The organism is Rickettsia montanensis str. OSU 85-930, from assembly GCF_000284175.1.
Classification (GTDB): Bacteria; Pseudomonadota; Alphaproteobacteria; order Rickettsiales; family Rickettsiaceae; genus Rickettsia; species Rickettsia rickettsii.
Genome location: NC_017043.1, coordinates 172,661 through 230,081, shown reverse-complemented (window position 1 = coordinate 230,081; position 57,421 = coordinate 172,661). Strand labels below are relative to the sequence as shown.

The window sequence follows — 57,421 nt, the reverse complement described above, 5'->3', positions numbered from 1 at the left end:
ATATATCGCTTCTCTTACAAAATTCATAATAGTATCATTTTTATGTGCAGTGTGAACTTTAAGAAAATGATGTAATTCGTTTGGTATATCTATGCTTAGTCTAGTCATATTACATACTTATTTAAGTAATTACTTAAGTAGGTATATCATAAAATAAGAAAAATAAAAGTAAAAATATAGTCTCTAAAAATTATTTAAAGTATATTCAATAAAAGTTTGGCGTGCTTCAACCTGTCTACTATTATGAAATAAATATCTATTAAAAAAATAGTTTGTTAGAGCTAAAGCTTGCCGTTTTTCTTCTAATGTAATCTCACTATTATCTGAAAGTAGAAATTTTGGTAACATCAATAATTTATCTTTGTAAGGTTTTCCTACTTCATATGATAATGCTCTAGCTGATTTAGGTGATACATAGATTAAATCAGTTGTAACATGGCTCACGCCGCACTTGGTAAGATCAAGCTTATAACCCGTCTCGGCAAGTAAAGCTAGCTCAAAATTAATATAATCACGAAAACAAAAATTCTTTGATAAATTATCTAAATAGTTAATTAGAAATGAAAAAAATTTAGAATGTTCTGCTCTTTCATGAAATAACTCTTTGATTAAAGATATAACGGAATTAAAGGCATATAATTTAGCTTTATTTGTGATAAAATAACCGGTGTAAGATTTAATGAGTTCACATTTAGCCATGCCAATATGTTCATGTAATCTTGCCTGCCAAAGAAAATCTACAATATTCCCTTCTTGATATATAAATTTACTTTTTCTAGAAAATTCTTTTACAACTCCCGAATATAAACCATGATTTTTAGTAAAAACCGTAATAATAAATGTATTTTCTTTCAAAGGTTTTTTAGCAATTATTACTCCTATATCTTTGATATTCATGGTTTTTATTATTAAATTTTCGTCATTGCGAGGAAATGTAGGCTTTGTTGCATGGATAGGTTTATCCGTCATTGCGAGGAAAATTACGGAGTAATTGACGAAGCAATCCAGTTAAAAATGCTAATTTTTAGCATTTTTTTAATTATTTTCTGGATTGCTGTGCTCCTTTCAGTCGCTCGCAATGACGGTTTAATATCCGTACAACAATCCCCTAGCTTCCTCAGAATTCCCTGTATATGATATATTCTTATACCCTAGTTTGATTGCAGTAAATAAAGCGGCGTGATCCTCTCCTACATTTACGGTAAGATCTAAAACTTTTTCCGGAAATTCTTTACTTAGAGTTTTTAACATGTAATCAATTGCTAGCATACCGTAATATTTTACGCTAGAGGCATGATTTGTTAATATCAGCTGCTCTTCTACACTAGATAAAAAATTACGTGCTTCTTCCAAATTTCTTATTTCATAAACTATACTCATTTAATTATCTCTTTTAGGTCCTTTAAATGTGAGACGGAAGATATAAAGTCATACGTTAAATTTTCAAATTTAGAGCAGATAATCTTATTAAATCCAAGTTTTACGGCTTCTTTTATTCTTGTTTCTGCTTTTGCGGTTTTTCTTATTTCACCCGATAAGCTTATTTCGCCGAAAAAGACGCTATGTTCGGGTATAGGTTTGCCGGTTGCAGCAGATATTAAGCTCGCTGCTACTGCTAAATCAGAAGCAGGATCGGCAATTTTAAGTCCCCCCGCAATGCTTAAATATACCTCATAATTAACAAGATTAAGTCCTATCCTACTACTAAGCACGGCAAGTATCATTGATAACCTATTAGCATCCCAGCCCACCGCAGAGCGTCTAGGAGTTACCATATTTGAGGGTACTATAAGGGCTTGTACTTCCATAAGTAACGGTCTTGAACCTTCGATTCCTGCAAAAATAGACGTACCTATAACGTTCTGTTCTCGCTTCATTAAAAATAGTTCAGACGGATTTGTTACTTCAATAAGCCCGCTGCCGCTCATCTCAAATACTCCTATTTCACCCACACCGCCAAAACGATTTTTATATGAGCGTAAAATACGGAAATGATTATTATTATCTCCCTCAAAATATAGCACGGTATCAACTAAATGTTCAAGTATCTTAGGACCTGCTAGCTGTCCGTCTTTAGTGACGTGACAGCTTAATAAAATAATTATATTGTTTTGCTTAGCATAATTAACAAGCTCATTTGCACATGTACGAATTTGCGAAACAGTGCCTGGAGGCGATGATAATTCTTTTGTGGTAATTGTTTGAATAGAATCAATCACTATTAAATCAATATTGTTTTTATTAGCTTCTATACTTGCAATAATATCTTCCAAATTAGTAGCTGCTAAAATATCGGTATTATAGTTAGTTAGGTTTAGCCTTATGGCCCTTAATTTTATTTGGTCTAACGATTCTTCGCCCGTTATATATAAGCAATTCATCTTTGATGCAAAGTTACTTGCTGCTAGCTGTAGTAACAAAGTAGATTTGCCTATACCAGGGTCTCCTCCTATTAATATAGCAGAACCAAGCACTAAACCGCCGCCTAGTACTCTATTTAATTCACCTATAGGGGTAGGGATGCGTAACTGCTCGGTTACATGCCCTGAAAGCTTATCGAAGTCTTGCTTGCTACCGACTTTATTAACAATTGCTTGATTTGCACTTACTATCTCTTCGACAATACTACCCCATACACCGCAATCAAAGCACTGCCCTGACCATTTAGGACTAATATTTCCACAGTTAGAACATATGTAATGCTTTTTGGTCATGTTTGTTTTTTAATGTCTTGTTATGCGGTTCTATGTCATTCCCACGAAAGCGGGAATCCAGAAAAAATAACCTTAATATAGGGACAAAATTACATACTATGAATAAAATAAACATATAAAAACAAGTTTTTATATGTTTTACTGGATTCCCGCCTCCGCGGGAATGACGGTAAAGCTCAAAACCAACAGCTTACTCTTACCATACAGTTTTTCACGTATAATTTCAATATTTTCATCTAAAACATAATCATCTGTTTTAGCCATCTCAATAACTATAATAGTACCGTCTTTGAGCCAATTATTTTTTATCAGCAGTTTCATTACTTTAGGCACTATATTTTTATGATAAGGGGGGTCTATAAAGACAAGATCAAATGATTTATTAGACATCTTCCCAAACTTCGCTTCTAGAGGTAATTTAGACGTCGATCCGGTACTTGCATCCTCACGTACTAGTGTGTACGCTGCGGTGCTGCGTTCCGTGTCTCCTTTAGATCCCTCTCTATAAGCTGGTTTAAAAAGATGTCTAGTAGTTTTCGGTAGATTTAAAGCATTAATATTAACGAAATTAACATTATTTTCAATGTTTAGAGATTTAGCAAATCCTTTTGCTATTTTTAATGAGTATGTATCAATATCAATTAAGGTAGCAAAACCTGCTCCTCTTGATAGGCTCTCAAAAGCAAGGCTACCGCTACCGGCAAATAAATCGAGAATGTGAGTATTTTCGTTAAATAATTTATTACCGGTAAACTCACCGGAGGTTAATATACTAAATATTGCCTCTTTGAGCTTACCGGTGGAAGGTCGATATTTGATATTTTTAGCGGTAGGTATAATTTGGTTTCTATATTTACCGGATATTATTTTTAACACTTATTTAGTTATATGCTGCTTTTGTTAAGCTTGATTTTTTTTCGTCTTTTATTTTTGTGGCAAATCCTTTGCCTTTAGTGTTAGGCTTAAATTTTGCTGCGAATGTATTAGATTTTGCTTGTTGTTTTTCTACAGTTTTATCTTGCTTTTCTTTTATTTCTACTTTTGGCGTTTCTTGGTTTAAATTATTTTGTGCTTGTTTTAAAAGATCTTGTTCTTTAGCTTTATCAATATTATTATTTACATTATTTAAATTTTCTTCCCTTTCTTTAGATTTTTCTGTCTCAGCTTTTTGTCTTGCTTGTTGTTTTTCTGTTACTAATTCATCAATATTTTCAGGAGGCGGTGAGATATATTTATCTATACTACTAGTTAAGTTTTCAAATGACTTCTGAAGATTGCGTAAAGGTTTTTGAGTAAGTTTATAAGTTCCGGCAGCGACTAACCCTCCGGCCAAAATACCTGCTCCTAGAATGACAGCTTTAGTAGTAAGGGCCGTGCCGGTGACCAATAACACAGGCATTGCTACGAAAGGTGCAGCTGCTACTGCAAGACCTGCTACTACGGCAAGTCCTACTAAAAATTTTTTACTTGTTAAAAAATTTGTTACGCGGCTAATTCCTGATGTAGTACTTTTAGCAAGTTTTGTACAAAGCTGTCCTACTCTGGTTTTCAGAAACCAACCGCTCTTCTCTCTTGCATGAATTTTATCTTGTAATTTAGCATGTTCGTTAACATTGACAGATGTTTTTTTACCGTCTTTATCTTGATGATCTAAATTCCCTTTAGCCTCACCTTTAGTATCATGCATCTTTGTAGCATCGTTGATTTTTGCTTTATCAAAATCTGCTCCTTCTTTATTAATTCCAGCTAGATTTGCTGCTTTTAAATTCGCTTGTTTTAGAATTGCTTCTTTAAATATAGCCTCGGCTGCTTCCACTGCTTGCATATCGGCATTTTCCAACAATGCTTTAGTGAAATCGGCTTTAGTAAGATCGGCACGCTGCATAATTGCATTTTTAAAGTTAGCTTCCTTAGCATTAATATTTTTAGCAATAGCATCCGAAATATTTAATCCTTCAGCTTCTGCTTTTTCTAAAGTAGCATTACTTAACTTAGCAAATTGTGCAGTTGCATTAGTAAGCGTAGCGTTTGTAAGATCGGCATATTCAAGATTTGCTTTATCAAGCTGTGCTTTTGTTAAATCAGCGTTCTTAAGTTTAACACGCTGCATTATAGCTTCTCTTAAGTCAGCTTCTTTTAAAGATATTATATTTTCAAATTCAGCATCGCTAAAATAGGCATTTCTTGCAGTTATGCCTTGCATGTTACATTGCTCTTTAAATTTTGCTTCTAATGCATGTGTTTTATTCATAAAAACATTTTCAAGATCAGTAGAAACGATATTTGCTTGATCTAGAAGTGCGTTATTTAAAACTACCCCCTGCATTTGAACTCTTTGCATATCTGCATAAGCAAGCGATATACCGGTAAGATTAGAATTTTTCCATTCTGAATTTTTAATAATTAACTTTTCGGCATCGGCATTAACCATCATAACCGCATTAAATTTGCTATTTGTTACCTCTGCTTCAGATAAATCTACTTTAGGCATGTAAGCTCTCGACATATCACTATTTTCAATTTTGCTCTTTTTAAGATCAGCAAAAAGAAATCCTACGTTACGAGCCGTAACATTTTGAAAAACGGCATTTTGTAAATTAGCTCCTTCAAAATTAGTAAAATCTAAATTACAATTTGAGATTTTGATATTCTCTAAGTTGGCTGAAGCAAATAATGTATTTTTCAGGTTAAGATTAGTAAGAGTTTTACCTGATAAATTAATCGCTGAAAGATCAGGAACTATATTTAAATCTTCTGAAAGATTTTTTTGCTTTCTAACAAATTCGGTAAGAGATAATTTTGTATTGGATTGTTTTGCTGCTTCAGCTAAATATAGATCAAATTCGGCAGAAGTTAATTTTATATATTCTTTCGGTATATCTCGCTCTTTGGCAGTCGAACCTATAATATATGATGGGTCTAGTTTTATTTGTATTTCTTCGTCTTTTAACTGCTCAAAAATACCATCTAAACCCTTACCGCAGAACATTCTAAGATTATCTAAAGCATATACTTCAGTTTCTAATTTGTTTACTTCATGCTGTAACTTGTTGATTTTTTCTAGTTCATTTTGTCGGTTTCTAGCAATAGTTTCTGCACTATTCCAAAAAGCATTTAAAAGATTGGTAGCCATCCCAGGATTATCTAAATTTTGCTTTAGAGTGTCTAACTCTTCTTGCTTAGTCTTTAGCTCTTTTGATTTGATTTCCCATAAAGTTTTTTCGTCTTCTCCAGCCAAAATATATTTCTTTTTCTTCGTAGCTTCATCTATCACTATTTCTTTGATATGTTCTTTTTCTAAGTATTTATCTATATATTGATTTAATCTTTCAAGATCTGAAAAAGATAGTTTGATATCTCGTATTTTATCTTTGAGATTGGGGATTTTATAGTTATCATAATCATAATCTTTATAATTAAAATCTGTATAATGAAGATTTGCTCCTCTAAAGTCGGTACCAATAAATGTACAATCATTAAATTTTACATTTGTTAAATCTGAATCACATAATATGGTATTTGTTAAGTCACAATTATTAAATACGGCATCTGTTAATATTGTACCTTGGAAATTAGCATTGGCTAAATCTGTGTTAATTCCCATATTTTCTAAACTAGTAATGATAATTTGATCATTATCTTCAGCGAAATATTTATTTTTGATAAAATCATTTAGCGAGACACTAGGGTTATCTTTTATATAACCAAGGTAATCGTTTAGGTCTTTTTCTTCACATTTATATATATTAAGATTTGTCATATGTGTTCTATATAGATTTAGTTAAAATGCATTAACAATAACACATTACTAATTATTTCTCCAGTACTTTATTATTTATTTCTTTATAATCTCCGGGTTTTAAATTATCTATTGTAAAACTACCATATTGAATCCTAATTAATTTGTTAACTTTTAGTCCAAAATACTCGAATATTCTTCTAATTTCACGATTTTTTCCTTCAAATAAAACTACTTCAAACCAGGAATTACTCTTATTTTGCTTAAGTAATTTTATTGAATGAGGGTTATAAAATATCCCGTCAATTTCTAAATTTTTATAATTGCTTTTTAGTAGAATATCAGACTTCCCATACGCCCTAACATGATATACTCGCTTTAACCTACTTGAGGGGAGCTCAAACTGACGAGCTAAATCACCGCTATTAGTTAGTAATAACAAACCTTCGCTATTAAAATCCAGCCTACCTATTGAAATAACACGAGGTAAACCGGTTAGCTGTTCAAACACCGTTTTACGAGATAAAGGATCTTTATGAGTGGTAATTAAACCAACAGGTTTGTAATAAATCCAAAGCCTTGGTTTGTGTATATTATTGATTAATGTGCCTGATACTTCAATTTGATTACTAATATCAACATTTGTAGCTGGTGATAAAATTGTAATGCCATCTACTTTTATCTGTCCTTCAACTATCAGCTTTTCAGCATCACGCCTAGAACAAACTCCTGCATTACTAATTATTTTAGCTAATCTATGCATTTTTAAATATAGTAAATTTCAATAGACCTCTTTCCAAGCATCGCTTCTAGAGGTAATTTATACGTCGATCCGGTACTCGCATCTTCACGTATTTCTATATACGCTGTGGTGCTGTGTTCCGTGTCTCCTTTGAGTTCCTCTCTATAAGCTGGTTTGGGAAGAGGTCTAATAAGAATATATAAAAATACCCTTAAAAAGCAATATTAATAATTTTACATAAATTATTAATATAATTATACTATACCGCTACATATGTTTTAACAAAATTATACAAATGTTAATTTTACTTATCAAAACTTTTTATTCTTTAAAATTCTTATCTTCTTTTTTTAGCTGATTTTCTTTTTAGCAAAAATTAAGTCCTTTGCTTTAATTTAAACTTCATTAAATTATGCAAAAACTTATTGGTGCAATCCTGTTAATTTCAGGTACTTGTATAGGTAGCGGTATGATAGCACTACCCACGGTATTAGCAAAATTAGGTATAATACCTAGTATAATATTGATGTTTATAATTTGGTTTATAATGTATTATACTTCTTTAATTAACCTAGAGCTTAATCTTCAAGCGGGTAAAAGCTTAACACTTGGGTATTGGGAAAATATTTTTCAGGACATACTGCTCAAATCATCGGTACGGTAAGCCTTAAGCTCCTTTCATATGCTTTACTTGCAGTATTTATATACGGAGGCTCTTCAATATTACAGAAATTATTAGCTTTAAATACAAGTATAACTTATATAGGAGCATGGTGTATTATTATTAGTATTCTAATATTATTATTACTTCTAAAGTTAGTAGATTATATAAATCGGGTACTATTTAATCGGATTGCTTATAATAATTGCAATTTTAGTTATTGGACTTGTTTCTATGATTCAGTGGGATAATTTACCGTTATTCTCACCAAATTATAAAGAAATATCTATATGGGGTGTAGTAACTCCGGTAGTTTTTACTTCATTTGGTTTTCAAGTAATCTTCCATACCTTAACTAATTATTGTAACAAAAATGCTAAAGATGGCGTTTTTATTTGGAAGCTTAATTCCTGCAATAGTATATATAATTTGGTGAGAATAACGGGCAAATATCCCTGGGGAAGAAATATGCAGGAAAACAGATACAAGTTTTAACCTTAAGTGACGGTACTATAATAATAAAGCCCGGTAAGTTCATTCCTGATAATGAGATGTGGCTTTATAGGAACAATAATAACGAGATGCTTGATAAAGTAATAGGATGGACAGAAAAAAAATAAAAGATAAACATCGTCATTGCGAAGAAGGTACGAAGTAACTGACGAAGCAATCTCGGGAAAATTCCTGAGATTGCCACGCTAACTAACGTTCGCTCGCAATGACGATTTGGTACCCACGCAATAATGACGTAAAGCAATTCTGATTTAATGAGAGTTAAAAGTTCTTGTCTCCAAATTACCGAATTTAGAAAATTGACTATCATAATAAAGCGGAACATTTCCAACTGGTCCGTTACGATGTTTTGCAACAATTATATCAGCAATATTATATACTTTGTTGAGCTTATCTAACCATTCGGCATGTTTAGCATCGCCTGCTGCCGGTTCTTTTCTAGTTAAATAATATTCTTCACGATAAATAAACATTACTATGTCAGCATCCTGTTCTATAGTTCCCGATTCTCGAAGATCGGATAGCATAGGTTTTTTATCCTCACGTAGTTCTACCGCTCTTGAAAGCTGAGATAACGCAATAACCGGAACATTTAACTCTTTTGCTATTGCTTTTAAACCTTGGGTTATTTCTGAAATCTCGCTAACTCTATTTTCAGATTTACTTACTCCTCTAATTAATTGTAAATAATCAATAAATAATATACCGAGATTATGCTTGCGTTTCATTCTTCTAGCTCTTGTTCTTATAGCGGAAATAGATAGAGCAGGGGTATCATCGATAAAAAATTGTAATTCCGATAAAGTATTTGCTTCCTTGCGAAGACGGTTATATTTTTCTTCACCTAGAATCCCCGTACGAAGAGAAGTAGAATCAATTTCTGCACACATTGAAAGTAGACGTGTGGTTAGCTGTTCTGAGGACATTTCTAAAGAGAAAAAACCTACTGACTGAATTTCTTGATTATCTCTAATATTTTTAAGACGCATATTATTACAGGCATTAAGTGCAAGATTTATAGCAAATGCCGTTTTACCCATTGACGGACGTCCTGCAAGAATTATAAGATCGGAATTATGAAAGCCGCATAATTTATTATCTAGATCAATAAAACCGGTAGATATACCGATCACATGATCATTATTTTTCATAGCCCTATTAATACTAGCTAGTGACTCTGAAATAGATATACCGATTTTGGTAAAACTTTTTTCATTCAAGCCTTCGCTAGCTAAATCGTAAAGTTTAGCTTCGGCATGTTCAATCTGTTCCTTTGCTTCAACTTCTAATGAAGAATTATAGGCATTATTTACTACTGCTTCACCGATATTTATTAAATTACGCTTTATTGCTAAATCATATATTATTTTACCATAATCAACCGGATTTATTACCATCATTGACATAGTTATCAATTTTGCTAAATACTCCGCTCCTTCTACTTCTTGAAATAGTTCATCTTGAGTTAACATACTACGTAAAGTAATAGGTGTAGCTGTCAGCCCTTTTTCAGTAATTTTCTCAATTGCCTTATAGATTTTTTGATGAATAGGTTCAAAAAAATGTTCATCACGTAAAAATTCCGATACGTAATTTAGTAATTCGTTATTGGTTAAAATCGCCCCAAGTAGCATTTGCTCTGCTTGAACATTTGAAGGTAAAACCCTTGGTATAGGTAAATTATCTTCGTTATCAGCTAATATATTATTTGTTTCGTTATTTATTTTATTACGTGCCATTGTTGTTTGTTAAATTATTATATGGTTTGAAAAAAGAAGTACTTTATGTCATTCCCACGAGGTATTGTTTCGTGGATACCGAGTCGTCATTGCAAACAGCCGTAGGCTGCGTGGCAATCTAGGAGAATGATAAAAAAATTCTGTAAATCAGAATTTTTACTGGATTGCTTAGTCAATTACTTATGTAATTTCCTCGCAATGATGTTAAAACCGATCCACACAACAAAGCCCAAAACAGAACATTTTACATTATTCATTCTTTGCTTCATTTCTACGTTCAGCGATTAATTTATCTACTAAACTTTCTTCCGGTGAAAAATATTTATTAATGATATTACGGGCTTTTTTTAATGCAAGTTTTAATAGTAAAGTTGATACTTTTATTGCTCATAACCATCCCAGCGTTTAATTAAATTAGTTTCGATATCGAAAAAATCTAAAACTCTAGTAATAGAATGATTCACTATATCATCTATACTTACAGGGTTATTATAAAAAGCCGGCACGGGCGGCGATATAATGCCGCCGTAACTTGCTACTTTTAACATATTTTCTAAATGTCCGATATGCAAAGGAGTTTCACGGGTCATTAAAATAAGTTTTCTTCTGTCTTTAAGTACAACACCTACCGCTCTACTAATTAAATTATCTTCCATTGAGTGAGCAATACTTGCTAAGGTCTTCATACTACAAGGGGCTATTATCATGCCTGAAGTTTTAAAAGAGCCGCTTGAAATAGTAGCACCTAAATCTTTATCGTCATAATAATAATTAGCCAGTAGCTTAACTTCATCTATAGAATATTTAGTTTCGAGCTTTATAGTAAGAGCTGCTCCCTCTGAAATAACCAAATGAGTTTCGATATTTTGTTGCTTTAGTACCTCAAGCAAACGAATACCGTATATTGCTCCTGAAGCTCCAGAAATTGCTATAACAATTTTTGTTTCTTTATTCATCTAGGTTTCTATAATTTATCAGTTTAGTATATAATAAAAAAAAAATTATAAAATACATTATATATGCGAATAGCAAAAATATTATTACCGGTAGCAAAATTATTTCCGCTAGATTATTTAATGCCTGAAGATTTAGAGCTAAACATAGGTGATCTTGTTGTAGTGCCTTTTAGAAATAAGGAATTAACCGGCATAGTATGGGAGCTTGTTTCAAATTCCGAGGCAAAAAAAATAAAAACTATTAGAGCGAAAGTACCGTTAAATTTAAATATTACTTCAGAAGTTTTAGAATTAATTAAATGGATGAGTAGCTATTATATGTCAGAGTTTGGGAGCATAGCCAAGTTAGTATTACCTATAGATATTGCTGAAAAACCGATTAAAGTTAAGGAGCAGAAAGTCAATAATAACTTTGTGCTACCTGATTTGTCAGAAGAGCAGAAACAAGCAGTAACAATTTTAAATGAAAGTAATAAGCCAACACTTGTTAAAGGTGTTACGGGATCAGGTAAAACAGAAATATATTTTCATCTAATAGCAGATTACTTAGCAAAAGGCAAACAAGTGCTTGTTATGTTGCCTGAAATTGCTTTAAGTACACAAATTATTAATCGTTTTATAGAGCGATTCGGTTTTGAGCCTATCATATGGAACTCAAGCGTTACCAAAGCTCACAAGAAAATGATTTTAAGAGGTATATTAAGCGATAAAGTTAAAGTAGTAATTGGGGCTAGAAGTAGTTTGTTTTTACCTTTTAAAAATCTCGGTTTAATAGTTATAGATGAGGAGCATGACGATTCCTATAAACAAGATGACGGTATATTATATAATGCTAGGGATACGGCTATCGTAAGAGGTACATTTGATAAAGCACAAATTGTTTTGTGTTCGGCAACACCGTCTATTGAAACGGTACATAATATAGAAATGGGTAAATATCAATTGGTTACATTGGTTAATAGATACAAAAATGTCGATTTGCCAAATATAGAAATAATCGACATGACTAAAGAAAAGCTATCTAAGAGTTCCTATTTATCCAAGATTCTTATAGAAGCTATCAAAGGTAATTTAGATAATAAAAAGCAAGTCTTATTATTTCTTAATAGGCGTGGTTATGCTCCGCTCATGCTATGCAAAGCTTGTGGTCACAGATTTACCTGTAAATTCTGCTCTTCTTGGATGGTAGTACATAAAGCGACTAAAAAACTTGAATGTCACCATTGCGGTTATCAAAGTAAAATTTTTAGTTCTTGTCCTGAATGTCTAGAGGATGAAACATTAACTATCTGTGGTCCAGGTATAGAGAGAATAGAGGAAGAAGCAAAAGCACTTTTTCCTGAGAGTAAAATTGCGGTGATAAGTAAAGATCATGCTAAAAGCCCGGAAAAAATAGCACAGCTTCTAAATCAAATGGAAAATTTAGAAATTGATATTTTAATAGGCACACAAATAATAACAAAAGGTTATCACTTTCCGAATCTTACTTTAGTTGGAGTAATAGATGCCGATCTTGGAAGTAATAATGCCGATCTTAGAGCATCTGAGCGAACTTTTCAGCTACTACATCAAGTAGGTGGTAGAGCGGGTAGAGGAGATAGTAAAGGTGTAGTATATTTACAAAGCTATTATCCTGATAATACAATTTTTAGTTATGTTAAAGCCGGTGATGAAGATAGTTTTTTTGCAAATGAACTTGAAATAAGAAAATCAGCAGATATGCCGCCATTTTCCAAAACAGCATCGGTAATTTTATCAGGTTCCAGTGAGGCTAAAATTCTAGCAATTGCTAGGGATATGGTGCGAATTGCACCAAAAGCAAACGTGAAAATTTTAGGACCGGCAAGCTCATTAATGTCAAAGCTCGCTGGTAAATATCGTTACCGGATACTTATTATAGCCGATAAGAAATTTAATTTGCAGAAATACTTAAAATTTTGGCTAAGCCTTATAAAAATTCCTTCTTTTTGTCATCTAAAAATAGATATCGATCCTAAAAGTTTTTATTAGCTTCTATATCTTTCTCCTTTATTCTTCGACGGTGGAACATTAGATGAATGAGGAGAAGGATTGGTAAGAGATTTTTGTATTTCTGCTATAGCTTTTTTAGTATTTTGAGTAGAACTTTTTATAGCATCTTTATAAAAAGCAGCTTTAGCTTTATCTCCGGTAAAAGAATATTTTATAAAATTACCAATATTTTTCCAAATAGGATTATTATCCATTTTTGTAGTTTCTTCACACCATTTACCTACCTCTTTCAGTTTTGCTTCAACTTTAGCTATAGCAGCTGGATTATGTTTATTATCATCATAAATCTGAATAATATTATTTACTTTTTCTTTAAATTCAATGTGTTCTCTACTTTGTTTCAAATGAGTTATTATATCATCATTGTTTACTAATTCTCTAAGATTATCAATTATATCAGATAATTTAGGTGGTTCAGGTAATTTATAATGTTGATTGATTTTTTCAAATTTATCTTTGTGTGGATGATTCTTTATTAGATCATCTTCTATAAAAGAAACAAACTCTTTTTGAGGTACTTCTACTTGTTTTATTAGCCGTCCTAATGATTGTTCATAAGCTTTAATAATAACATCAAGACGCTTCCCTGCCATAGAACCGCTTAATTCTATATAGCGGCTAAATTCCGGAATCAAAGCATCTTTGGTATCAATATTATGATCTTTAAAAAATTTCTCTATTTTCTCTTTTACGGTTAAATTAGATTGTTTTTTAGGTGTTTCTTCCGGTACTTTTGTTTGTTCCGGAGCCGGTTTTGAAAAAATAATAGGCTTTTGGGTTTCAACTTGCGGAGATGGGGTGTTGACAAATATATCAAGTGCTTGGGAAGTTAAGTCAGTCTGTTTTTTATGTGCCTCGTTCCATGCCTTTATTTGCTCAGAAGTAGGTTTTGGAGGAACAGCCGGTTTTGTATTTTTTGGTGGGTTATTTGACATATTTTTTGATTTTTTTTCCCACTCTTGTATTCTATCTTTTACTGATTTTAGAATATTATCTTGTGTCATATTAATAAGCTCCTATGTTTATTTACATAATTAAACAGCTTGCTTAAATTTTTTATAAATTGCAAGCAAAATTTCTTTTTGTAATGCAATATTTTTACTATAAGATGGTTAGGTTATATATTTTATATATTTAGAATCCAAGTTATTAATTAAAATGAGATATGAATTTTATGTACCCCCATATTAGACTTAGAAGAAATAGAAAAGCTTTGTGGCTTAGAGAGTTAATATCCGAAAGTAATTTATCGGTTAGTGATTTAGTGTTGCCTTTATTTGTTGTTGAAGGACATAATGAAAGGCAAGAAATTAAAACTATGCCTGGTATATATCGCTTATCGATTGATCAAATAGTAGAAACAGCAAAAGAAGCAGCAGAGCTTGGTATTAATGTTATTGCATTATTTCCGAGTATTGATCAAAGTCTAAAAAGTGAAAATGCCGATGAGGCTTATAATTTAGATAATTTAATATGTAGAACTATTAGAAGCATCAAAAACGCTAATATCGATATTGGTATAATATGCGATGTAGCACTTGATCCTTATACTACACATGGTCATGACGGTATTGTGCATAATGGGGAAGTTGATAATGATAGATCAGTAAGAGCTTTGTGTAATCAAGCATTAGTGCTAGCAAAAGCTGGAGTAGATATTGTTGCACCTTCTGATATGATGGATGGAAGAATCGGGGCTATAAGGGAATATCTTGACAAAGAGGGATTTATAAATGTTGGAATTCTTGCTTATGCCGCTAAATATGCTTCAAGTTTTTACGGTCCGTTTCGCGATGCTGTTAAGAGTAATAAAAAGAATTATTTAGATAAATCAAGCTATCAAATGGATGTACGTAATATTAAGGAAGCAATGCTTGAGATTGAGCATGATATAGCAGAGGGAGCCGATATGGTAATGGTGAAGCCTGGTATGCCGTTTTTGGATGTTATTCGTGAAGCGGCAAATAATTTTAATGCTAAAATTTTTGCATATCAGGTTAGTGGAGAATATGCAATGTTAAAATTTGCAGTAGAAGCAGGGGCAATTGATTGGGAGAGAGCTTTGATGGAGTCATTAATTAGTTTTAAACGTGCCGGTGCCACAGGTATATTTACCTATGCAGCTCTTGAAGTAGCTGAAATATTAAAGAACAATAAAATTAAGTAGAAAACGGCTTCTGTCCTTGATATAAAATAAATAATATGTTTTATAATTATATCAAAATTATCAATTTGATGTAAATCATTATAAAGAGGCGAAGATGACGCAAAATAAGAAATCAGTATTTAAAGGTTGGAATTTTTTAAAGTCTAAAGGAGGCGGAGCTAATGAGGCAGGAGAGCATGGCGGAGTATATCAAAGCTTAGACGGTAAAATTACAGCGATGATAAAAAAAGAGGCTTCAAGTTCAAAAAATATAGCCGAGTTTTTAGGGTCTCAAATTTTTGAAGCTATAAGTCCTGGCAATGGAGCAAAGGTTAATTTAATTGCTCCTGATGATTTTAATAAATCTAAAGTCATTGATTCGCAAATATATGTCAAATCTGAATTTTTTAAGAATTATAGTAGCGATATGTATGTGGACATGGATAAACATATGTCTGCTAAAACTAAACCGAGTTCTTGGTTTAGAAAGGACGGCGGTAGACCACTTTTTATGGGGGCTAGAAATAAATTATTTAGAACCTTAGAAAATGCTTTTAAGGAAATTAAGTATCAGAACTTTGAAAATATTATGCCGGCAAGTTTATTGATCGGCGATTTTGATATACATGTTGGAAATATAGGAGTTATCAGAGATCAAAAAAATCCAAAAACTTTACCTAAATTAGTAAGAATTGATTTTGCTGGTAGTTTTGACAATTTAACAAATAATATATATCCGCATTCAAGAGCTAAACATTTGCCTGGATTCGGTCCCACTAACCATTTTAGAGAATTTCCTTCTAATTTAAGAACAAAAAATCCTAATTTTGCCGATAGCTTACTTGCAGTTTCTAAAATTGATTTAAGCAAAACTATTGATAAAAGTTTTGATGAATTAACTAAATATTATAGTAATGAAGCAATTGCAGAATTTGCAAAACAAGCGATGCCAAAGCAATTTAATAATAAACAATCTAAAGAAATAACGCCTGAAGAAATTAAGGCTAGTTTAATAGATACAATGAAAAAAAGGCAAGAATCCTTAAAGGAATACGGCTTAGAAATTAAAGTAAATAGTTTAATTTCTAAAAAATGTAGTTTTCCTTATTACGAAGTGAAAGAGCAAGGGTTAAAAACATTAATGAAAGAGTATCCTGATTATTTTGAGAAGATTCTTAATTATGAAGAAAGAAAAAAAGGAGGACGAAAACTTAAATTAAGAAATCAAATTGCTACTAATTTTGCAAGAATTTTAGAAATACTTGGTATTAGAGATAGTGCGAAAAAACATTTAATAAAGACAATAAAAAGTTTAAATGAAGATATTAAAGATGAAAGAAATTTAGCTGGTTCTTCTGATAAAATAAAGAAAGAACCAAAACAACAATCGGTAAAGACAAATATATATGCAAACAGAGAATATGTAGATGCGCTAGAAAAATTTAAGAAAGAAGTTGGAACGGATGATATTGTTAGTGTTACTCCAAGTCAATTAGGTCTAGCTAAAAAAGCTAAACACAAAGACCAAGATTTATTAAAATTAGATGAAGAAAATCTAAAACATATAAAGAATCTAAAAGAAAAGGTTATGAAGCCTACTAAAACTACTGCAGCTAGTGTTGTTAATAAAAAGTCTACACCGGCTAAAACGAGACAATAAATGAACCAAGCAACAAGAAGCCTACAACTAAGTAATTAATCAGTAAAAGCCCATATTGCATCGGCAGCTTAATTATCTCAATCTTTTTAGAAAAATACATGGCTTTTACTACTTTAAGATAATAAAACGCAGCAACTATGCTGGTAAAAATACCACAATAAGCTAATGCGAATTCTTCTTGATTAATTGCTTGGTAAAAAAGGTAATATTTACCGAAAAATCCTGTAAGAGGAGGGATTCCAATCATTGAAAACATAACTATGCTAATTACGGCAGCTATAGTTTTATGATGCTCTGCAATTCCTTGTATAGTTTTAAAACTAGCTTTATCGGCGTCTTTACCGAGCAGTATAATTAAGCAAGTAAAAAATCCTATACTCCCTACCGCATATATTAGAATATATAGTAGAGCTGCTTTATACCCTTCTTGATTATGCAGAAGAACGCCGATTAATACATAACCGATATTTAAAATAGTACTATAAGCCATTAATCTTTTTAGAGAAGTTTGACGAATGGCTCCAAAAGCTCCAAACAGCATAGATAATATAGCAATTATCTTTATTAAATTATAATTAATAGGGTAGTAATTACCTATAATTAATTTGCTGATATTTAATAAAACAATAACAATACCTATTTTTGAGGCAGCGGTGAAATAAGTAACCGAAGTAATCGGTGATCCTTCATATACGTCAGGGACCCAAAAATGGAGTGGAACACTTGAGAGTTTAAAGAAAATACTACTTAAAAATAGTACAATACCGATTATTAAACCAAGATTCATTCCGGAATTATCATTTAGTTTATATAAGATATCCTCAAATTGTAGGCTTCTGCCGAATCCGTATATAAAAGAAATACCGAATAATGATAAACAACTAACTAAACTACCTAAGATAAAATATTTTAAAGCACCTTCCGATGATTTCATATCATTTAATTTGAATCCTGCAAGTGCATATGAAGTTAAAGCAGTAAGCTCCATACCGCAGAATAATAATAGAAAATTCCGTGATGAAATTGCAACAAAAATACCTACGACCGATAATAACATTAAAGTAATAAATTCAAACTTTAATTCCTCAGCAACAAGAATAGAGTAATCACGGTATATAATCATGGCGATAATAGTGAATAGTAGCACTATGCTTTTACTAATACCGATATTTATTCCGGTAGCAAATGAGTACCATACTCCTTCATAACTTGAGTACTTAAAGGTAAGAAAAATTGATAATATGCATAGTAAAATAATGATATTAGAAATAATTCTATTTTTATTTGGGATCATTACGGCAAAAAACTGCCCTAAAAGTGCTATTAAAGTCAAAGTTATTTCAGGAAGTAGCAGTAGCATATAAAACTAATATTATTTATGGAAATATAGATATTAGTAAATAAATCATTTTTTATCAACAAACTTATATATAATATTGAACTTTAATACTACCTCTAATTAAAATTATTTTCTTCGTAAAATTATATTATACAAAAAAAGCCTAAACATGATGAGATTGTACGTAGTGCATTTGAAAACCCTATAGTTGCTAAAGCCCTCTACAGCTTAGTTCTAATAATCCTTCTTTGTCCTTATTCTTTAGCAGACTTCGTATCCTGTGCAAATATATTATTACCGGCTATTAAAATTCCTATGGCTAATATTTTAGATGTTCGTTTTATATTTTTATATTTCATAACTATAAGTGCTAATTTTGTTGAGTGTATAATTTCTTATACATTAATAATTAATAGTTGCAATAAATAAAAAAATAAATTATTTTGGTTAATCAATTTTAAATTGCTTAAATAAAATTAAATTCTTAAACTCACACCTATAATTGTTTTAATCTAATTAGGTTTTCTAATAAAAATATACTTTCTACCGTTAAGTAAAAATATGAAGCTTTCTACTTCAAAATCATTAACTGACAAGTTAAGAACCTTATATAGCTCTCACGATACTTTACCAAATTGTCGGAGAAAAGAGATCGATAGAAATAAAGAATATTTTTAAAGCCATAGATACGGAAGAAAAGATAAGGGAGTTGTTTGATAAAAATTATCAAGTTCAAGAAGAAAAAATTGATAATATAGTTAAGTCACTAAATGAAGAACATAAGTTTGAGATACTTCGCAGAAATCTACCTAATAAAAGTGAATCAGCAATAAAAAATATCATTGAGCAAGTAAACAGAATAAAAGCAGATATCGGTAAAGTACTGTTACTCGGTAGTGCAGGAATAGGTAAAACCACGTTAATGCATTATCTATCTTATAAATGGGGAAAAGGGGAGTTATGGAGCGATAAGTTTGATTATGTTTTGAGAGTTAGGTTAAAAGAATTATTAAATGAAAGTTGGAAAGACGGTTATAGTGGGTATTTTGATATTAATAATTTATCTCAAAGTAAGCTTAATTGTTTTATCCATTATTGTTTAGGTAGTAGTGAAAGTACCTTAAGTGTTAAGGAAATAATGGATATCCAAAATAAAGATAAGATGTTGTTATTACTTGATTGGTATGACGAAGTAGCACATCTAAATACTCGAGATGAATTTAAAAAGTTAATAGATAAAATATTAGAATATAAAAACGTAATAATGAGTTCTAGACCTAATGCGGTTGTAGAAGAAATGCGTAACAGGTTTGCGCGGAAAGTAGACAATGCAGGCTGGGATAGTATATATGATCCGGCATATAAGAAATATTTTGAAAAGCGTGCGCCGACTCAAAAGAAACTCATCACATGTGCATTAGGTTCATAATAAAACGCTCCATTGAGTGGGAGTAAGGTGACACACAACCAAATAGCTGGGTCTAACAGGGTTTGAGCTGTGTGTGGGAAAACCAGCATACACGATTCTTAGGAGAGTGGCAATTGCTGCTTATCTGATTTTACATTTATTAGGTGTCAGAAGAGATTAACATTAGACAATATTACTATTTTCACCTTTTTCATCCTGCACGTAAAAATCGTTTTTTTCATTCAAGATATCATCACGGTTTGTATATAAAGATTCAATAAATAAAATAGAGTCCTTTAAAGCTAGTTGCACAGCTATAATTGTCCTTATCATGTCTTTCTATAGCTTTAGGAAGCCCAAATTCTTTAACTACATTACCTAATTCTTTTATATTAGCTCGCAATTTAGTGGAATAAGAACTTGATATAGGTGTTTTTGAGAGATTTATTATTTCGTTTCTACGTTCTTGTGTTTTAATAATAGCTATTTTCTTTAAGTTATCGTCTAAATCTTCCATTCCAATTTTATTGCGAATAATATCGTCTATACTAATTATTTTATTTCCATGCTTTCTCTCATGCCTTGCTGCTACTATACTGCAAGCCAAATCTGTTAATATATCTATTAAGAAACTGCGTTATTAAATCTATACCTTTTGCTAATATTTTTATTATACCCTCTTTCTCATTAATATTATTTTTAAATATTTTAGTTTCAGCAATACAGCAAGCATTTATGATATTTTTTATATTCCAATAAAATGCATTACAGTAATCATATAATAATTGGCTTTCTTGTGCTAAACTTTCAATTTCTCTAAAGATTTCTGCTTTTTGTTTGTTCCACTAGCTTTTAGTGTTTTATTGTGGCTATCTATCTTAATTTCATAGGCATCTAATCTTTTATTTGCCCCGGCATCTAGTAATTTAAAATTACTGGTTTTCAACCTTATTTTTGCATCTTGAATTATTTCACTTGCAAACTTCAGCTTACTAATATGTTTAAATATCTGTTTTTCTTCTTCAGGCTTAAGCTTTTCATTCTTAATAAAGCAATCACATTGTTCTTGGGCTGCTAATTCGTTAAATAGTTGCCCTCTTAGTTCTGTGTTAATTTCTGCTGGATAAATAGTGGCTATTTTCTTTTATTTTTGGTAATTCGTTAAAACTTGTAGTAAACCATTCTATTACTTCAGGATTTTTACTTTTTTCATATTCTTGAGTGATATGGTCGGTTATTGTGTGTAGAGTGGTTTTGGCGTCTATTTCTAAATATAAATCCTTATAAAAATTTTGAGTTCTATGTAGATCAATTATTTTTATTAACCTATTAACTTGTTTATAACTAGCTTTATCAAATGATCTTACATTTATTATATTAATTAAACTTACAGCAGCTGCATATTTGACATCTTCGTTGTAGTAAGGCTTATTAAGTAGTAGCCCTTTTAAAACACTATATGCTCTTTCTGCTAGATGAGGTATTACTTCCACTATTCCCGCTAAATTCATAATCGCTTCACACCTAATATAATTATCAATGTTAGAATTTATAATCAATTCTTTTACCCCTATAAATACTTCTATCGCTATATTAGGCTTTCTTTCCATTATCTCGACTAAACTCCAAACAGCTGCATATCTGACATAACAGTTAGGATTATTAAGTAACTCTTTCAATCCAGTAATTATTTCTTTTGATGGTATCACTTTTACTATTTCTGCCATACTACTAGCAATTTCACATATTTCTTTTATTTGGCTATGAGTATCCAAAAAGCTTTTTAATTGCACTCCTAGCTCTTTATCATACTCAAAATTTTTATGTACATATTGCTCTATTCCCTCACTAGTATCCATTTTAACTTTCACATATCTTACAATCGGTAAATATTTCATTTTGAGTCTCTTTATTCATACTCTTAGGTTCATCTAGTGACATAGATGGTTGCCTAGCGGAAACAACTCTTTGATACAACCTCGTGTCACACACTATTATATGGCTTTTCGGTTATTTAGGTATATGTTAAATATTGCTGAATATCATAGAAAGTACTAAAAAACACAAAATTTCCTTTCATATATCCTTTAGTGTTTTATAATGGCACACAAAAATATACTGCTCCTTTAAATTTATGGGAATTATTTGAAAATAGTGAATTAGTAAAAGCTACTTGGATTAACGATTATCAGCTAATTAATGTTCATGAAATTCCTGATGAAAAATTGACAGAAAATACTTGGTCCGGAATTTTATAATTTTTTATGAAGCACATTCATACACGAGATTTGTTAAAGAGATGGTAAGAAATAGCGGACCTTTTACCCATATTTGCTGAGGTTAATATAGGGCTTGATTATATAGAGTTAATTTTATTCTACACTTTGACCAAACTTGGTCAAAATGATATAATAGAAAAAATACTTAAATCACAATTAATATAGCCAAAAATTTAATCAAAGCCGGTGTAAAAACTGATTTAATAGCTACCTCAACCGGATTAAAGAAGGAAGAGGTTGAAAAACTTAAATAAATTACTTATACATGTATTTATTATTATTTATATTAGGAGGATTAAATGCATTACTCCGTCAATTACGTTTATCAATTAGTTCTATAGAGTTTTATAAAGACGTATATAAAAACTATCAAGGGTACGGGATAAGATATGTATTTACCTTATCTTTTATCCCATCAATAATTTATTGTATTTTTATATTAAATTACATAATAACTTTAAAAGATTATTTTAACGGAATACAATCATCAAAAGTTACAGACAACATTGAATATATTATTAATCAATTGCCGGAAATTAAATATAATAATTCAAACATTTCAGTTGAAGAAGTAGAGCCTATATATTTATATAGCAAGAATAACAATAAAATAGTCGTCATTGATACAAAAAATCAAGTTTCTAACAAAGAAAAAAGCAAAATACCGTTTGTACTTGAAGAGAATAAGCTGAAGATAAATTTAATTGTAGCCAATACTAAGAAAAATTTCCCAAGTACTGTTAACTATTCTGAGATATTCAAGCAAAATGAAGTAATTTTAACTCCTGAAATAATAAAAAAATATTTTGCCGATAATTTATTATATGCACCAAATTTATTTATTTATTTCGGTATGCCGGCTATTATATTATTTTGGTTTATAACATTCTTATTAGAGAAAAGTATTATAGTTTTGTTAGTATATAGCTTAGCTAATTTACTTACTACTAAAACTTCAATACAAGCTTCTATAAGGCTAGTAATGTTTTCAAGCGGAGTCCCGATAATATTACAACCGGTTATTATTATATTAATACCGGAATTAAGCATATTATTACAGCTACTACAAATGTTTACAACTTGTTTAGTATTTGTCGCTATTTGGCAAATTAACAAGAACCTATCGTACTATATATAAATATAAGAAAAATCAGTTATCATATAATATGTGATTTAAAATCCTCAATTTTAAAAAAACAGCCTATAAATAGGTAAGGAAAAAAAAGAAAGTAAGGTTTGCAGAAGAGCCGCAAGTTAAGGAATTTTCATAAGATAAAGAAGCAACAAAAGTAGACCTTATAAGAGGAAGAGTAATTAATATTTATGATAAAGGCGGCTACTTAAAGCTGGATCAATTGGTAATTCATGAACGAGAAGCTATTGGAGTAAAAAATGTTGAAGTAAAGAGAAATCCAAATTTCTTTCAACAAATTTTCGCTGCAGTAGGTCTTATAAAGGACACAAAAACAATCAAAGAAGAATTTACTTATACTACCGGCGATATACAAGGAATATTAAAAGATAACGGTCAATTTATTAATAATTCTGAAGAAATTAGAAAATTTGTTGATAAAAATAGAGATATTCAAATTGCAGATATTGACGGTATCGGTATTGGTAATTTAAATCATCAGGGTAAAATACAAATTAATTCAAAGTTTGGACTAAGTAATGAAAAAATTATTCTTTATAAGGATGGTCAATTAGCTGCTATTGAAAGAAAAGGTCCACTTATAAATCAAGAAGGAGAGCCTTTATACAAAGATAACTGAGTCCAAAAAGATAATAAAGTTTATCTAGTTGGAGATGCCGGAAGAAATATTGATACACCTTTTAGAGATCCAAAAACTAGAGCTAGAGATAATTGGAATAGATTAATAAAGAAATTTAAGCATGCTTTAATACCGGAACATGAGTTAGGAAAATTAAACGATGCTATAGTAGATTCTGTAAGAGTTAAAGTAGTTCATCCAAATCCAAAACTTGCAGAACATCATCTTCAAGAAATAGCTCAAGGTAAACAAATATGGGATGGGCATGAATTTGAAATATTACGTATGGGACCAGAGGCAAAAAATCACCAATTATTCTATGATACCTCCTCTCAAAGATTACTTGATGCTAACGGTAAAGTAGCTTCTACTATCGGTAAAGAAAGTAAAAGCATGAATAATGTTCAAGAATTTGTAATGGGAGAGGATGGAACAATTTATATAGGTACTCATAAAAATCAATATTTGCCAAATACTAAAAATCTTGTTCACGGTTCATTTTTAAGTGGAAAGCCTGCGGAAGCAGCAGGAGTTATAGGTATAAAAATGATAGGGGAAAAATTGATTACCTGCGTAATAATAGCGGTCATTATCAACCTGAAGCTTTAGATATGTACCGTACTGCAAAAAAATACAAGAAACTATGCTCGGTGCTTTAGATAAAAATTGTCAAATCGATATTCAAGGGCATCCACGAATACTTGTTATACTTGTTACTGATTTTGTAAAAAATATGGAAACCCAAATAGGTTTCGGAAAAAATGCTAAAACTCATTATGAAAAACTAAGAGAGGAAAGAATAGAGAAAATTAAAAATTATCAAGCTAATTTAAAAAATATTGCTGCTTCTTCAAAACCTAAAGCTAGAAATAGAACAAGAACAACAAACATAGGGCGTGGATAATAAAATAATTAACTATTTATAATTAAATGTTATTCCTGCGAAAGCAGGAATCCAGCTAAATGTCATACTCCGGCATTGTTGCGTGGATTGGTAAAACCCACTATGTCACCTAGTTCGCTTGACCACTGGGACCATAAAAATAATTTAAAGTACTAATATTTAAGTTGGGTCCCGCTACAAGCTTGCGGGATGATGACAAAGCAATTTTGGATTCCCACTTCTAGCTAGGAATGACATCGAAGGTGTTTTTTGTACCATGCAATAACGTCCCTAGGTAATGTTAGATTAATCACTTATTTATAATATTCTCTCCTTCTTTTCTACTTCTACTAGTTTCTACACAATTAAATTTTAGTTTATATTAACAAGCTAATTTTTTATTAAATAATATAATTATATACTTGACTAAATTACTTGGGTATTGTAGATATAAAGCAATTTTAAGTTTTAATAAGTTGGTTATATGATGCTGACGACGAAAGGAAGATATGCCGTAATGGCAATACTTGAAATGGCTTCAAAATCAAGTGCCGAGCCGGTCACTTTGAATGAAATGTCCGTAAAACAAAATATATCGCTTGACTATTTAGAGCAGATATTTTCTAAACTTAAAAAAGCTGATCTAGTTAAGGCTATTAGAGGATCGAAAGGTGGGTATATTTTAATAGGTAACCTAGAAGAAATAAAAATTTCCGATATTATGGACGCCGTTAACGAAAATTTTATAATGACTACCTGCTATAAGAAGTCAGTTAAAACTTGCGTGCCTGATACAATAAAATGTAATTCGCATAAATTATGGCAAGGTCTTGGTAAGCATATTAGAGATTATTTTGAAAATATCTCAATTAAAGATGCGTTAAACTCAAATTTAAATATATGATATATTTAGACCATAATGCTACTACTTTTATCGACCCTAGAGTTAAGGAATTCATAATAAGTTTAATGGACAAGGAGCTTAACCCCTCATCAGTACATAGCTCAGGTAGATTTGCTAAGAATCTCATAGAAACGGCACGCGCACAAATAGCGGCGGCTCTTGGTATAACCTTATCATCTAGAGAATATGATATTACTTTTACTTCATCAGGGGCTGAAGGTAATAATTTAATAATGAAAAATTTTTATGACGGCGATATTTTTATTTCAGCTATTGAACATTTATCGATCTATAACCATATAAATTACGTTCCAAATATTAAAGTTATAAGAGTTAATACGCAAGGGCTAGTTGATTTAGAACATTTAGAAGAGTTGTTAGCTCAAAGTAATACTAGTAAAAAACTAGTTTCCGTAATAATGGCTAATAATGAAAGCGGAGTTTTACAAGATATAGCTGAGATAGGTAAAATAACTAAAAAATATGAGGCAAAATTTCATAGCGATTTAGTGCAAGGTTTTGGCAGAATACCAATAAATATCAAAGCATTAGGATTAGATTTTGCTACAATTTCAGGGCATAAAATAGGAGGGGGGCAGGGTGGTGCTGCTTTAATTTCTAGCTCTAATTTTCAAGTTACTCCAATGATTATAGGAGGAGGGCAGGAAAAATCAGTACGCTCAGGCACTGAAAATGTTTTAGCAATTGCAGGATTTGGTTTAGCTTCTGCATTGAGGACAGACAATATCTCAGAAAATTATATAAAAATCAAAAAGTTACAAGAAAATTTAGAGAAAAAATTAAAAAAATATCCTAATGTAAATATTGTTAGTAATAACGTAGCTAGGTTGCCTAATACTACCTTAATTACTATACCAAATACGGATGCACAAGCGAAATTAATCGGGTTTGATTTACATAATATTTGCGTAAGTTCCGGTTCTGCTTGTTCATCGGGAAAAATATCTAAATCGCATGTATTAACCAATATGGGTGTAGGGGAAGGGGAAGCAAAATCTTCGATTAGGATATCTTTAAGCCATACTAATACGGTAAGTGATATAGAGGCTTTTATAGAGGCTTTTGAGGAGATTTACGATGTCATGCCTAGCTAAAAGCGACGTTGTTGTTGTACGGCTCCGTTTATGTCGTTCCCGCGAAAGCGAGAATGATATTGATGACTGTTTAAACTATACCAAAACATGAATTAATTTAACCATATGAACCCACAATTAAACAATTTAACCTTACCGATATATATGGATTATCAGGCGACGACTCCAATAGATCCAAGAGTAATGGAGGCAATGTTGCCTTATTTTACTACCAAGTTCGGCAATCCTCATTCACGCAGCCATTCTTTCGGTTGGGAGGCAGAAAACGCCGTTGAAGAGGCAAGGAGTATGGTAGCAAAGTTAATAGGGGCGGATACTAAAGAAATTATTTTCACTTCCGGTGCAACTGAGTCTAACAACCTTGCAATAAAGGGAATAGCAAAATTTTACAGCAATAAAAAGAATCATATTATTACCGTAGTCAGTGAACATAAATGCGTACTTGATGCTTGCAGGCATTTAGAGCAAGAAGGTATAAAAATCACATACTTACCAATTAAGCCAAATGGAATAATCGATTTAGAAACTCTAAAAAATGCCATTACCGATCAGACTATGTTAGTTTCAGTTATGGTGGTTAATAATGAAATAGGTGTTGTTCAGCCTTTAAAGGAAATCGGGAAAATTTGCCGTGAAAAGGGCGTTTTTTTTCATTCCGATATTGCTCAAGGTTTTGGTAAAATTCCAATTGATGTTAACGAGTTTAATATTGATCTTGCCAGTATCTCAGGGCATAAAATTTACGGTCCGAAAGGAATAGGGGCATTATATGTAAGGAAAAAACCTCGTGTGCGTGTTACACCGCTCATAAACGGTGGCGGGCAGGAGAGAGGTATGCGTTCAGGTACGCTACCGACTCCTTTAATCGTAGGGCTTGGCATGGCTGCTGAAATAGCGTATAGTGAGATGGAAAAAGATACTAAGCACGTAAGTTACTTATTCGACAGATTTTTAAATAATATACATAAGCGAATTTCAGAAGTTTATTTAAACGGCGATAAAAATCAAAGATATAAAGGTAATTTAAATTTAAGCTTTGCCGGAGTTGAAGGAGAATCAATTATCCTTGCCATTAAAGATTTAGCGGTTTCCTCCGGTTCTGCTTGTACTTCTGCCTCTTTAGAGCCGTCATATGTTTTACGTGCTATGGGAATCGGTGAAGAGCTTGCCCATACTGCAATTAGGTTTGGCATAGGTAGATTTACTACCGAGCAGGAAGTTGACTACGCAGTAAATTTAATATGCTCAAAAATCGATAAACTAAGGGAATTAAGCCCTCTTTGGGAAATGATGCAAGAGGGAATTGATTTGAAAAAGATTAAATGGGCTGTACATTGAGAATATCGTCATTGCGAGCAGCCATAGGCTGCGTGGCAATCTTGTCAAATATCCTGAGATTGCTTTGTCAAAACTTGCAGTTTTTCCTCGCAATGACGGCTCAGGTGTTCACGCAAGTATAACATACAAAACCAAATTTTAGAGAATAACAATGGCTTATAGCAAAAAAGTGATAGATCATTATGAAAATCCTCGTAATGTTGGATCGCTTGATAAAGAAAATAAAAATGTTGGTACAGGACTAGTTGGAGCTCCTGCTTGCGGTGACGTTATGAAGTTACAAATCGCAGTTGATGATGATGGGGTTATTACAGATGCTAAATTTAAAACATTCGGCTGCGGTTCAGCTATTGCCTCAAGTTCTTTAGTAACGGAGTGGGTTAAAGGAAGATCGGTAGAAGATGCCGAGACTATTAAAAATACCGAAATAGCAAAAGAGTTATCACTTCCACCGGTAAAATTACATTGCTCACTACTTGCTGAAGATGCAATAAAAGCAGCTATAGCCGATTACAAACAGAAAAAAGAAAGCAAAAAAGACTCTTAAAACATGAAAAATGTTATTTCATTAACCGATTCTGCTGCAAAGCAAGTAAAATTGCTAATAGAAAAACGCGCCAAGCCTATCTTTGGTATTAGGGTAGGGGTTAAGTCAGGTGGTTGTGCCGGTCAGACTTATTACGTGGAATATGCCGATAGTAAAAATCAATTCGATGAAGTAGTTGAAGAAAAGGGCGTACGGATACTAATCGACCCAAAGGCATTAATGTATATTCTAGGTTCTGAAATGGACTATGTAGAGACTAAATTCAGATCCCAATTCACTTTCACCAATCCCAACGAAAAAGCTAATTGCGGCTGCGGCAAATCTTTTAGCGTGTAACACTTTCTCTTATCCTTCACCTAATATTGAAAGCTTACGATCACTGCAAGATATTAAACCAAATGATCATTACATTCTTCTTGATCTTCAGTATTATAAACAGATCCATTTGGGTAATATGATGTTTTCTAATAAAAAAATTGCCGTTGTTGGAGGAAATCTTAAATTTAATAATCAAGGCGTCCCTTTCTCTATTATTGCAGAGAAGGTAGAAAATATAGGTTTTGATTTAAGAGCAGCCTCTACTTTTCAAGAGATATTCGCAAAAATGTTTTCATACTTTTGTTTTTCTATGAAAATATATGATTTGAAAAATAGTCATATTGTAGGAGGACAAGATACTAGTGGGTATTATGAATATGTTAATAATACAATGTATGACTCAAGCATGTATATTAAAACACCAATAGCTTATTTTAAGAAAAATCATGCAAATCACCGGAAAATGAAATCCCCCAGCCTACTGCGATATGATTAGGATCGCGTATATTATTATATTTAACTAAATCCTGAACAGGAGTACCATAATTTTGTGAAATTTTTGATAAAGCATCTCCTGATTTCACTGTATAAACTTTAGCGGTGCGATTTGGCATATTAACTCCTAAGATTATTTTTGATAGCTTAAAAAAGCTATCAATCTTTTGTTTAGAAATCAAGAGTAAAATAACTATAGTAGTTTTAACTATTGCTAAAAATCATTATTTCAGCTATTTTAAAGCTGTTTCTTTAAATTAGATTAATATGTCACAAAAATTAGGTTTCTGTGCGGTTTTTGCCTTAGTAACCGGCAGTCAAATCGGTACTAGCGTTTTTATATTGCCGTTAAGTTTAGCACCGTTTGGTATATACAGCATTTGGGGCTGGGTACTTTCATTATTTGGTGCTATGAGTATAGCACTTGTATTTTCTACCCTTTGTGCAAAATTTCCTAAAACAGGAGGTCCGCACGTTTATGTACGGGAAAATTTCGGGGATAAAATAGCTTTTTTCACTGGTTGGACTTACTGGGTTATATCCTTTGTCAGTACAAGTATAGTAGTCATTTCGGCAATAGGTTATCTAACGCCTTTTTTTAAATCACAAGCGATTTTAGACTTAATATTACAGATCATATTATTAGGTGCTATTATGGTTTTAAATTTAAAAGGTCCTGAAGTAGCAGGAAAAGCAGAGTTTTATTTAACTCTCTTAAAATTTGTTCCATTGCTTGTAGTAGGTTTATGTGCTTTATCACATTTTAATATAGATAATATAACTATTGCCGAAGAAGTAGAGAATTTAAGCATTACGAGCATTATGGGAAGAGTTGCACTTCTTACTTTTTGGGGATTTATCGGCGTAGAATGTGCAACTACCACGGCAGGTGCGGTAAAAGATCCGGCAAAAACCATTCCACGAGCCATAATAATTGGAACTTTTTGCGTAGCAGTGTTATATATTATTAATAGCATAGGTATAATGGGATTAATCCCTGCTTCTGAACTTATTAGTGCTAAAGCTCCTTATGCCGATGCCGCTTCATTATTATTCGGAGGTAAATGGTCAAGCGTAATTACGGTTATAGCCTCGATTATATGTATAGGTACGCTCAATGCTTGGGTGCTAACTAGCGGACAGATAGCTCTTGGGCTTGCAGAAGACGGTTTATTACCGGAATTTTTTGCTAAGAAAAATAGCAATAACGCTCCAACTCACGGAATTATTGTAAGCTGCCTTGGCATTGTGCCGTTATTAGTCTTTACGGCAAATGATAATTTTGCCAAACAGATTACACAAATAATAGATTTCTCGGCAATAACATTCTTATTCGTCTATTTAATTTGTAGCTTAGCTTTCTTAAAGGTGATTTTTAGCTCAAAAGAAAATTTTTCTTATTATTATTTACTTATAGCTATAATATCGATTATCTTTTGTGCATGGGTTATCTATGAAACACCTGTTAAAACTCTGATTATAGCTAGTTCTTTTACTATCTTTGGTATTCCTTTGTATTATGGATGGTATAAATGTCATTCCAGCCTATGAGCGTTGCCTAGCTGGATGCTGAGCCGTCATTGCGAGCGACTGCAAGGAGCGTGGCAATCCAGAAAAAATAATAAAAAAATTCTGTAAATCAGAATTTTTAAACTGGATTGCTTCGTCAATTACTTAAGTAATTTCTTCGCAATGACGGCTCAGCATCCAAGCGGGCAAGAGCACTACATAAGAGATATAAACATGACAAAAATCCGCATTAATCTGCTTAGAAATTTATTCACAGAATATGATATAGACGGTTATATAATTCCGTCTAACGATAAATATATGAGTGAATATGTTCCAAGCTACGCAAAGAGACTTGAATATATAACAGGTTTTACTGGTTCAAACGGTATAGCTATTATATATAAAGATACAGCATTATTCTTTACCGATGGACGTTATTTAGAGCAAGCAAATAAAGAGCTGGATTTAGAGCTTTTTAAGCTTTTTGACTTAAAAGATATATCTAAGTTTGGTAAAGATGCAAAAATAGGATACGATTCTGAATTATTTACGTATCCCACTATATCAAATTTAAAGTTCAATTTTCAGAAGATTAATGGAAATTTAGTTGATAAGATTTGGCAAAATCAGCCACTAGAGCCAAACTCTAAAGTTTATTTGCATGATATTAAGTTTGCGGGCGTTAGTCATACTGATAAAATAAGCAAATGTCGTGAAATTTTTTTGGATTCTCGCTTTTGCGGGAATGACACCGAGCAATCTGCCTTAGTCATTCTCGATATCTCCTCCATATGTTGGTTACTAAATTTGCGGGCTAGTGACGTTGCTTATACGCCTTTAATGTTTGCAAAAGTTATACTCACTTCTACACAATTATATTTGTTTATAAATCCTACAAGAATCGATGCCGAAATTATTAATGCTCGTCCTGAAATAACGATTTTACCGGAAGAAGAATTTGAAAATATTTTAAGAGATAGCGAGAATAAACATCTTTCCAAACCAGCTTATAGAGAGGAACTTAAAGGAGATACGAAACGCAGCACTGCAGCGTACAAAAGCGTACGTGAGGATGCGAGCATCGGATCGATATCTAGATTACCTCTAGAAGCGAAGTTTGGGAGGATGTCTAATATTTTTATTGATGATACTATAGCATCTGTTCATATAATGGACTTAGTAGCTGATAAAAAAGTACAAAAAATTACCGATCCATGCTTAATGCTTAAAGCTTGTAAGAACGATGTAGAAATTAAGCATGCAATCGATTTGCATATTAAAGATGCAGTAGCTTTATGTGAATTTTTTGCTGATTTTTCTCAATGTCATCCCCGTGAAAACGGGGATCCAGAAAAACATAATATGGATTCCCGCCTTCGCGGGAATGACATAGGAAATAACGAATTGACCGAGTATTCCCTCGGTTTAAAGCTTACAGAGCAACGAGCTAAACAAGAAGGATATGTTTCGGATAGTTTTCCTGCTATTTGCGGATTTCAGGAAAATAGTGCTATTATTCATTATAGAGCTGACCAAGAAACTGCTAAAAAAATTGAAGGGCAGGGGATATTACTGATAGATTCCGGCGGTCAGTATCAAGGTGCTACTACCGATATAACTAGAACAATAGTAATAGGTACGCCGACAGATGAGCAGAAAAAGCATTATACGCAAGTACTTAAAGGACATATTGCTTTAGCTAAAGCCAAATTCCCAAAAAATATCATCGCAGGAGCTAATCTTGATATACTCGCTCGGCAATATTTATGGCAAGAAATGCTAGATTATCCACACGGTACAGGGCATGGGGTAGGGAGCTTCTTAAGTGTTCACGAAGGACCGCAAAGCATAAATCTTCGTAATAAAACAATACTTAAAGCAGGTATGATCTTATCTAATGAACCGGGTTTTTATATTCCTGGAAAATATGGTATTAGAATTGAGAATTTGATGTATGTAAAAGAAAATAATGGATGGCTTGAGTTTGAGACCTTAAGCCTAGTGCCTTATGCTAGTAAATTGACTGATATGAAACTACTTAATATTGATGAAATAAACTATATCAAGGAATATTATAACAAAATTAGAGCTAAAATTTATGATTTATTATCCACGCAAGCGAGGAATTGGCTTAATAATGAAATAAATTTATTTTTACAATCATTATTGTAATTTCATTATTGTAATTGACGTTTCCGCTATTTATTGGTATAAAGTCTATACATTTCTAATTTCTACATTGGGACGTCGCCAAGTGGTAAGGCAACGGTTTTTGGTATCGTCATCCGGAGGTTCGAATCCTCCCGTCCCAGCCATTAGAAGCAGGTACTTCAAGTCAAATTAAGTAATTGTTCTATAATCTATATTATGGAAAATAAATGATACTGTAGATTCTTCTGAGTTAATTTAGTGATGGTGCATCCGATTGGATTTGAACCAACGACCTTTGCCTTCGGAGGGCAACGCTCTATCCAGCTGAGCTACGAATGCAAGCGAACGTAGACCTTGTTGCATGGCTCAAGAAAATTGATCCACGCAACAATGCCTTCACGCAATAACTAACTATTAATAATTAATAAGAGCGATCCAAAATAAATTTAATAATTGAAAACAAATAGTCTTTATAAATATTCTGAACCGGAATTTTATTTAATAACTTATTTGCTTCATTTTCTAAGTTACTCAAATAATTAACTGTTGCATTGTAAATTTCATGCTTTACCATTAAGTCATGTATTTTTACAAAGTCATCTTTAGTACGCTTATCACATTTAATTATATTTTCGAGCCAAAGTTGCTTATCTTGCTCTAACTTATTATATAAAAAAATCAGCGGTAACGTAACTTTTCCTTCTAAGAAATCATCGCCAATATTTTTGCCTACCTGTTTATCATTACCCAAATAATCAAGCAAGTCATCTATAACCTGAAATATCGTACCGAGTAATTTCCCAAAGTCCTGCATATCTTTAGAAATATGGTCTACCTGCTCTGCTATAATAGCTCCAACTTCACAAGCAGCTCCAAATAGTTCGGCGGTTTTAGATTTAACTATTTGCTGATATTCGTCTATAGTTATAATACGTCGTTCATTTAACTTCACTAGCTGTACTACCTCCCCTTCGGAAATAATTGCCGAAGCTTTAGCTAGAACATGCATAGCTTTAATAGAGCCGGAAGCTACCATTAACTTAAAAGACTGACTAAAGAGGAAATCACCCACTAAAATACTTGTTTTACTTCCCCAAATAACGTTAGCCGTAGGTTTGAATCTTCTTAAAGTGCTGTCGTCTACCACATCATCATGAAGCAATGTGGCGGTGTGAATGAATTCAACGGCACTTGCGAGCTTTATATGATTATCGCCTTTATAATTAAACATTTTAGCAGTTATTATAGTTAAAAGCGGACGAATTCTTTTACCTCCTGCTTCTAGTAAATATTTACCGACCTTTTCTATTAACTCTTCATCACTTTTTAAACAGCTAATGATTAAATTGTTTAACTTAGTTACTTCATCTTTTAAATCTTGCTGTATTTTTACTATAATATTCATGGTATTTTTATAAATTTTTCCGTCATTGCGAGAAAAAATTGAAAATTTTGATGCAGCAATCTCGTGCCAAAATCCTGAAATTGCCACGCTCCTTTCAGTCGCTCATAATGATGATTAACGAAGTTCATCGAGTATACATTCCTCTAATATTTTTTGATTAACATTAGGAATTAACTCCATAATTTTTTCTTTTACATTTTCACCGGGTTGCACTTTTTTTACTGCTGCTTGATATAAAGATAAATAATATAAAGGTATAAGTTTATTTATATCATCTATATTACCTATTTTAGCTTTGTTTAAATCGGACAAATCAAACACATACTCAATGCTAGCATCAATTAAATTAGATGAATTCGGGTGATCGGAAATAGTTTTTAAAAATGATTTCAAAGCATTTCCGTATACTTCCTTACGCTCTTCCGAAAAATTTTTAAAATCCCCTACTCCGTATATATATGCACTTAAAACATCTATTATTCTAGAGTAATCATTAATTATTATCGTACCTTTACTGTAAGAATCTTTAAGAGCATTTACTATAGTTTCATTTGTTATATTAAATCCCGATGCGTTTGAATAGAGACTTAAAGCATTTATCTGTGCTCTAGTTAATTTGTTTAATTCAGTCACTAAATTAATATTTAAATTAAAATTATATTCCCTATCTTCAAAAATACTAAAATTATATTGTTTATTATTATTTAAAATATAGCTTAGTTCATTATTAAAATCTTTATATAGCTTATTATCAGAAAGGTTAAATAAATAGGTTTGCTTATCGTAATATTTCTTTATAAATTCTAATGAACCTATTATAAAACCAGGTTTTAGCTTAAATTGCGAATCTACCAAAAGATCAATATTATTATTGCCGAAATCGTTTAACTTACCTTTATATAATAAATTAATATTATTTTCAAAGTTATTACTATTGATTTTTGCATTAGTAACTTCAATTGTTAAATCTTTAGCAATATCTTTAAAATGTACACTACTAGTACTAATCAAGAAATTACCGGAAAATTTGAAATTATTATTCCAAGCGGGTCTATATAATAATAAGCCGGCAGGTATTATTCTATCTTCAAGGTTACTTTGTACTATTTCGGTTTCATAATAAATTTCTAATTTTTGCGGTATGTTATCAAGGAAATCCTGTTTACTTGTATAATACTTACTTTTGTCAAATAACATAGTAAGTATAGTATGATCTTCTTCATATAATTTTTGATTATCAACTAAGTCAAAAATTTCTGTTTTACCGGAAGTAAATTTAATATTTTCTATTAAATTTATAACTTCAAATAAATCTTTTTTAAATCGTACTATTTCAAATAATTTAAAATTTAACGGTATTTTTGTTGATAATATACAGTTCTCATTATAAAATCTTACTCCAAAGCCTCTTTGAACCGGCTTAAATTTTCCGAATGCTTCTCCGGAAAAATGTATAAATAATTTCTGCTTAAGTAAATCATAACCGATATTTATCGGTGTGGTAAATTCAGTTGCTCTATTAATACTTTCTTCTTGCCAATTAATTACTGAAATACCTAACTTGAAAGGAAAACCATATGGCTGAACTTTAGAAAACTTAATAAGATATTGCTGATTAGGATTATTATCAGCCTCTTCTATATTAAGGTTGGTACCGGCATATTTTTGATTTATAGAGTGTGATAAAGAGAACATAATAGTAAACCACAGCCCACTATATGCGAGTATAATAAAGATAGTTATAAATAATATTATTTTAAGAATTTTTTTCATCTTTAAATCGGTATTATAGTGTGATTTTCTGTTGTTGTATGGATAAGTTTTTTCGTCATTGCAAGGAAAAATTGAAAATTTTGACGAAGCAATCTCAGTAGTTTGTTATTATTTCATGAGATTGCCACGCAGTCTACGACTGCTCGCAATGACTGGGTGGTATCCACGCAACAATGCCCGCTCGCAATGACGTTTACTTACACAGCTCTATATATTCCTTATTCAATTTTATAACGTTCCAAATCCATAAACTCATCATAACTATAAAAGTTACTAATAAATATATTATAATAGAATCAAAGGTAGCAGTCGGAATAATAATAAATATCAAAGACTGTATAAATGCTCCAAGCGATTTACCGAATTTAGTACCTATTACCTCTACGGCAGCTTTTCCCTTAGTTCTAAGCTCTAAAGATAAAGGAATATACGCCATTTCTTTTGTTGAATCGAATAATGAATATTTGGACGATTTACTCAGTATGTTCTGAATTGCTCCAACAATAATCGCTGCATATAGAAGATTAAAATCACAGAAACATGCTCCTATTTCTTCAATAAAAATTATAAAGATAAAAAACATCAAGCCGGTAATAGACAACATAATAGGAGTTAATAATGCAGAAATGAGCCAACCGAGTCTTCTAAGAATATTACTGCCTATTATCATGAAAGTAACGCATGATATCCCCATCCAAATATTAAACCTGCCCATAAAGTTAACATAGTCTATAGTGTTTGGATGTAATTCTTTTATTTTTGCTTTCCAAGGTCCTTCAACTATATTTATTAATAATCCATAACAGATTATTAATAAGGCAATACGACCTATATATTTTGAGTGAATTACTAATTTGATACTTTCAATTACCGAAAGTTTTGTTTTCATTTTAACTGTAACTTTTTTTGCATCTAAAACATTTATGGAATCTGTTAAAATAAATCTATTTATTATTCTAAATAGAAGCATAGCAATTATTCCTGCAGTAACAATAATTGACATGATTGGCTGAAGCATTATAGCATTTCCGGCAGATGAATTAAAAGAATCCGGTAATAATTCTGAATCAATGACGTCCTGCCCGCTTGAGAAAAAGACAAGTACGCTGCCTGCTATTATAAGACCGATATTACCGACCATTCCAAGAACGGGATAGAATCTTTTAGCTTTAGAAGTATCAAAAATGTGATTGGCAAACTGCCAAAACATTAAGTTTATGACTACTGCACTCCATAATTCCGCGAAAATATACATCAGTGCATAACTCCATTGACTACCTATTTTAATAAACCATTTAAAATTAGGGTATGAAGCAATTAAGTTATTTATCATTTTATCATTAGGATGATAAATATCTTGATTTGGATAAATAATATAGGCAAATAATAAGAAAAATAGTAAAAAACTGCCGACTATAATGTAGAAAATATATTCAAAATTTAATTTATTACTAAGCTTAACATAAAGTACAGTAAAAATTACGCACGAGGGTAATACTAACCATAATTTTAAGAAGCTAATAATTTCAGCCCCCATAGAGGGTACTACTAAACTATCTTTGATAGATCTTAAAGCCCCAAAATTAAAAAGGATACATAACATCATTAAAGCCATAGGTATAAATAGCTTTAATTCTTTCCTTTCTATAGGCCACATTATTTCTTTAATTTTTTTAAAGAAAATTTTAGGCGGTAACATTTTTATTGTAACCTTACATATTAAAGTTAACTTTTAAATCTCTTAAGTGCTAAAGTCAATTAAAATAATTAATTTATACTACTCCAAGGTGTTATTTCTCTATATCGCCAGTAATATTTTGTGATCTTATCTAATTTGTCCTGATTTGTCTTCCATAATTCCTGCTTATTGGTAGTCCATGGCTTAGGTCCCTGCATAGTGTAAAATGAAATAAGAAAAATAAGGGCTTTGAGTCTCAAAATATGTAAAAAAGTTCCATCTCATCGATAAGGGATAAATATAATGCTGAAATGCAACATTTAATAAATCTTGGTCAGGAAAAGAAAAATCACATTTTGAATTTTGTAAAGTTTCTAAAAGCATATTTTTATCTTGCTTTTCTTGCATATTTTTTAAGTTTAAAAATACTACCCCGCTATTTTTATAAGAATGAGCTATATTTCTCTTACATTCTGTTATCACTTTATGACTACAATATGTAATACCTGTATCTATACCCGCAGCAATATAATCAAAGTAGCATTTTTGTCTAGATAAAGACGTAGTAAGCAATCATAACCCTTTGCTACCTCCAAACGCACCATTCCGTCTTCTACTTGAAAAGAGCAATAATTATTACAAAAAATTTATTAGTTATTTATATACTCATAATAAAGAACCTTATATAATGTTTTTTGTCAAAAAATAACATTTATGTCTAAAAAGAAAAATAGCAAGCCAAAACATGACGAGGTTATAAGAGCTGCATTTGAAAACCCTATAGTTACTTAAGAGTTCTTTGGAATCTACCTACCGCCACATATCAAAACTTTACTTTCTTTTGAAGCTCTTAGAATGGAAAAAGATAGTTTTGTAGAGCGTAGCCTAAAGAAATCTATAGTAGATATTTTATTTTCCGCTAAATTTAATAATGAAAATGGATATTTATTTTTACTTTTGGAAAACCACAAAAACTATAATGTACCTACCCACGAACGAGATTTATTAAAGAGATGGCAAGAAGTAGCTGATCTTTTACCAGAATTTATTAAAGTTAATATCGGTATAGATTATATAGAGCTAATTTCGTCCTACACCTTGAATAAGATTAGGGAAAGTGATAAAATAAAAATAGAAAAAATGCTTAAATCGCATTTAAACCCTGCATTAGGAGGAAACCTTATGAATAGCTTAGCTCATAGCTGGAAACAAGAAGGTATTGAAGAAGGCAGAAAAAAAGAGAAAATTACTATGGCTAAAGAAATGAAAAAAGAAAGACTTTCTTTAGAAGCTATTATGAAAATAACAAAATTAGATAAGAAAGATATTGGGAAATTAAAATAACATGATTACATTACTGCTGCAAATAAACAGAATACTCACATTTTTGCATATTAAGCCTATAGGAACTTAGAGCTAAAGGCATTTGGTTACGTTGTCTCATAAGCTCTGCGGTGCCCACGTATTAAGTATACGCTCCGCTCCTCGCCTTATAGACTCCTTGCTCTTTTTGAAGTTGATCTTCGTCTATCAATTCTTCATTTACTCGAAGTATATAAATTTATGTTAAATAACTCTCGTTTATTTATTATTTGGTTGTTTGGGCTTATTAGCGGTTTTAATCTAATGATTACCGGTAATACTTTAAATTATTGGCTTGCTAAAGAAGATATAGCACTGCAAACAATCGGTATATTATCATTCATAACGCTTCCCTACTCTATTAATTTCTTGTTAGCACCGATTTTTGATGCAGTGCAAATTAAATATTTAAACAAAATATTCGGTCATAGATTATCTTGGATTTGCTTAACTAGTAGTGCATTGATATTTCTTATATATATTTTCAGCTTTCTAGATCCTAGTACTAATCTATTATTATTTGCTTTCACGGCTTTAATTATTTCTTTTTTTAGTGCTGCACAAGATACTATATTAAGTGCTTTAAGAACGGAAATAGTACCTAAAGAATCGCTTGGGTTTACTTCAGGAATATATATATTCGGTTATCGGGTCGGTATGCTTTTAGCCGGTTCCGGAGCTATTTATTTATCTATTTATTTAACCTTTAATGAAATATATAAAATCTTTGCCGGTTTAGTATTTATTTATTTAATTTTATTGATTGTAGGAATTAAGTATTGTTATTTAAACGAGAACATACATATACAGATAATCAAGAATGATATAAAAAATAATCACAATAAAAAAAACATAATAAATTTTATATATAATGCGTTAAAACCTATAGGTTCTGTTTATTTCATTATTCTTATATTAATTTTCCTAGTATTATATAGATTACCGGATAACTTAATTAATGTTATGATTAATCCGTTTTTGCTTCATCTTGAGTATGATGCTTTTGAAATAGCAAGCGTTGGAAAGTTTTGGGGAGTTGTAGGAGTTATAATCGGTGGACTTGTCGGCGGTGTTATTATGAAACATAAAAATATATTAAATAGTATATTTTTATTTGGTATTATTCATGCTTTAGGATATATTTTATTTATTTTTCTTGAAATAAACGGTAAAAATTCTTTATTATTATTTATTACGATAGGAATAGCAAGTATTACCGGCGGTATGACGATGACTGCTTATATCACTTTTATTTCTTCACTCTGTCAAGGTAAATTTCGAGCTACTCAATATTCTTTTCTTTCATCGATGATGGGGATTTCGCGCTCAATTTTTCCTATAATTTCAGGCTATATGGTAGTAAATTTCGGTTGGCAAAATTTCTTTTTATTTACCACTATTATAACTATTCCGTCTTTATTAATATTATTAAAAATAAAAACTAAATTACAATAATGAATGATATATTAAGTGCTTTTTTACATGGCATCGTTTTAGCTCTCGGTTTAATAGTGCCGCTCGGAGTGCAGAATATTTTTATATTCAATCAAGGAGCAAAACAGCCAAAGTTTAGCAAGGCTTTACCTAGCATAATTGCAGCCTCAATATGTGATACTGTGCTTATATGTATTGCAGTTCTTGGGATATCTTTGTTAATTCTTGCAATTTCTTGGTTAAAATTATCTATATTTATTGTTGGATTTATTTTCTTAATTTATATGGGATATAATACTTGGAATCAGCCGCCTATTGATCTTACAATGAATTCCAGGGCTTTTTCAGCTAAAAAACAAATTTTATTTGCTATGTCGGTGTCAATATTAAATCCGCATGCAATTATGGATACGATTATAGTAATAGGTACTAGTGCTTTAAAGTATAGCGGTATTGCAAAAATTATATTTACCTTAACTTGCATACTTATATCTTGGATATGGTTTTTTTCTTTAGCAGTTGCAGGTTATAATATCAGAAAGCTAAATAAAAGTAGTACGATTTTAACTATAATTAATAAAATATCTGCTATTATTATTTGGGCAGTTGCTTTTTATATTGGAGTACAAATATTGTATGAAATCGGTTTTATTAACTAGACATATTGAAGAAAATAATGAAACTATAAAGGAAATAAGTAAATATAATTTAGATTTACGTGATATTCATTGTCCTTTAATTAAATATAAAACTCTAGATTTTAATATCGATATTTTAGATAATTACTCAAATATAATAATAACTAGTAAATATGCGGCAAGTATCTTAACCGGTCATAACTTAAAACAAGATATTTGGGTAGTAGGTAGTAAGTCAAAACGATTATTAGGCAAGAAAGTAATGTATACTGCTAAAAACGTGGAAGATTTGATTAAGCATTTTCCTCCTGATTTATATGCGCAGACTATATATTTATCTTCAAATGAAATTACTAAAGATTTACCTAGCAAAATAGCTAGACATGTCATTTATAATGTAGAATATTTAAATGAGTTGCCCGTATCTATTATAAAAGAATTTAAAAATAATATTGATTTTATATTACTTTATTCTCAAAATAGCGCTAGGACTTTAGTAAAATTATTACTTAAAAATAATTTACTAGAGTACTTACAAGATAGTTTAGTTGTAGCCATAAGTTTGAAAGTCGCAAATATAGTTAGACCTTTTATAAAAAATGTGGTTTATTGTGATGATCAAAACCTTAACGATATAATCAAGTTATTATCTGAAAATGCACAAATTCGATAGTTTATTTAAAAGCAAAAACATCTTTTTTATAGCAATAGTAATATTTGTCTTATCTTCTTTTACTCTTTATCATAATAGATCCGATATTTTAAAACTGTTTAAAAGTGAAAATAAGGATTTAAGCCAAATTCCTGATCAAGCAGTAAAAAATAAAGAAAATACTACCATGGAAGAAAAGGAAGCAGCTCCTCTATTATCTGCCAAGTCGCTTTTAAATTACGTAAGTTCTTTAAAGTTTCCTGAAGCACCGATTAATTTAGTAGAACCAAAATTAGAAACTGTAGTCAATTCAGTCTCATTCGGATACAAGGAACAAGGAGCAAAGCCTATAACTAATAGGAGAGCGATGAATGACGAGGTAGGCGGATGGGTATCACTTGACTATATTAATTACTTATTAAATGTAAATCTATTAGTATATAATTTCATGCAAGATAAGGATTATAGTAAAGAACTAAGAATAGTAAAATCCCGCCTACTGCCTCAAGATATAAGGAATATTTTAAATAACTTAGAAGCATATAATAATTATCTTTTTTCTAAATCAAGTAGTACGGAAGTAATTTTTCCTACCAACCATAAGTGGCTGGAGAAGTTTATCAAAATTAAAAAAAAACCTTCTGCTATGATGATAAAAGAACAAGATAAAGCTCTAATTTTAGAGAACTTAAAATATCTAATCGATTTTCTTTATTCAGAAAAATTTATGCAGGAGTTTGTAAATAATAAAGATGTTTAGGTTATTATTAATATGTGCTACTTTTTTACTGCTTTATTTCGGGTTTACTTTTATAGAGAGCTTTGATTCAAAAGTTTTTATTAGTTTATATGATTATAATATTGAGACTACCTTGTTCTTTAGTCTTATTTTATGGCTTTTATTACTAATTTCTTGTTTTATTGTCATTAGATTTCTAATATTAATTATCGATTTACCATCTAAAATACATAATATTTTTAGTAAACGAAAAATTAATCATGATAGATATGCTTTAATTTTAGCTTTTGCCGAATATATTATGAATAATAAAGCTAAATCTGCTTCTATTGCTTGCAAAAATTTATCTCCTGAAGATCTAAAAGATTCACGAGAATTCCATAATTTAATCTTAGCCGTAACTGAAGAGGATGTAGATAGAAAAATTTCCTATTTTCAAAAACTTATTACATCTAAAGAATTTGTTTTTTACGGTAGCAAAAATCTAGCAAAACTTTATTATGATAAATCTTTGTATGAGAAAGCAGAAAATTACGCAACAAAGGCTTATAATTTCAATGAACTTGATATTGACAATTTAATTACTTTAATGCGTTGTTATGCTAGACTTTCTCTATGGACGAAATTTATTTTTATAACAAATAAGCTCGCAAAATTTCATAAACATGAGTCTATGCCGGAAATTGCTGAGTATTATTTATTAGCAGCGAAGCAAGAAGTAAAAGGTAATAATACGGCTAATGCTATAGATTATTTGGCAACGGCTGTAGATTTAAATTTTTATAACGACGAATTACTAGAATTTTACTTTAATTTAAATAATAAGCTTAATGTTAATAAAAAGATCAAAATATTAAAAGATGCTTTTCGTATTATCCCCTCTTTAAAATTAGTGCAGCTATTTAAAAAATTTACTTCTCTATCAGATAGGCAAATTTACGAAGAATTAACTCAAGAGTTAGATGCTAAAAAAGATGAAATATTAATTTTGGCAATGGAAGCTTATTTAGAATTGTAGACGTTGTGATATGGATGCTTTTATGTCATTCCCGCGTGGATAGCAAATCGTCATTGCGAGCAGCTGTAGACTGCGTGGCAATCCGGAAAAATAATAAAAAAAATTCTGATTTACAGAATTTTTTACTGGATTGCTTCGTCAATTGCTACGCAATTTCCTCGCAATGACGACTTGGGTACCTACGCAACAACGCCTGCTCGCAATGATGGATAAACCGAACCACACAACAAAAACTAATATAAAAATAATTTCTTTGGGTTCTTACTAATTTCTTCATTAACATTATTATTATGGTGATAATTAGATTGAATTGTTATTAAATAAGCATTTATTGCTTTAGAAAATTCTTCAGTTTTATAACGAAAGAAATGGTCAGCCCCACTGATAATTTTATAATCAACTTTAACATGGGATTGTTGCTTAGATAATCTATTTGCTAGGTCTTTTACATCATCTGCCGATACTATACTATCATTATCTCCCTGTAATATAAACCCTGGAATAGGACAAGGTGAGAGGAATGAGAAGTCATATTTATGAATTGTATTAACTGGCGGCGAAATAGCAATAAAATGATTTATTTCCGGACGTCGCATTACAAGTTGCATAGCTATCCATGCTCCGAAAGAAAATCCTAATATCAGATTAGACTGAGCATTTGGGTTATTCTGCTGTAACCAGTCGAGAGCTGCCCCCGCATCAACCACTTCACCGACTCCGTTATCAAATTTACCTTGTGATCCCCCTACCCCTCTAAAATTAATACGTAAGACGGTATAACCGTTATCTGCTAAAATCTTATAGGCATTATAAACTACTTTATTATTCATATTACCCTCATATAAAGGATGAGGATGCAGAACTAATGCAATAGGGGCGTTAGGCGAGGTAGCTTTTGCATATCTTCCTTCAATGCGTCCTGCCGGACCGTTGAAATAAATTTGCGGCATAATTATTCATGATATTTAATTTGTTCGATATGATATTTTACCACTTTTTCTTATTAGTGCAACTATTCTTAATTAAAATATGATTGTATTGACGCATGCCGCCATATATACTAAAATGTAGTCAAATCAGTTGGATTTAATTACAAGGAGCGAGAAGCGCAGCCTATAGATAATAGGAGAGCGACGAGAGACGATGTAAGTGAATTCAAATCATTTGACTATAGCGGATAATAATAACTGAATGGAGCTATATTATGAATACAGTAGATATTAGATTACGTGTTTCAGCAGATATAAAAATTGAAGCAGAAGAAAATATTTAAGCAAATGGGGATGACTATGTCAGAAGCCATGAGGATATTCCTAAATCAATGTATAAATAGCGGCGGTTTGTCCTTCAAACCACATATTAAGATTCCTAATGAAAAGACTATAAAAACTTTTGAGGGTACAGATAAGCAAATTGGTTTCACTATCTCAAATAATACAAAAGAAATGTTTAATAAATTAGGCACCTAATTTATATCATCATTGCAAGCGACTAAAAACCTTGTTGTACGACTTCCATATCATTCCCGCGAAAGCGGGAGTCTAGAAAAAATCACCTTAATACTAGTATAAAAATTACAGATTATTGACAAAATAAGCCTAAAAAACAAGTTTTTTATAGGTTTTACTGGATTCCAGCTTTCGCGGGAATGACATATAAAGATTATCTAAGAAAATACTGCTCGCTCCACTGCATCTACGCTATGTTGCACTAAATCCTTAGCAATTTCTTTAGTAATCATCTTTTTTAGACCGTTTTTAAGTTCTTGTCTAACACATCCAAGCATTTGCGGTTCTGCTACAATAATCAATTCCTTATATTTAGCTTGATCAGCAGTAGTTACTTTCTCTAAATGTTTAATGACGCTCCTTGCTGCCTCTTTATGTTCTATATCTTTTAGCGAAGTATGCGGCTCAAACAACGAAGCCGGTGTAGATTTATTTTGGTAAAGGCTTTGTCTTTTTTCTCTATGGTGGTGATGCTCCTCTAAATCCAAAGATAATTTTAAAGGTGTATTAGTAGTAATTTTAACTCCTTGAGCGTCGTAGAGCATCATTTGTCTACTATCGATAACCGCAATTAATTTTAACGGTGCTGTACTTACCATAAATACCTCCATAAGAACTAAGTTGTAATTTTATGATAATACTAATTATTTTTAAAACCTAATATTAATTTAATAATTTTTGCTTTTCACTGTTAATAATTTGCTCAACCTTGTCATTAAGTATACGTACGTCTGTTTGCTCTATTTCTTCTTTTTCTATTACACCTATAATCTTTATCTTTATAGTTCCAGGTTGCTTAAACCAAAAACCTCTAGGCCAAAATAAACCGGCATTATGAGCCATCATCACAATTGGAACTTTAGTAATTGAAGCAAGCTTTACGGCACTTGGTTTAAATTTTACCGTTCTATCAGGCGGAACTTTAGTTGATTCCGGAAATATTATTAACCATAATCCTTCCTTTATTTTTTCCTGACCTTCTCTTAAAATCTGAGCAACCGAGCTATTAGTACCACGGTCAACCGCAATAGGTTTAACCATCCGAAGTCCCCAACCAAGCAGGGGTATATTAAATAATTCACGCTTTAATACCCAAGAATGTTTAGGAATAATCAGTTGCATAAACATTTGATCCCAAAAGGATTGGTGATTAGACACGACTATTGAAGTAATCTTCGGTAATTTCTCAAGTCCCTCTACTTCATATTTTAAACCGCAACAAATTTTTGCAAGCCACACAAAAGCATAAGAAAAGATAATGGCAATTCTATATCTTATTTGATAGTTGACATTGCAAAATGTTACGGGTATGTAACATATAAGAAAAAAAATAAATGTAAATAACGATAATAATCCGTAAAATGATAAAATTCTTAAACGCCACAGCATAATTATTAAGATAATTATATTAATTAAAATGGTACTTATAACATAATTTTACAATGAGTAAAATAAAAAGGTATTAAATGAAAAAAACTGTTCTTTCCGGTGTGCAAGCAACCGGTTCTTTACATCTCGGTAACTATCTTGGTGCAATTAAAAACTGGGTTAAAATGCAGGAAGAATATAATTGTTTTTTCTTCTTAGCAGATTTGCATGCTATCACGGTTGATATTAAGCCATCAGAACTTAACAATTCAATTATGGAGGTGCTTGCTGTTTATTTAGCAGCAGGGCTTAACCCCGACAAAGTAACGATTTTTGTCCAAAGTATGGTGAAAGAGCATACTGAACTTGCTTGGCTATTAAATTGCGTTACACCGCTTGGATGGTTAAAGCGCATGACGCAATTTAAAGATAAAGCAGGTAGCGATCAAGAAAAGGCTTGTCTTGGGTTATTTTCCTATCCGGTACTTATGGCAGCGGATATCTTAATATATAAAGCCGATATAGTGCCTGTAGGTGAGGATCAGAAGCAGCATTTAGAGCTAACAAGAGATATTGCAGGGGTAATAAATAGAAAATTTAACAAAGAAATTCTAAAAGTTCCTGAGGTTTTAATTAGTGAAACAGGTACAAGAATCATGAGCTTACGGGATGGATTAAAGAAAATGAGTAAATCTGATATTTCGGATTTTTCCCGTATCAATTTAAAAGACGATAACGATCTTATTCATCAAAAAATAAAAAAAGCCAAAACTGATCATTTAAGTTTTGTTAGCTATGATAAAGAAACAAGACCGGAAATTAGTAATTTATTAGATATTTATAGCAGTTTATCCGAAGAAAGCTTGGAAAAAATAATCGGTAATTATCAAAACCAAGGTTTCGCAAAATTTAAAGAAGATTTGGCAGAAATTATTATTACAAATCTACAACCGATACGTGATAAATATTTAGAATTAATGAATGATAAAGAATATTTATTAAAAATATTGCACAAAGGAGCAGCAAAAGCAAGAATTAGAGCTTCTGAAACGGTTAACGAAGTGAAAGAACAATTCGGATTTGTAATTTAAATTCATATATTGCAAGATTTCCCTTGAAATATATAAGATTATTTGGTATGAATCTCCTTGGATAGGTGGCCGAGTGGTTTAAGGCACTAGTCTTGAAAACTGGCGTACGGGCAACCGTATCGTGGGTTCGAATCCCACCCTATCCGCCAGCTCAGTTTATAGTATAATACTATGGTCTACACCTTGAAGGGTGATCCTTTTGATATCTAGAAAAGCTTTTTGAGCTTCATAAAAGCTTACGTTATGCTTACCAATATTAATTTTATTTTTTTCTTCATCCAATTCAAAAGAAGAATGCATTGTTAGCCTTTAATCGATTAATTTAATAATACTTAGCTCTATACTAAATGTCCATATATTTATATGGGTAATAAACCATACTGTTTAGTTTTAAATTAAAATTTAAGAAAAAATTTATTAATTATTTTATCGCCATATTTCATTATTCCAAAGAGTATCTAAAAATTCTTGAATAGGCCAAATGGTAATTTTTTTATTTTCTAAATTAATTATACGTTTTGTTTTTTCAAAGGATATAACATGTAATTTAAAATTACTATCTTTACTAAATTCTAATAGACCTTTTAAATGATTTTTTTGTATAGAAGAAGCAATTTTAACTTCAAATGCATTATTTTGAAATATAAAATCAACCTCATATCCTTCTTTAGTACGCCAATAAAATAACTCATCTCTTTTGTCGTTTAAATATTTATAAGCTATTAATTCTAAGAATACATAATGCTCACAAGATTTACCAGCATCAAACCCTATCATTTCCTGATATTCATATTTCCTTAGGTAATTGCTAAGTGCGGTATCGAAAAGGTAAAATTTAGGCATTTCTGTAATAATTTGCCTTTTACTACGTGATCTATACGGATAAAGATGATATCCTAAATACATATCTTCTAATATTTCAAGATATGTTCTAACGGTTTTTGCATCAACACCGCAATCTCTTGCTATATTACTATAATTTATCATCTCACCGTTTGAAATACCTATAATCTCTAGAAACCTTGCAAATGCTTCGCGTTTTCTTAAATTTGCTTCAAACTGTACTTCAGGTAAAATATAGTCATATAAATAGGACGCAAGATATTTATGAATCTTTTTTGATGCAATATAATGATCAGGTATTAGTCCATGATTAAAAATTTTATGCCAATCAAGCTCTTTTATCTCAGAATAGCATAGCGGCAAAAACATATATCTCCAAGCTCTTCCTCCAAGTAAATTGCTACCTGTTGATTTTAAGCGCCTAGCACTGGAGCCGCAAAGGATAAATTGTAAAGATTTATTAGATTCTATTAAATAATGAACCTCATCTAACAGTAAGGGAATTTTTTGCACCTCATCAATAATAATAGTTGAGATGCCGTCTTTTGACTTAAGCTCTTCTCTTAAACGTTCAGGATTTTGAAAGTAAACTTTATAGATATCAGCTTGTAATAAATCTATATATAAACTATCCGGAAAACGTTGTTTCAGATATGTTGACTTACCAGTTTTACGTGCTCCCCACAAAAAACAGGACTGTCCTTTTGGTAATTCTAAGTCTAAAAATCTTTGTATTGTCATGATAATATCTTACAAATTTAGATATTTTAGGAGTATATTCCCTAAATATCGGATATTTTAGGAGTATATTCCCTAAATATCTATTTGTCTAGTTGATTTAAGAGGTTATCTGTAAATAAATTGTAATTAGCAAGTAAAGAGCTTTTTTAGCAAAAATTGATAAGATTTTTGATAGGATGTTATTCATATTTCAAAAAAATCTTATAATTTGCAGTAAAAAAGAATTAAATTATCGATTAAAATTTATTTACAGATAGTTTCCAACATCATTTTAGCGGCTTTTATGCCTGCTTCTGTTGAAGTTTTTATATTGGTAGTTTCGGTATGGAAAGTTATTTTACTGCCGTCAAGGTTACCGAGCATAAAATCGGTTTGTATATTAGACATCTTCCCAAGTTCTACTTCTAGGGGTAATTTGTACGTCAATCCGGTACTCGCATCTGTGCTATCGCTTTTGTACGCTTTGGTGGCAAGTGCTTCCGTGTTTCCTGCAAATGCCTCCCTATAAGCGAGTTTGGAAAGATGTCTAGGATCTGTATCTAGATATTGTGAATAAGCAGCAATCGGGGTGCGGCAATTAGCATCTAGATACTCTAAAAATGCTCTTTCGGGTTTTATTAGTTCAAAAGTGGGGAGATGATTAATTTGGTTGCATATCTCAAGCATAGCATTATCGTCTTTTCTAATCTCAACTGCAATGACTCCCTGCCCTATACACGGTAACATCTGTGAATACTCTATCAAATGGCAATACTCCGGATTAAACGCCTCTAACCTTTTAAGACCTGTATATGCTAAAATTGTTGCGTCAACTTCGCCGGTCATTAGCTTTTTTATTCTTGAATCAACATTCCCTCTAAAAACCGTTACCTTTAAATCCGGTCTTATTTTTTGGATAAATGCTTTTCTTCGCACTGCCGAGCTACCTATTACGGCATTTTGCGGCAGTTCTTCTATAGATTTATATTTTAGACAAACAAAAACATCTCTGGGGTCTTCACGCTCTAAAACAGCAGCTATTACTAGCGGTTCAGGTATTATACCCGGTACATCTTTTAAAGAATGAACAGCTAAGTCAATTTTTTTATCAAGCAAGGCTTGCTCTATTTCCTTTAAAAATAAAGCTTTACCGCCTATATCGTATAATGGTTTATTTTGGATTAAATCCCCGCTAGTAATAATCGGCACTATTTCACAATTAATATCAGGAAAAAATTGTTTGATTTGCTGAATAACTAAATTAGTGTGTATTAAAGCAAGTGGACTTTTTCTTGTACCTATTCTGATAAAATTTGTCATTTGTTTTCTACTATTTCAAAAGGGCTAGTAAAACTTAAAACATTACTGTTTATAGTTACTTCATGATTCATAATAACCGGATGATTTACTCCTCCATGCCCTATTCCTGCTGCTTTATAAGTTCCAATATTTTGAATATGATTTAAACAAAAACTTTTTATAGCTTGTTCTACAAACTCATCTCCTTTAGTAAAATCACCAAAGATTATTGCCTTTATGCATTCAAATATACCGGTATTTTTTAGTTGAACTAGATTACGATGCACGGCATAGGCTTTTTCGTTAACGTCTTCAAGCAATAGAATTTTATTGTCATCCCCGTGAAAACGGGGATCCAGTATTATTTTTTCTGGATTCCCGCTTCCGTAGGAATGACATAAAGAAGCATAGGAATGAGAATGAATTTGCAAACCAGTACTAATCAATTTAGTTAAAACCGTTAAATTTCCGCCTGTTATTGTACCTGTTATATTTTCCTCACTCATTTTCTTTATAGGTATAAGTTGTATTTCACTCTTTTCTCCTTTAAGAACATTTATTATAGGCATAATATCCTGATTAGTAGGCGGTAGTAACGAAGTTAACACTGAACCGTGAATAGTTGGGATATTATAATGGTTATTTAGTAATAAATGCAAAACGGTAATATCGCTATAGCCTATCAGGACTTTATCCCCTTTTTGTTCTATATTAAAACAATCTTCTACAAATTCACTGCATCCATATCCGCCGCGAAAAGCCCAAATTATTTTAACCTGTTCATTTTCCATAGCTTCTTTAAACATTCTCAACCTTTCCTCTTTAGAAGCAGCGAAAAAAGGCAATTCATCACCTGAAAAAATCTTATCATCTACTAAAGTTTTAAAACCATGCAACGCTAGTATTTTAATAGCTTCCTTCAATTTATCTTGTGCATCTGGACAGCTTGACGCCGGTGCTATAATTGATATAAAATCTCGTTGTTTATTAAAAATAATTTTTTTCATAATAATGTCATACCGTGGCCCCGCCACGGTATCCGGTAAAAATATTAAAAAATGCGTGTTATAAATTGTTTTTTGGATACCGTGGCGGGGCCCACGGTATGACAGCAAAAAGTACTGGATTCCTGTGATCAACGGAATGACATTTTCAATTACAAAGGCATCGTAAAAATAAAAGTAGTCTTTCCCTGTTTATCATTTTCTGCCCAAATTTTTCCGGCGTGCAGTTCTATTACTTTCTTACATAATGCAAGTCCTACTCCTCCACATCCTGCCGGTGTACGTGTTTTAGAGCTTACGACAAATACACCAAATATACTCTGCAATTCCTCTTTCAGTGCTCCTATTCCATTGTCTTTTATACTAAACAAGATATGATTTTCTTGCATGTGTAGATCAATTTTTATTATTCCCTCACTACAATAGCTGATAGCATTTATTATTATTTAAGATTTTGCCGTTTAGATATAATTTCTTACATATTGCAATCCAAATGAATAAAACGGATAAACAAAGACAAATAACTGCCGAAATAAAAAATGTGCGTGATATTTGCCTTGTGTCTTTTGCCATCAATATTCTTTGAAAAATTGAAGGACCAAGTGACGGAATCGCAAAATATATAAAAATATTTAAAGAAATCCAAAATTTAGGACTAGTATAGTGAAACAATCCTTGTAAATCAGTAAGACGAGTTTGTACATTTGAGTCTATAACTATATGCGGATCGCTAAAAACATTCCATACGACAATTCCCATTACCGGAATAATTGCACTATAAGTAAAAAACTGTACGGCTTTGGTAAAAGTAACCGATTTTACACCGCCAAAAGCAGAATAGCTTATTATTACAGTGGCAATACATAAATCTATGTAAAAATTTGAAATGTTAAAGAATAGCTGTAATATTAAACTTGCTACGTGGAATTGCATAGCAATCCTACCTATAGACATTAATATACTAACTATCGACGTAAGAATACGAACTTTGTTAGTTGCGACTATTGTACCTGTAGAAAAATTCCTTGTTCCTATCGCATATTCGCGAATATTTTTTATATTTAGAAATCCAACTAGCAAATTAATCGCTAAAAAGCTAGTAAAAATAAGGAGATCTATATTTGGCATAGAGTTAAGTTATAGGGATTTTCTATGCAAATAATAATAAAGATAAAAAAAGAAGCAAACAATATTTTTGTGGAGTTAAAAAAGTATGTTATGCCTACGAATACACATGGGTGTCATAAGACTCGATGTCATTCCCGCGTAGGCGGGAATTCAGTACTTCAAAACTTTTTAAAAGATTTTTTTAAAGCTTGCTTTATCTTGCTTTATGCTGAATTCCTGCTTCTGCGGGCATGACATAAACGAGCCATGCAATAAGGCCGCTTTTAGCTAAGAATGACATACAAGACTCATTTTTATTAATAAAGATTAAACTCTTCTACTGCCTGACCTAATGATGCTACAGTATAATCGTTATTATACCAAGTTGTGTACTCATCAAGTGCATTATGACAATCATTGTAATCAACTATAGCTGTTTTTTTCTCTTCTAATACATCTGCTGCAGTTTTATTACCCACCATCTTGATACTTGGATCAAACGGCGGCTTGTTTTCTTTATTTAATAATGCTTTTAGAGTTGGAAGTTTTGGGTTGCTAGCATTAACTTTTGAATTATTTAAAAATAATCTATGGCTAGGAGTAGCTGCATCTTGAGTACACTGAAGATTTACATTACCGCCATTTTTATTAAAGTTTCTACGATTTTAGTAGCGTTATAATCGCTATATCAATCAAGTGGTGTTTTACCAGAAATTTACATCAGGTTTTGTATGCGTATTTTTTATGCATTTTTCTAAGAATTCGGCTCCAAATTCACTGAACCATGCTATTGCATTAGAATTCAATTGATCCATAATGTTAGGATTAAATCCTTGCTGTTTTACTATTTTTTCTATTATAGGCTCAGCTAAAGATTTCAGTTCTTTAAAATTGTTGATTAACAATGTTTTTTCTTGACCGGATGCTTTTGAAATATCTTGTTTAATAGACCATATTATATTACCAAGCGTAGCAATCTTATTACCTCCAGTAGAATTTTAAAGGTTACAATTTCCTAATGTTTTTTCTACTAATTCCTTTACATTCATTATTAAAATTTTAAAACCTGCTTGAGCTAAATATTTATTACCGTTATCGGACATTTAGATATTGTATTTTGTATTTGTAAAGTACCGGTAGCTAATAAATTTAATATATTATTTGCTTCAAGCGAAGGATTAGCACCAAATTTAACTAGATTCTCAATTATTTTATAATATTTATCCATTTGAGTTTGAAATAAACTTATATTTTGATTACTCGGATTATTAGTAATAAGCTGATATTTATTTAAGTATGTATTGTAGAATATAAAGCAATATGATTATCTTGACCAAGATCATTAATATCTAAACCTAATTGTGTAAATTTTTCAATTTGTGTCTTACGGAAATCATCAGAAATATGCGACTCCATAGCAACACGGAAAAAATTATGAATTTGTGCTTTCTCAGTTGAAACAAATTTTGCCATAAGTGCAGGGTTGTGATGAAATACATCAATAACATTGGAGCTATTACTCTAAATACCCCATTCAAGTATAGTATTACCGTTTGTATCTTTCTTATCCCAATTAGTGTCAGGGATGAGGATCATTTTGTTTAATATCTGTACAGCAGTATTTTCTAAAACATTTTTAACATTCTGATCTTATTGTGGAGGTATTAAACTACAAAGAGCTGCAAAAATATTAAGTTTATTGTTAACATTATTAACATTAGTTCCGTTTAATATAGCCGGTATTAATTGTATGTTGCCTGAAGTTAATAATTGAAAAGGTGTATACATAAAAATCTCCAATTTATATTAATTTTTTATAAAAAATACCATGAAATAATGTCAAGTAATTATTAAAAAAATTAACTATTATTTAATACCAAGGTGCGAGAGATAAGTTTATTTTAATCCCTTTAACAGTAACATTAGCTTTTTTATCGGCAAGATATTTTTCTTCTCTGATTAAGGCGATTGCTTTATTGTGATAACTTGAGCATATTACGCCGATTTTATTGTTATCTGCGAGTATTTCTTCATCTTTAACTAATGAAGATAAATCTTCATCTGCTGTAATTTTATATATCTTTCTTCTTATAACTCCTTGATATTTAGCCCTTGAAATCACTTCCTGCCCGACATAACAACCTTTATCAAAACTAATTGCATTTAACTCCTCAGCACCATACATATTTGGGATAGATTTACCTGTGATTAAATCTTCTACACCATCTATTATTGCAAAATTATATTTATCTTCCAGGTATATTGGATTCCCGCTTTCGCGGGGAGATGTTGTTGAGGGGGGCGTTTCCCCCTCTGTCACCCCGTGGCTTGACCACGGGGTCCAGTCTTTTTTAATTATTTTCTGGATACCACGGTCAAGCCGCGGTATGACATCGAGCTTATTTATTGAGCGGAAACCAAGCTTAGCATAACGGGGATCACGAACCGTAATTAGCGAGTCTATATCTAATTTTTGAAGTGAGTAGATAACTTTATATTCGTCACTACAATCTATTACTTGTATTTTTGAGCGAAATTTATAGAAGTTTAAATACTCTATCAAAGCAGCTTTATTACTTTTATCAGTATCAAGGTAAATTGCCTCAGGGTTATGAACATACACGAAAAAATCAAATAAATATCTTCCTTGATTATTAAGCAAATAAGTATAGCAATAATTATAGTCAATTGATTTGGACTCGCCTACTGCGTTACTCGTCGTCTCGCCTATCATTATAGGCTTCGCTCCTCGCTCCTTGTATCCGAATTCAACTGAATTGACTATACTCTTACAAATATCGTTAGTAATGAGATTTTGTAGGAACTTTACGGAATCGAAACCTATTATTTTGATAACTTCTCTATTACTTAATATTTCATACATAATTATAATATTATTGACTTTATAGGTTCCTAACTACTATACTCTAAATTTATATAAATTAAACTTAATAATCATGAGATGTTCATCTTACTGTACTTCTTCCGAATATAAGATGAGTGATCTAGTTACTAATTTAAAAAAGATTGGTCTTGAACCTCAACATTTTGACGATGTTTTATATATTCGGAAAGAGATAAATAAAGATTCTGATTTTATAGAGATATTTTTCTTTCCATTTGGTTGTGTAACTATTTGGGGCGGCGATGAAATTCAAGAAAAAATAGTTTTAAGCGATACTGATTTAGTACCAGTAAATAAGCTTAAAGAGCCGGTATCCGATTATATTTATTTTGAATATAATATGGAAGTCAAGAAAACATTTATTGATGAAGAAAAAAATAAAATAATCTTAGCAGATAAATCAGTTTTTGTTAAACTTTCTATTTCCCATGCTCTTGCACAATCGGTTAAACTTAGCGTTCTTGAGCAATCTGTTAGTAACTTGATTGTTCAGACAACCCCTATACAACAGGAGCTAGCTAGAACCGGTAGCGTATCGCTTTCTAAAAAGGAGATATTACAGCAAATAGGTATATTATTTAACGAGCGTTATTCAATCAGTTTGCATAGCGATATATTCGATACTCCGGAATTCTTTTGGCGTCGTCCGAGTTATGAGCCTCTATATCTCATGACGGCAGAGTTTCAAGACATAGAAATACGGCAAAATATAATGAATCATCGTCTTAATATGATTCACGAGCTTTTAGACATTCTTTCAAACGATCTTAATTATAAACATTCCACCAAACTTGAGTGGATTATTATTATTTTAATCGGTCTTGAAGTTGTTCTGTCGTTATCTCATACTAATCTTTTCTTAAAAATTATCGGAGCTTTATAAATAGCTTCTATGCAAATTATCGATAATCAAAAAACATTAGAAGAATTTTGTAACCGGTTAGCAAATAAGGCATGCTTAAGCATAGATACGGAATTTGAGCGTCGCTATACTTATTATGCTCAGCTTAGTATAATTCAAGTTAAAGCAGAAGAATATTGCGGAATAATTGATGCATTAAGCAATTTAGATCTGAATATTTTTAATAAGCTGCTTGCAGATAATAATATTACTAAAATATTTCATGCTCCTCGTGAAGATTTAGAGATTTTCTATAATTTATTTAAAATACTACCTGCTAATGTTTTTGATATACAAATTGCAGCAAATATTTGCGGATTCGGTAAACAGCTAAGCTATGATGACCTTTGCTATAAGCTAATCGGTATTACTATCGATAAAACCCACCAAAAATCTAACTGGCTAAAACGCCCTATTACTAGTGATATGTTAAATTATGCAATGTTAGACGTGGAGTATTTGTATAAGATATATAAAGAGTTAAATAATATAATTATTAGAAATAATTTAACTAATAAATATCAAACTACTCTTAGTTCTTTATTAGATGTTAGAAATTATAAGGTTGAGCCGCAAGATGCTTGGAAAAAAATAAAACATAGAAGTGATGATAAGAGTTTTAATCACAAAATTCAAATGTTTGCAGCTTATCGTGAAGAGAATGCACAAACTATAAATATTCCTCGTAAGCATTTTATTTCAGATGAAGATTTAATAAAGCTTAGTAAATACCCGCCATTGAATCACAAGGATTTTAAAAATCTAAATTTAAAAAGCGAATATTTACACAAACAAAAATATAAAGATGAAATAATAAGTTTGTGTAATAACTTATAAGGCAAAAGCTATAAATCAAATAACTGTTGTATACATCATCAGGCAAGTTACTAAATGCCTGATCTATGATAAGTGTCCCTACTCCTACTAATGCTAATTGAAAGCAAATATCTCCAGTCTGAGTATCGCCGGATATTTGTCCTGTTTCTAGCTAATCTCCAACTGCTTGTGCAAAAA

At 31.4% G+C, this 57,421-nt stretch carries 63 protein-coding genes, 3 tRNA genes and 6 pseudogenes (2 of these 72 cut by a window edge); 34 read left to right on the top strand and 38 right to left on the bottom strand.

Annotated features, from left to right (window positions below; translation table 11 throughout):
- The 9 genes and pseudogenes from MCI_RS01245 to MCI_RS07220 form a co-directional block, all read right to left on the bottom strand.
- Positions 1-108 carry the 5' portion of a hypothetical protein gene (locus MCI_RS01245; protein WP_014409330.1) on the bottom strand. 129 nt of this gene lie to the left of the window's left edge, so 108 of the gene's 237 nt are visible here — the first part of the coding sequence; the start codon lies at positions 106-108; the stop codon falls past the left edge of the window.
- Between the two features lie 75 nt (positions 109-183).
- Complete coding sequence (recO, locus tag MCI_RS01240) at positions 184-897, bottom strand: DNA repair protein RecO (RefSeq protein WP_014409329.1); 714 nt, start codon at positions 895-897, stop codon at positions 184-186.
- A gap of 67 nt (positions 898-964) precedes the next feature.
- Positions 965-1,105 (bottom strand): annotated as a pseudogene (locus MCI_RS10440) (zinc ABC transporter substrate-binding protein); the annotation flags it as partial.
- Positions 1,087-1,380, bottom strand: coding sequence for a hypothetical protein (locus tag MCI_RS01235; RefSeq protein WP_014409328.1), 294 nt, complete (start codon positions 1,378-1,380; stop codon positions 1,087-1,089). The gene MCI_RS01235 and the pseudogene MCI_RS10440, both read right to left, overlap by 19 nt.
- Positions 1,377-2,714, bottom strand: a complete 1,338-nt coding sequence (gene radA, locus MCI_RS01230) for a DNA repair protein RadA (RefSeq protein WP_014409327.1) — start codon at positions 2,712-2,714, stop codon at positions 1,377-1,379. The genes MCI_RS01235 and radA overlap by 4 nt, the downstream gene beginning before the upstream one ends.
- 138 nt (positions 2,715-2,852) lie before the next feature.
- Positions 2,853-3,590 (bottom strand): RsmD family RNA methyltransferase, encoded by a 738-nt coding sequence (locus tag MCI_RS01225; RefSeq protein WP_014409326.1) that lies wholly within the window; start codon positions 3,588-3,590, stop codon positions 2,853-2,855.
- A 4-nt stretch (positions 3,591-3,594) separates the two neighbouring features.
- Entirely contained in the window at positions 3,595-6,474 is a 2,880-nt protein-coding gene (locus MCI_RS01220; RefSeq protein WP_014409325.1) for a pentapeptide repeat-containing protein, read from the bottom strand.
- Positions 6,475-6,526: 52 nt separating this feature from the next.
- On the bottom strand, positions 6,527-7,216 hold the full coding sequence (locus MCI_RS01215; protein ID WP_014409324.1) for a pseudouridine synthase: 690 nt from the start codon (positions 7,214-7,216) through the stop codon (positions 6,527-6,529).
- Between the two features lie 2 nt (positions 7,217-7,218).
- Positions 7,219-7,392, bottom strand: a complete 174-nt coding sequence (locus MCI_RS07220) for a palindromic element RPE1 domain-containing protein (protein ID WP_083837153.1) — start codon at positions 7,390-7,392, stop codon at positions 7,219-7,221.
- 215 nt (positions 7,393-7,607) lie between these two features.
- On the opposite strand from MCI_RS07220, the gene MCI_RS10205 reads away from it, so the two are divergent.
- The 3 genes from MCI_RS10205 to MCI_RS08805 are packed head-to-tail and all read left to right on the top strand — an operon-like array spanning position 7,608 to position 8,351.
- Positions 7,608-7,859 carry an aromatic amino acid transport family protein gene (locus MCI_RS10205; RefSeq protein ID WP_041404094.1) on the top strand — a complete coding sequence of 84 codons (252 nt, stop codon included), beginning with the start codon at positions 7,608-7,610 and terminating at the stop codon, positions 7,857-7,859.
- Positions 7,811-8,107 (top strand): aromatic amino acid transport family protein, encoded by a 297-nt coding sequence (locus MCI_RS09360; RefSeq protein WP_269479128.1) that lies wholly within the window; start codon positions 7,811-7,813, stop codon positions 8,105-8,107. Before MCI_RS10205 ends, MCI_RS09360 begins: the two co-directional genes overlap by 49 nt.
- On the top strand, positions 8,091-8,351 hold the full coding sequence (locus tag MCI_RS08805) for an aromatic amino acid transport family protein (protein ID WP_232202681.1): 261 nt from the start codon (positions 8,091-8,093) through the stop codon (positions 8,349-8,351). Before MCI_RS09360 ends, MCI_RS08805 begins: the two co-directional genes overlap by 17 nt.
- Positions 8,352-8,620: 269 nt before the next feature.
- Here the strand turns inward: MCI_RS08805 and MCI_RS01200 are convergent, their stop codons facing one another.
- Positions 8,621-10,108, bottom strand: a complete 1,488-nt coding sequence (locus MCI_RS01200; protein ID WP_014409323.1) for a replicative DNA helicase — start codon at positions 10,106-10,108, stop codon at positions 8,621-8,623.
- 380 nt (positions 10,109-10,488) lie between these two features.
- Complete coding sequence (locus tag MCI_RS01195; RefSeq protein ID WP_014409322.1) at positions 10,489-11,064, bottom strand: UbiX family flavin prenyltransferase; 576 nt, start codon at positions 11,062-11,064, stop codon at positions 10,489-10,491.
- A 63-nt stretch (positions 11,065-11,127) separates the two neighbouring features.
- Between MCI_RS01195 and MCI_RS01190 the strand changes: the two genes are divergently transcribed.
- The gene (locus MCI_RS01190) at positions 11,128-13,074 is read left to right on the top strand and encodes a primosomal protein N' (protein ID WP_014409321.1); all 1,947 of its coding nucleotides are present in this window, start codon (positions 11,128-11,130) and stop codon (positions 13,072-13,074) included.
- Here MCI_RS01190 and MCI_RS01185 read toward each other — a convergent pair.
- On the bottom strand, positions 13,071-14,099 hold the full coding sequence (locus MCI_RS01185; RefSeq protein ID WP_014409320.1) for a hypothetical protein: 1,029 nt from the start codon (positions 14,097-14,099) through the stop codon (positions 13,071-13,073). The genes MCI_RS01190 and MCI_RS01185 overlap by 4 nt on opposite strands.
- A 170-nt stretch (positions 14,100-14,269) precedes the next feature.
- Here MCI_RS01185 and hemB point away from each other — a divergent pair, with 170 nt between their 5' ends.
- Both hemB and MCI_RS01175 read left to right on the top strand, forming a co-directional pair.
- A complete protein-coding gene (gene hemB / locus MCI_RS01180; protein WP_014409319.1) occupies positions 14,270-15,262 on the top strand; it encodes a porphobilinogen synthase in 993 nt (330 codons plus the stop codon).
- Positions 15,263-15,356: 94 nt separating this feature from the next.
- Positions 15,357-16,901 carry a hypothetical protein gene (locus MCI_RS01175; protein WP_014409318.1) on the top strand — a complete coding sequence of 515 codons (1,545 nt, stop codon included), beginning with the start codon at positions 15,357-15,359 and terminating at the stop codon, positions 16,899-16,901.
- Here MCI_RS01175 and nuoN read toward each other — a convergent pair.
- Positions 16,885-18,261: an NADH-quinone oxidoreductase subunit NuoN gene (gene nuoN, locus MCI_RS01170; RefSeq protein WP_014409317.1), complete on the bottom strand. Its 1,377-nt coding sequence runs from the start codon at positions 18,259-18,261 to the stop codon at positions 16,885-16,887. The two genes, MCI_RS01175 and nuoN, sit on opposite strands and share 17 nt — an antisense overlap.
- 688 nt (positions 18,262-18,949) lie before the next feature.
- Here nuoN and MCI_RS07210 point away from each other — a divergent pair.
- Positions 18,950-19,669: an NACHT domain-containing protein gene (locus MCI_RS07210; protein WP_014409316.1), complete on the top strand. Its 720-nt coding sequence runs from the start codon at positions 18,950-18,952 to the stop codon at positions 19,667-19,669.
- A gap of 253 nt (positions 19,670-19,922) precedes the next feature.
- Here MCI_RS07210 and MCI_RS01155 read toward each other — a convergent pair whose 3' ends face one another.
- The 3 genes from MCI_RS01155 to MCI_RS09355 all read right to left on the bottom strand — a co-directional run bounded on the left by MCI_RS01155 (position 19,923) and on the right by MCI_RS09355 (position 21,546).
- Entirely contained in the window at positions 19,923-20,255 is a 333-nt protein-coding gene (locus MCI_RS01155; protein WP_014409315.1) for a hypothetical protein, read from the bottom strand.
- A gap of 192 nt (positions 20,256-20,447) precedes the next feature.
- Complete coding sequence (locus MCI_RS08330) at positions 20,448-20,594, bottom strand: hypothetical protein (protein WP_014409314.1); 147 nt, start codon at positions 20,592-20,594, stop codon at positions 20,448-20,450.
- Between the two features lie 163 nt (positions 20,595-20,757).
- Positions 20,758-21,546 (bottom strand): HEAT repeat domain-containing protein, encoded by a 789-nt coding sequence (locus MCI_RS09355; RefSeq protein WP_014409313.1) that lies wholly within the window; start codon positions 21,544-21,546, stop codon positions 20,758-20,760.
- A 192-nt stretch (positions 21,547-21,738) separates the two neighbouring features.
- Between MCI_RS09355 and MCI_RS09350 the strand changes: the two genes are divergently transcribed.
- The 11 genes from MCI_RS09350 to MCI_RS08800 all read left to right on the top strand — a co-directional run bounded on the left by MCI_RS09350 (position 21,739) and on the right by MCI_RS08800 (position 29,300).
- Complete coding sequence (locus MCI_RS09350) at positions 21,739-21,906, top strand: Rpn family recombination-promoting nuclease/putative transposase (protein ID WP_014409312.1); 168 nt, start codon at positions 21,739-21,741, stop codon at positions 21,904-21,906.
- Between the two features lie 286 nt (positions 21,907-22,192).
- Positions 22,193-23,065 (top strand): DUF1189 family protein, encoded by an 873-nt coding sequence (locus MCI_RS01140; RefSeq protein WP_041404093.1) that lies wholly within the window; start codon positions 22,193-22,195, stop codon positions 23,063-23,065.
- 217 nt (positions 23,066-23,282) lie between these two features.
- Positions 23,283-23,699: a hypothetical protein gene (locus MCI_RS01135; protein ID WP_041404092.1), complete on the top strand. Its 417-nt coding sequence runs from the start codon at positions 23,283-23,285 to the stop codon at positions 23,697-23,699.
- A 285-nt stretch (positions 23,700-23,984) separates the two neighbouring features.
- Positions 23,985-24,308 (top strand): hypothetical protein, encoded by a 324-nt coding sequence (locus MCI_RS01130; protein WP_232202680.1) that lies wholly within the window; start codon positions 23,985-23,987, stop codon positions 24,306-24,308.
- Between the two features lie 34 nt (positions 24,309-24,342).
- Positions 24,343-24,603: a hypothetical protein gene (locus MCI_RS01125; protein WP_014409310.1), complete on the top strand. Its 261-nt coding sequence runs from the start codon at positions 24,343-24,345 to the stop codon at positions 24,601-24,603.
- Between the two features lie 463 nt (positions 24,604-25,066).
- Complete coding sequence (locus MCI_RS01120) at positions 25,067-25,486, top strand: Fe-S cluster assembly transcription factor (RefSeq protein ID WP_014409309.1); 420 nt, start codon at positions 25,067-25,069, stop codon at positions 25,484-25,486.
- Positions 25,483-26,601, top strand: a complete 1,119-nt coding sequence (locus tag MCI_RS01115) for a cysteine desulfurase family protein (RefSeq protein WP_014409308.1) — start codon at positions 25,483-25,485, stop codon at positions 26,599-26,601. The genes MCI_RS01120 and MCI_RS01115 overlap by 4 nt, the downstream gene beginning before the upstream one ends.
- A gap of 105 nt (positions 26,602-26,706) precedes the next feature.
- Positions 26,707-27,939, top strand: coding sequence for an IscS subfamily cysteine desulfurase (locus MCI_RS01110; RefSeq protein ID WP_014409307.1), 1,233 nt, complete (start codon positions 26,707-26,709; stop codon positions 27,937-27,939).
- 151 nt (positions 27,940-28,090) lie between these two features.
- The gene (gene iscU / locus MCI_RS01105; RefSeq protein ID WP_014409306.1) at positions 28,091-28,486 is read left to right on the top strand and encodes a Fe-S cluster assembly scaffold IscU; all 396 of its coding nucleotides are present in this window, start codon (positions 28,091-28,093) and stop codon (positions 28,484-28,486) included.
- A 3-nt stretch (positions 28,487-28,489) separates the two neighbouring features.
- A complete protein-coding gene (locus MCI_RS01100) occupies positions 28,490-28,822 on the top strand; it encodes an iron-sulfur cluster assembly accessory protein (RefSeq protein WP_014409305.1) in 333 nt (110 codons plus the stop codon).
- 118 nt (positions 28,823-28,940) lie between these two features.
- Entirely contained in the window at positions 28,941-29,300 is a 360-nt protein-coding gene (locus MCI_RS08800) for a hypothetical protein (RefSeq protein ID WP_014409304.1), read from the top strand.
- On the opposite strand, the gene MCI_RS07195 is transcribed toward MCI_RS08800, so the two are convergent.
- On the bottom strand, positions 29,239-29,418 hold the full coding sequence (locus tag MCI_RS07195; RefSeq protein ID WP_041404153.1) for a LysM peptidoglycan-binding domain-containing protein: 180 nt from the start codon (positions 29,416-29,418) through the stop codon (positions 29,239-29,241). The genes MCI_RS08800 and MCI_RS07195 overlap by 62 nt on opposite strands.
- A 148-nt stretch (positions 29,419-29,566) precedes the next feature.
- On the opposite strand from MCI_RS07195, the gene MCI_RS01090 reads away from it, so the two are divergent.
- The 3 genes from MCI_RS01090 (at position 29,567) to MCI_RS01080 (ending at position 33,126) form a co-directional block, all read left to right on the top strand.
- Positions 29,567-30,850 carry an APC family permease gene (locus tag MCI_RS01090; protein WP_014409302.1) on the top strand — a complete coding sequence of 428 codons (1,284 nt, stop codon included), beginning with the start codon at positions 29,567-29,569 and terminating at the stop codon, positions 30,848-30,850.
- Positions 30,851-31,042: 192 nt separating this feature from the next.
- On the top strand, positions 31,043-32,983 hold the full coding sequence (locus MCI_RS01085; protein ID WP_014409301.1) for an aminopeptidase P family protein: 1,941 nt from the start codon (positions 31,043-31,045) through the stop codon (positions 32,981-32,983).
- 68 nt (positions 32,984-33,051) lie between these two features.
- Positions 33,052-33,126 (top strand) — tRNA-Gln (locus MCI_RS01080).
- Positions 33,127-33,224: 98 nt separating this feature from the next.
- Here the strand turns inward: MCI_RS01080 and MCI_RS01075 are convergent.
- From MCI_RS01075 to MCI_RS07185, 5 genes and pseudogenes are all read right to left on the bottom strand, one after another.
- Positions 33,225-33,301: transfer RNA gene (locus MCI_RS01075), tRNA-Arg, on the bottom strand.
- Between the two features lie 82 nt (positions 33,302-33,383).
- Positions 33,384-34,367 carry a polyprenyl synthetase family protein gene (locus MCI_RS01070; RefSeq protein WP_014409300.1) on the bottom strand — a complete coding sequence of 328 codons (984 nt, stop codon included), beginning with the start codon at positions 34,365-34,367 and terminating at the stop codon, positions 33,384-33,386.
- Between the two features lie 114 nt (positions 34,368-34,481).
- Positions 34,482-36,140 (bottom strand): hypothetical protein, encoded by a 1,659-nt coding sequence (locus tag MCI_RS01060; protein ID WP_014409299.1) that lies wholly within the window; start codon positions 36,138-36,140, stop codon positions 34,482-34,484.
- A gap of 193 nt (positions 36,141-36,333) precedes the next feature.
- Positions 36,334-37,839: a nucleotide exchange transporter Tlc3 gene (gene tlc3 / locus MCI_RS01055; protein WP_014409298.1), complete on the bottom strand. Its 1,506-nt coding sequence runs from the start codon at positions 37,837-37,839 to the stop codon at positions 36,334-36,336.
- Positions 37,840-37,907: 68 nt separating this feature from the next.
- Positions 37,908-38,352 (bottom strand): annotated as a pseudogene (locus tag MCI_RS07185) (glycosyltransferase family 8 protein); the annotation flags it as partial.
- Positions 38,353-38,622: 270 nt separating this feature from the next.
- Between MCI_RS07185 and MCI_RS10435 the strand changes: the two are divergent.
- The 7 genes and pseudogenes from MCI_RS10435 to MCI_RS01015 form a co-directional block, all read left to right on the top strand.
- Positions 38,623-38,730 (top strand): annotated as a pseudogene (locus tag MCI_RS10435) (Rpn family recombination-promoting nuclease/putative transposase); the annotation flags it as partial.
- Positions 38,731-38,916: 186 nt separating this feature from the next.
- A complete protein-coding gene (locus MCI_RS10430) occupies positions 38,917-39,162 on the top strand; it encodes a hypothetical protein (protein WP_041404151.1) in 246 nt (81 codons plus the stop codon).
- Between the two features lie 219 nt (positions 39,163-39,381).
- A complete protein-coding gene (locus tag MCI_RS01035) occupies positions 39,382-40,635 on the top strand; it encodes an AmpG family muropeptide MFS transporter (protein ID WP_014409295.1) in 1,254 nt (417 codons plus the stop codon).
- Entirely contained in the window at positions 40,632-41,273 is a 642-nt protein-coding gene (locus MCI_RS01030) for a LysE/ArgO family amino acid transporter (protein ID WP_198002881.1), read from the top strand. Before MCI_RS01035 ends, MCI_RS01030 begins: the two co-directional genes overlap by 4 nt.
- Positions 41,251-41,925 carry a uroporphyrinogen-III synthase gene (locus MCI_RS01025; RefSeq protein WP_014409293.1) on the top strand — a complete coding sequence of 225 codons (675 nt, stop codon included), beginning with the start codon at positions 41,251-41,253 and terminating at the stop codon, positions 41,923-41,925. The genes MCI_RS01030 and MCI_RS01025 overlap by 23 nt, the downstream gene beginning before the upstream one ends.
- Positions 41,909-42,664, top strand: coding sequence for a palindromic element RPE2 domain-containing protein (locus MCI_RS01020; RefSeq protein ID WP_014409292.1), 756 nt, complete (start codon positions 41,909-41,911; stop codon positions 42,662-42,664). The genes MCI_RS01025 and MCI_RS01020 overlap by 17 nt, the downstream gene beginning before the upstream one ends.
- A complete protein-coding gene (locus MCI_RS01015; RefSeq protein WP_014409291.1) occupies positions 42,657-43,661 on the top strand; it encodes a tetratricopeptide repeat protein in 1,005 nt (334 codons plus the stop codon). Before MCI_RS01020 ends, MCI_RS01015 begins: the two co-directional genes overlap by 8 nt.
- 233 nt (positions 43,662-43,894) lie before the next feature.
- Here MCI_RS01015 and MCI_RS01010 read toward each other — a convergent pair whose 3' ends face one another.
- On the bottom strand, positions 43,895-44,611 hold the full coding sequence (locus MCI_RS01010) for an alpha/beta hydrolase (protein ID WP_014409290.1): 717 nt from the start codon (positions 44,609-44,611) through the stop codon (positions 43,895-43,897).
- Positions 44,612-44,962: 351 nt separating this feature from the next.
- Between MCI_RS01010 and MCI_RS01000 the strand changes: the two genes are divergently transcribed.
- Positions 44,963-45,130, top strand: coding sequence for a type II toxin-antitoxin system RelB/DinJ family antitoxin (locus MCI_RS01000; RefSeq protein WP_083837151.1), 168 nt, complete (start codon positions 44,963-44,965; stop codon positions 45,128-45,130).
- Between the two features lie 197 nt (positions 45,131-45,327).
- On the opposite strand, the gene MCI_RS00995 is transcribed toward MCI_RS01000, so the two are convergent.
- Together MCI_RS00995 and MCI_RS00990 are read right to left on the bottom strand one after the other, a co-directional pair.
- Positions 45,328-45,768 (bottom strand): host attachment protein, encoded by a 441-nt coding sequence (locus tag MCI_RS00995; RefSeq protein ID WP_014409288.1) that lies wholly within the window; start codon positions 45,766-45,768, stop codon positions 45,328-45,330.
- Between the two features lie 64 nt (positions 45,769-45,832).
- Positions 45,833-46,558 (bottom strand): lysophospholipid acyltransferase family protein, encoded by a 726-nt coding sequence (locus MCI_RS00990; protein WP_014409287.1) that lies wholly within the window; start codon positions 46,556-46,558, stop codon positions 45,833-45,835.
- 77 nt (positions 46,559-46,635) lie between these two features.
- Between MCI_RS00990 and trpS the strand changes: the two genes are divergently transcribed.
- Both trpS and MCI_RS00980 read left to right on the top strand, forming a co-directional pair.
- Positions 46,636-47,628: a tryptophan--tRNA ligase gene (gene trpS / locus MCI_RS00985; RefSeq protein ID WP_014409286.1), complete on the top strand. Its 993-nt coding sequence runs from the start codon at positions 46,636-46,638 to the stop codon at positions 47,626-47,628.
- 59 nt (positions 47,629-47,687) lie between these two features.
- Positions 47,688-47,777: transfer RNA gene (locus tag MCI_RS00980), tRNA-Ser, on the top strand.
- A gap of 7 nt (positions 47,778-47,784) precedes the next feature.
- Here the strand turns inward: MCI_RS00980 and MCI_RS07170 are convergent.
- From MCI_RS07170 to MCI_RS08315, 7 genes and pseudogenes are all read right to left on the bottom strand, one after another.
- Positions 47,785-47,928, bottom strand: coding sequence for a BrnT family toxin (locus MCI_RS07170; protein WP_014409285.1), 144 nt, complete (start codon positions 47,926-47,928; stop codon positions 47,785-47,787).
- Positions 47,929-48,054: 126 nt separating this feature from the next.
- Positions 48,055-49,212 (bottom strand): ATP-binding protein, encoded by a 1,158-nt coding sequence (locus tag MCI_RS10605; protein ID WP_014409284.1) that lies wholly within the window; start codon positions 49,210-49,212, stop codon positions 48,055-48,057.
- A gap of 243 nt (positions 49,213-49,455) precedes the next feature.
- Positions 49,456-50,511 carry a hydroxymethylbilane synthase gene (gene hemC / locus MCI_RS00970; protein ID WP_014409283.1) on the bottom strand — a complete coding sequence of 352 codons (1,056 nt, stop codon included), beginning with the start codon at positions 50,509-50,511 and terminating at the stop codon, positions 49,456-49,458.
- Positions 50,508-51,497, bottom strand: coding sequence for an LD-carboxypeptidase (locus MCI_RS00965; RefSeq protein WP_014409282.1), 990 nt, complete (start codon positions 51,495-51,497; stop codon positions 50,508-50,510). The genes hemC and MCI_RS00965 overlap by 4 nt, the downstream gene beginning before the upstream one ends.
- A gap of 149 nt (positions 51,498-51,646) precedes the next feature.
- The gene (locus MCI_RS00960; RefSeq protein ID WP_041404090.1) at positions 51,647-51,883 is read right to left on the bottom strand and encodes a sensor histidine kinase; all 237 of its coding nucleotides are present in this window, start codon (positions 51,881-51,883) and stop codon (positions 51,647-51,649) included.
- A gap of 40 nt (positions 51,884-51,923) precedes the next feature.
- A pseudogene (locus MCI_RS00955) lies at positions 51,924-52,622 on the bottom strand (sodium:solute symporter family transporter); the annotation flags it as partial.
- A gap of 296 nt (positions 52,623-52,918) precedes the next feature.
- On the bottom strand, positions 52,919-53,083 hold the full coding sequence (locus MCI_RS08315) for a hypothetical protein (RefSeq protein ID WP_156794955.1): 165 nt from the start codon (positions 53,081-53,083) through the stop codon (positions 52,919-52,921).
- A 1-nt stretch (position 53,084) separates the two neighbouring features.
- On the opposite strand from MCI_RS08315, the gene MCI_RS10200 reads away from it, so the two are divergent.
- Positions 53,085-53,216, top strand: coding sequence for a hypothetical protein (locus MCI_RS10200; RefSeq protein WP_269479127.1), 132 nt, complete (start codon positions 53,085-53,087; stop codon positions 53,214-53,216).
- A gap of 89 nt (positions 53,217-53,305) precedes the next feature.
- Here MCI_RS10200 and MCI_RS09335 read toward each other — a convergent pair whose 3' ends face one another.
- The 5 genes and pseudogenes from MCI_RS09335 to MCI_RS00935 all read right to left on the bottom strand — a co-directional run bounded on the left by MCI_RS09335 (position 53,306) and on the right by MCI_RS00935 (position 55,485).
- On the bottom strand, positions 53,306-53,506 hold the full coding sequence (locus MCI_RS09335) for a hypothetical protein (protein WP_232202678.1): 201 nt from the start codon (positions 53,504-53,506) through the stop codon (positions 53,306-53,308).
- A 170-nt stretch (positions 53,507-53,676) separates the two neighbouring features.
- A complete protein-coding gene (locus MCI_RS09330; protein ID WP_232202677.1) occupies positions 53,677-53,829 on the bottom strand; it encodes a hypothetical protein in 153 nt (50 codons plus the stop codon).
- Positions 53,830-53,891: 62 nt separating this feature from the next.
- A pseudogene (locus tag MCI_RS08310) lies at positions 53,892-54,197 on the bottom strand (hypothetical protein).
- Between the two features lie 54 nt (positions 54,198-54,251).
- The gene (locus tag MCI_RS08795) at positions 54,252-54,389 is read right to left on the bottom strand and encodes a hypothetical protein (RefSeq protein WP_014409279.1); all 138 of its coding nucleotides are present in this window, start codon (positions 54,387-54,389) and stop codon (positions 54,252-54,254) included.
- An 82-nt stretch (positions 54,390-54,471) separates the two neighbouring features.
- Positions 54,472-55,485, bottom strand: a complete 1,014-nt coding sequence (locus tag MCI_RS00935; RefSeq protein ID WP_014409278.1) for a YgfZ/GcvT domain-containing protein — start codon at positions 55,483-55,485, stop codon at positions 54,472-54,474.
- Between the two features lie 112 nt (positions 55,486-55,597).
- On the opposite strand from MCI_RS00935, the gene MCI_RS00930 reads away from it, so the two are divergent.
- A complete protein-coding gene (locus MCI_RS00930) occupies positions 55,598-56,389 on the top strand; it encodes an RMD1 family protein (protein WP_014409277.1) in 792 nt (263 codons plus the stop codon).
- A gap of 9 nt (positions 56,390-56,398) precedes the next feature.
- Positions 56,399-57,244, top strand: coding sequence for a ribonuclease D (locus tag MCI_RS00925; protein ID WP_014409276.1), 846 nt, complete (start codon positions 56,399-56,401; stop codon positions 57,242-57,244).
- Here the strand turns inward: MCI_RS00925 and MCI_RS09325 are convergent.
- A pseudogene (locus MCI_RS09325) lies at positions 57,162-57,421 on the bottom strand (hypothetical protein); it runs 24 nt beyond the window's last position. The gene MCI_RS00925 and the pseudogene MCI_RS09325 sit on opposite strands and share 83 nt — an antisense overlap.

What these genes read in the sequence shown, in the direction of transcription:
- recO (WP_014409329.1), bottom strand. Translation starts at nt 897, where the DNA reads ATGAATATCAAAGATATAGGAGTAATAATTGCTAAAAAACCTTTGAAA.
- MCI_RS01235 (WP_014409328.1), bottom strand. Translation starts at nt 1,380, where the DNA reads ATGAGTATAGTTTATGAAATAAGAAATTTGGAAGAAGCACGTAATTTT.
- radA (WP_014409327.1), bottom strand. Translation starts at nt 2,714, where the DNA reads ATGACCAAAAAGCATTACATATGTTCTAACTGTGGAAATATTAGTCCT.
- MCI_RS01220 (WP_014409325.1), bottom strand. Translation starts at nt 6,474, where the DNA reads ATGACAAATCTTAATATATATAAATGTGAAGAAAAAGACCTAAACGAT.
- MCI_RS01215 (WP_014409324.1), bottom strand. Translation starts at nt 7,216, where the DNA reads ATGCATAGATTAGCTAAAATAATTAGTAATGCAGGAGTTTGTTCTAGG.
- MCI_RS10205 (WP_041404094.1), top strand. Translation starts at nt 7,608, where the DNA reads ATGCAAAAACTTATTGGTGCAATCCTGTTAATTTCAGGTACTTGTATA.
- MCI_RS08805 (WP_232202681.1), top strand. Translation starts at nt 8,091, where the DNA reads ATGATTCAGTGGGATAATTTACCGTTATTCTCACCAAATTATAAAGAA.
- MCI_RS01200 (WP_014409323.1), bottom strand. Translation starts at nt 10,108, where the DNA reads ATGGCACGTAATAAAATAAATAACGAAACAAATAATATATTAGCTGAT.
- MCI_RS01195 (WP_014409322.1), bottom strand. Translation starts at nt 11,064, where the DNA reads ATGAATAAAGAAACAAAAATTGTTATAGCAATTTCTGGAGCTTCAGGA.
- MCI_RS01190 (WP_014409321.1), top strand. Translation starts at nt 11,128, where the DNA reads ATGCGAATAGCAAAAATATTATTACCGGTAGCAAAATTATTTCCGCTA.
- MCI_RS01185 (WP_014409320.1), bottom strand. Translation starts at nt 14,099, where the DNA reads ATGACACAAGATAATATTCTAAAATCAGTAAAAGATAGAATACAAGAG.
- hemB (WP_014409319.1), top strand. Translation starts at nt 14,270, where the DNA reads ATGTACCCCCATATTAGACTTAGAAGAAATAGAAAAGCTTTGTGGCTT.
- MCI_RS01175 (WP_014409318.1), top strand. Translation starts at nt 15,357, where the DNA reads ATGACGCAAAATAAGAAATCAGTATTTAAAGGTTGGAATTTTTTAAAG.
- nuoN (WP_014409317.1), bottom strand. Translation starts at nt 18,261, where the DNA reads ATGCTACTGCTACTTCCTGAAATAACTTTGACTTTAATAGCACTTTTA.
- MCI_RS09355 (WP_014409313.1), bottom strand. Translation starts at nt 21,546, where the DNA reads ATGAAATATTTACCGATTGTAAGATATGTGAAAGTTAAAATGGATACT.
- MCI_RS01140 (WP_041404093.1), top strand. Translation starts at nt 22,193, where the DNA reads ATGTATTTATTATTATTTATATTAGGAGGATTAAATGCATTACTCCGT.
- MCI_RS01130 (WP_232202680.1), top strand. Translation starts at nt 23,985, where the DNA reads ATGGGACCAGAGGCAAAAAATCACCAATTATTCTATGATACCTCCTCT.
- MCI_RS01125 (WP_014409310.1), top strand. Translation starts at nt 24,343, where the DNA reads ATGCTCGGTGCTTTAGATAAAAATTGTCAAATCGATATTCAAGGGCAT.
- MCI_RS01120 (WP_014409309.1), top strand. Translation starts at nt 25,067, where the DNA reads ATGATGCTGACGACGAAAGGAAGATATGCCGTAATGGCAATACTTGAA.
- MCI_RS01115 (WP_014409308.1), top strand. Translation starts at nt 25,483, where the DNA reads ATGATATATTTAGACCATAATGCTACTACTTTTATCGACCCTAGAGTT.
- MCI_RS01110 (WP_014409307.1), top strand. Translation starts at nt 26,707, where the DNA reads ATGAACCCACAATTAAACAATTTAACCTTACCGATATATATGGATTAT.
- iscU (WP_014409306.1), top strand. Translation starts at nt 28,091, where the DNA reads ATGGCTTATAGCAAAAAAGTGATAGATCATTATGAAAATCCTCGTAAT.
- MCI_RS01100 (WP_014409305.1), top strand. Translation starts at nt 28,490, where the DNA reads ATGAAAAATGTTATTTCATTAACCGATTCTGCTGCAAAGCAAGTAAAA.
- MCI_RS08800 (WP_014409304.1), top strand. Translation starts at nt 28,941, where the DNA reads ATGATGTTTTCTAATAAAAAAATTGCCGTTGTTGGAGGAAATCTTAAA.
- MCI_RS07195 (WP_041404153.1), bottom strand. Translation starts at nt 29,418, where the DNA reads ATGCCAAATCGCACCGCTAAAGTTTATACAGTGAAATCAGGAGATGCT.
- MCI_RS01090 (WP_014409302.1), top strand. Translation starts at nt 29,567, where the DNA reads ATGTCACAAAAATTAGGTTTCTGTGCGGTTTTTGCCTTAGTAACCGGC.
- MCI_RS01085 (WP_014409301.1), top strand. Translation starts at nt 31,043, where the DNA reads ATGACAAAAATCCGCATTAATCTGCTTAGAAATTTATTCACAGAATAT.
- MCI_RS01070 (WP_014409300.1), bottom strand. Translation starts at nt 34,367, where the DNA reads ATGAATATTATAGTAAAAATACAGCAAGATTTAAAAGATGAAGTAACT.
- MCI_RS01060 (WP_014409299.1), bottom strand. Translation starts at nt 36,140, where the DNA reads ATGAAAAAAATTCTTAAAATAATATTATTTATAACTATCTTTATTATA.
- tlc3 (WP_014409298.1), bottom strand. Translation starts at nt 37,839, where the DNA reads ATGTTACCGCCTAAAATTTTCTTTAAAAAAATTAAAGAAATAATGTGG.
- MCI_RS01035 (WP_014409295.1), top strand. Translation starts at nt 39,382, where the DNA reads ATGTTAAATAACTCTCGTTTATTTATTATTTGGTTGTTTGGGCTTATT.
- MCI_RS01025 (WP_014409293.1), top strand. Translation starts at nt 41,251, where the DNA reads ATGAAATCGGTTTTATTAACTAGACATATTGAAGAAAATAATGAAACT.
- MCI_RS01020 (WP_014409292.1), top strand. Translation starts at nt 41,909, where the DNA reads ATGCACAAATTCGATAGTTTATTTAAAAGCAAAAACATCTTTTTTATA.
- MCI_RS01015 (WP_014409291.1), top strand. Translation starts at nt 42,657, where the DNA reads ATGTTTAGGTTATTATTAATATGTGCTACTTTTTTACTGCTTTATTTC.
- MCI_RS01010 (WP_014409290.1), bottom strand. Translation starts at nt 44,611, where the DNA reads ATGCCGCAAATTTATTTCAACGGTCCGGCAGGACGCATTGAAGGAAGA.
- MCI_RS01000 (WP_083837151.1), top strand. Translation starts at nt 44,963, where the DNA reads ATGAGGATATTCCTAAATCAATGTATAAATAGCGGCGGTTTGTCCTTC.
- MCI_RS00995 (WP_014409288.1), bottom strand. Translation starts at nt 45,768, where the DNA reads ATGGTAAGTACAGCACCGTTAAAATTAATTGCGGTTATCGATAGTAGA.
- MCI_RS00990 (WP_014409287.1), bottom strand. Translation starts at nt 46,558, where the DNA reads ATGCTGTGGCGTTTAAGAATTTTATCATTTTACGGATTATTATCGTTA.
- trpS (WP_014409286.1), top strand. Translation starts at nt 46,636, where the DNA reads ATGAAAAAAACTGTTCTTTCCGGTGTGCAAGCAACCGGTTCTTTACAT.
- MCI_RS07170 (WP_014409285.1), bottom strand. Translation starts at nt 47,928, where the DNA reads ATGCATTCTTCTTTTGAATTGGATGAAGAAAAAAATAAAATTAATATT.
- MCI_RS10605 (WP_014409284.1), bottom strand. Translation starts at nt 49,212, where the DNA reads ATGACAATACAAAGATTTTTAGACTTAGAATTACCAAAAGGACAGTCC.
- hemC (WP_014409283.1), bottom strand. Translation starts at nt 50,511, where the DNA reads ATGACAAATTTTATCAGAATAGGTACAAGAAAAAGTCCACTTGCTTTA.
- MCI_RS00965 (WP_014409282.1), bottom strand. Translation starts at nt 51,497, where the DNA reads ATGAAAAAAATTATTTTTAATAAACAACGAGATTTTATATCAATTATA.
- MCI_RS00960 (WP_041404090.1), bottom strand. Translation starts at nt 51,883, where the DNA reads ATGCAAGAAAATCATATCTTGTTTAGTATAAAAGACAATGGAATAGGA.
- MCI_RS08315 (WP_156794955.1), bottom strand. Translation starts at nt 53,083, where the DNA reads ATGGTGGGTAATAAAACTGCAGCAGATGTATTAGAAGAGAAAAAAACA.
- MCI_RS09330 (WP_232202677.1), bottom strand. Translation starts at nt 53,829, where the DNA reads ATGGATAAATATTATAAAATAATTGAGAATCTAGTTAAATTTGGTGCT.
- MCI_RS08795 (WP_014409279.1), bottom strand. Translation starts at nt 54,389, where the DNA reads ATGTATACACCTTTTCAATTATTAACTTCAGGCAACATACAATTAATA.
- MCI_RS00935 (WP_014409278.1), bottom strand. Translation starts at nt 55,485, where the DNA reads ATGTATGAAATATTAAGTAATAGAGAAGTTATCAAAATAATAGGTTTC.
- MCI_RS00930 (WP_014409277.1), top strand. Translation starts at nt 55,598, where the DNA reads ATGAGTGATCTAGTTACTAATTTAAAAAAGATTGGTCTTGAACCTCAA.
- MCI_RS00925 (WP_014409276.1), top strand. Translation starts at nt 56,399, where the DNA reads ATGCAAATTATCGATAATCAAAAAACATTAGAAGAATTTTGTAACCGG.